Consider the following 57326-nt stretch of genomic DNA (forward strand, 5'->3'; position numbering starts at 1 on the left):
ACTATTGAGTTCTCACACATCATCCGCACACCACAAGAAAATTAACCAAACGTTAACCTCTCGCAAGCGGCCCGAACAACATTACCCAACAAGCCCAACCAAAGTCAAACCCACCGAACAAACATTGTTCAAACATCTACCACCAGTTAACCTCACGGCTACCTCGCGGCGACCCCGATAAATATACGCACACCCCAAACAAACAACAAATCCCCAGTACAACCGCAAGGTTGAACCGGGGGGGAGACGTCGCCAAGCATTGCTCCTTAGTAGAGCTCCTCCTCCTGCGTGCGCTCGATGGTGGCACCCAGAGCCTGAAGGTTCTCCACGAAGTTCGGGTAACCGCGATCAATGTGGAAGACGTCGTGAACCGTAGTTGTCTCATCCGCGCACAGTGCAGAGAGGACTAAACCTGCACCGGCGCGAATGTCAGAACTCCAGACATGGGTAGAGGACAGCTGTTCCTGACCACGGATAACAACGTGATGGCCGTCAACCTGCGCATCGGCACCAAGGCGCAGCATCTCATCGACAAAACGGAAACGAGACTCGAAGACATTCTCTGTGATGATGGAAGTTCCCTGCGCTACAGAAGAAAGCCCGATGGCAATCGGCTGCAGATCCGTGGGGAAGCCGGGATACGGCAAGGTCTGGTAGTCCACCGCAGTTGGGCGGCGGTCCATGCGCACGCGGAATCCGTTGACATAGGCTTCAATCTCGGCGCCGGCAGACTTGAGCTTCTCCAACGGAAGGTGCAGATGCTTTGGCGCAATGCCCCCAACTGTAATGTCACCCCGCGTCATCACAGCAGCATAAGCCCAGGTACCGGCAACGATGCGGTCACCAATAACCTCGTGCTCGGTCGGGTGCAGTTTCTCCACTCCCCTAATGGTGATGGTGGAGGTTCCTTCACCCTCGATATCAGCACCCATCTCCTTGAGCATGAGACACAGGTCAACGATCTCCGGCTCGCGGGCGGCATTGTGTAGCTGAGTTTCACCCTCCGCAAGAACAGCGGCAGTAAGAATGTTTTCGGTCGCACCCACAGAAGGAAAGTCGAGTTTGATGCTGGCACCGCGCAAATGCTCCGCTTCAGCCACGACAGCTCCATGCTCAATGCGGGTGCTTGCGCCGAGCTTCTCGAGACCAGATTGGTGCATATCGAGCGGGCGAGAACCGATAGCATCGCCGCCAGGGAGCGCCACCTTGGCGTGGCCACACCGCGAGGTAAGGGGGCCAAGCACGCACACCGACGCGCGGAACTGACGCACCGCGTCGAAGTCTGCGTTGGAATGAAGCTCGGCGGGCGTTGTAATACGCACCGTGTGGCCCTCAATCTCCACCGAGCAGCCAAGTCCTTCGAGGACCTTGCGCATCAGGGGGACATCGAGAATCTCAGGACAGTTGGTCAGCGTGGTGGTGCCCTCCGCCAACAAAGCCGCAGCCATAAGCTTCAGCACACTGTTTTTGGCACCGTCCACCTTTACGGTGCCCTGCAGGCGCGCCCCACCGGAGACAATAAATTGGTCTTTCACGCCCACCCAACTTACCTACAATCAGGGCAACGCGCCGATGCGACGTGCTGCATTCACCGCTTCATAACGGGTATGAGCACCGAGTTTACGCATTACAGAGCGCAAATAAGACTTCACGGTCTCGGCACCGATTCCCATTTCTTCGGCGGCTTCCACATTGGTATGGCCGAGCGCCACGCACGACAGAACATCGAGCTCGCGAGCAGACAGCTTGGTGGACTGCTTGACGCGTACCGGAGAGACCATTTGGTCACAGAGAGCCTCGAGTTCCTTACGCAGATCCTCATCTGAGACGCGGTTGGCCAACATACGCAGCTTGGAGTGAGTAGAACGCACCTGCTCCCACTCCGCACCATTCATCACGTGTCCACGGGCGGCACCGCCCTTGCCCCCATCAGCGCGACGAAGGGCTGAGTTCACCGCAAGGTCCTGCTCCAAGCAACGAGCGGTCATGGTGACTTCTTCAATCACCTTGTCACCCAAACGCACCGGCGAGTGAACACCGACATAGAGAACACCGCGAATCTCCCGCTGGACAGTGACCGGCACCGCAACAATGGAGTGAAGACCTTCGTCCTGGATATAACGGTCATTCTCATGACTAATCGTCGTGGCGCGAGTGTAGTCAGAAACACCGACGGCGCGGCGCGTGCTCACCACGCGTCCACCGACACCCACGTTGGCGTCAATCACGAGGTTTTGTAGCGCCGGAGTGCGCAGACCTACCCACTGGGTAATCTGCAGACGATTATCCGGCAGAAGGGTTCCGTACATAGTGACGGGAATACCCGTAGCAGTCTTCAACGACGACAGCGCTGCGCGTACGGCCTCGTCGTCATCCTTGAGTCGATGCGGCTCCATGAGACTCTCTCTTACTCGGGGGTAACCAGCAGGTGCACCCATATCCCCCGCTGCGAACGGGGGTAGGCGAACACTGTTTGTGAAGTATAACCGGCCGACGGGGGTAATTCTAAATCGCGCCACGCAGCTCACAGTCTGAGAATCCCACATCCTATGCCCGAATGATCTGTCCAGAATTTATATACCACTTTGTCTACTAGCGGAGTGTAAGGTGTCTGCTGTACGTCAGAACTTATTTCCAAAGGAGTCCACATCGTGGCTGTCTACAACAACATTCTGGAAACCATCGGCGGCACCCCGCTCGTCCGCCTCAACCGCCTTACCGAGGGCCTCGGCGCAGAGGTCCTGGTGAAGGTCGAGTCCTTTAACCCGGCCAACTCCGTGAAGGACCGCATCGCCAAGGCGATTGTCGACGCCGCCGTAGAATCCGGCCAGCTCAAGCCTGGCGGCACCATCGTTGAGGCCACCTCCGGCAACACCGGTATTGGCCTGGCACTCGTCGGTGCTGCACAGGGCTACAAGGTCATCCTGACCATGCCGGAGACTATGTCCAACGAGCGCAAGGTTCTGCTCCGCGCCTACGGTGCTGAAATCGTCCTCACCCCGGGTGCTGCTGGCATGAAGGGTGCAGTGGAAAAGGCTAACGAGATTATCGCCGAGACCCCGAACGCCATCCTGGCTTCCCAGTTCGCTAACGAGGCCAACCCGAAGATCCACGAGCAGACCACTGGTCCGGAGATTTGGAAGGACGCTGAGGGCAAGGTTGATGCCTTCGTTGCTGGCGTGGGCACTGGCGGCACCGTCACCGGTGTTGGCCGCTACCTGCGCTCCCAGAACTCCGACGCCTACCTCGTTGCCGTCGAGCCGTCCGACTCCCCGGTTCTCTCCGAGGGCAAGGCTGGCCCGCACAAGATTCAGGGCATTGGCGCCAACTTCGTGCCGGAGGTTCTGGACCGCGAAATCCTCAACGAGGTTCTCACCGCTACCACCGAGGAGTCCGTGTCTACTGCACGCAAGCTCGCTACCGAGGAAGGCCTGCTGGTCGGTATCTCGTCCGGTGCGAACGTCTCCGCTGCTCTGAAGCTGGCTGCTCGTGAGGAATTCAAGGGCAAGACCATCGTGGTGGTTGCTCCGGACTTCGGCGAGCGTTACGTCTCCACCATCCTCTTCGAGGACATCCGCGAGGCATAGCCGAACCCAGCGAATAAAAGCGCCCTATTTTCCTAGGGCGCTTTTTCTTTATAGATAGGATAGTTCGCATGCACATCTTAAAGATGATCCGCGAGGACCTTGACAATGCCCGCGATCACGACCCAGCTGCCCGCGGTGACGTGGAGAATGCCGTGGTCTACTCCGGTCTCCATGCCATATGGTCACACCGCCTTTCCCATCGCATGTGGAAGCGCGGCTGGCGCAGCCCAGCTCGCATCCTGGCACAGTTGAATCGCTTCTTTACCGGCGTGGAAATCCACCCCGGGGCCACCATTGGGCGCCGCTTCTTCATTGACCACGGCATGGGAATCGTCATCGGTGAGACCGCCGAAATCGGCGACGGCGTCATGCTCTATCACGGCGTTACCCTCGGCGGCCAGGTGCTCACACAAACCAAGCGCCACCCCACCATTGAGGACAACGTGACCATTGGCGCCGGCGCCAAGGTCTTGGGCCCCATCACCATCGGCGAAGGCTCCGCAGTGGGCGCTAACGCCGTGGTGACCAAAGATGTGCCCCCAAACCACATCGCAATCGGTATCCCCGCTAAGAACCGTCCCCGCAAGAAGGACGAGCGCATCAAGCTGGTGGACCCGGATTACTACATCTAGAGGTTGCCCTCACGCGTGGTAAGCGGCTGGTAGTCAGGGTTCTTCTCGATGAACCCTGCCACAGCACTGCAGGAAGGGATGACTTGACGGGCTGCCGTCGATTCATCATCCAGCGCTGCCTGGATGAGAGTCTTCGACAGACCTTGCCCCTGGAAGGCATCGTGGATGACGGTGTGGGTGAACTCGCGGGTGGTTGCGGTATCGGCGTACTCGGCGAAGCCCGCCTCTTTCCCATCAACAGTGATAACGAAACGGGATTGATCGGTTTGGTGCGCAACTGAAGTAGTCATAGCGCCCATTAAACCAAAAAGCGACCCACCACAGACAGAGACAAAAGAACCCCCTCCATAACTGGAGGGGGTTTGCTCTTGTGGCCAGAGCCAGGATCGAACTGGCGACCCCACACTTTTCAGGCGTGTGCTCTACCGACTGAGCTATCTGGCCAGAAGCCACAAGGGACTTCGGCGACCCTGACGGGACTTGAACCCGCGACCTCCGCCGTGACAGGGCGGCGCGCTAACCAACTGCGCCACAGGGCCATTTTCAATTATCTCTTGTGCGCTGGGCACGAATAAGTACTCTACACAACGCTTCAGAAAGTCACCAAATCACCATGTCAACTCCAGTTTTCAGGCAAGTTTGAACGCCCTCATCGCAGCCTCGTCATTCGCACTAGACCTATAAGTCTCTTCTCTCTCGGAACCGTGGTCCGGAAGGCCTAAACAACACATTGTGTCGTTTAGGGCTAAAGGTTAGAAACCGGAGAAGGTGCCATAACAACGACAAACGCCCCGAAGCTTGTTTCTTTAACAACGCTTCGGGGCGTAACAATGGCCTTTATAAAAATGGCGACCCTGACGGGACTTGAACCCGCGACCTCCGCCGTGACAGGGCGGCGCGCTAACCAACTGCGCCACAGGGCCATACGTATTCTTTTATGCACCAACACAGGGGTGTTGGTACCCCCAACGGGATTCGAACCCGTGCCGCCGCCGTGAAAGGGCGGTGTCCTAGGCCGCTAGACGATGGGGGCCCGTTGCCGTTCAGGCAACTTCGTAAAAATATACTGGAGATATCCTCCCTTAACCAAATCGCCCCGGCAGAAAGGCAGAAAATTATGGCTGACCAGCAGGATACCTGCTCCTGTCACGAACCCGGAGTGCACGGCTATAACTCCGATAGCGAACAGAAAGCGAAGTATCTAGCCCGCCTCAAGCGCATTGAGGGGCAAACCCGTGGCATTCACCGCATGATTGATGAGGACCAGTACTGCATTGACATCATCACCCAGATTTCGGCAGTGACCTCAGCACTCGAGAACGTCTCCCTAGCGCTCCTTGAGGACCACATTGAGCACTGTGTAGCCGGCGCTGCCGCCACAGACGAGCACGAGGCCACAGAGAAGCTTGAGGAGGCCATGAGGGCCATCAGGAAGCTCGTTAAGAGCTAACAGAGATTGAGGAATAGGCATCGGAGGGCATAGAGCAAAAAGAAAGGAGCCGCCCAAAGGCGGCTCCTACTGTGGGCCCTGCGGGGATCGAACCCGCGACCTGCGGATTAAAAGTCCGTAGCTCTACCAGCTGAGCTAAAGGCCCAACGTTCCTACATTGTAGTAGGTGGGCTTCTGGAAAAGAAAATAGCCCTCACCTAGTTCAGTTTGAAACGGTGAGGGCCGGTATCCGGCACTAAAGGCCGTGGGGTGGATGAGCGAACTAGCCGCGCATGTCACCCTTCTCCATGAAGTTCACCTGGAACTCGAAGGCGGTCTTCAGATCGTGCGGGGTGTGCTGGAACTTGTTGGCCTTGGCGCGCTCGAAGTACTCCTCCAGCAGCGGACGGTAGTCCGGGTGAGCCACGGCGATAACCTTCTCAACGCGCTCCTTCGGTGCCAAGCCACGGAGGTCAGCAACGCCGTATTCGGTGATGATAACCATGGTGTCGTGCTCAGTGTGGTCGGTGTGGGACACGAAGGGCACGATGGCGGAGATTGCGCCATCCTTGGCCACGGACGGGGACACGAAGGTGGAGATGTAGGCGTTACGGGTGAAGTCACCAGAGCCACCGGTACCGTTCATGATGCGGGAGCCGGAGACGTTGGTGGAGTTGATGTTGCCGTAGATATCGCCCTCAATCATGCCGTTGGAGGAAATCAGGCCCACGCGGCGGATAACCTCCGGGTGGTTGGATACCTGCTGCGGGCGCAGGATGATGTGCTTGGCGTAGCGCTCTGCCTCAGCGTTCATCTTGTCTGCGTACTCCGGGGACAGCGCGAAGGAGGTAGCAGAAGCGACGGTCATCTTGCCGGCATCAATCAGGTCGAGCATGCCGTCCTGGATCACCTCGGTATAAGCCTGGATGTTCTCAAACTTGGAATCCAGCAGGCCAGCCATCACGGCATTCGGGACGTTGCCCACGCCAGACTGCATGATGAACTTGTCATACTCGAGGCGGCCAGCAGCGACCTCGCCTTCAAGAAACTCGATGAAGTTCGCAGCAATCTTCTCAGAGACCTCATCCGGAGCCTTAAACGGCGCGTTGCGGTCCGGAGCGTTGGTCTTGACCACGGCCACGACCTTCTCTTCCGGAATCTCAATGAAGGTAGTACCAACGCGGTCAGCCGGCTTAGTGATCGGAATCGGCTGACGGTTGGGCAGCTTCTCAATCTTGTAGATATCGTGCATGCCCTCGAGGTTCTCGGACTGCCACTCGTTGATCTCAATAATGATCTTGTCAGCGGCCTCGATGTACTCGAGGTTGTTGCCCACCGCAGAAGACGGAACGATGTTGCCGTTCTCATCAATACGGACGGCCTCAATAATGGCTACCTGGAAGTCACCATAGAAGCCCTCTTCAACCTGCTGGCCAGAGTGGGAAAGGTGGATGTCCTGGTAGAGGGCGGAGCCGTCGTTAAAGCGGTTACGCAGCGCCGGATCCGAGTTGTACGGAGAGCGGAAGCGGATAGCGTTGGCTTCTGCCAGCACGCCGTCACAGTCCGGGGCAGTGGAGGCGCCGGAGAATACGTCGATCTTAAACTCCTCGCCCGCTTCGTGAGCGGTCTTGGCCTTCTCAGCGATGGCAGTGGGCAGGGCCTTCGGGTAGCCAGCGCCGGTAAAGCCGGAGATACCAACACGGTCACCGTGGTTGACAAACTTTGCAGCCTCGTCGGCGCTCATAACAAGCTTCTCAAACGGTGCGTACGCGATTCTCTCAGACATTAAATCCTCCTTTATTTACGAAAAAGGGCCTAGGTTACGGCCCCTTCCACTTAGTTACATACACCACATTAGCGAATGCGTGAAGAGTTTACCGCACTCTTTACAAAACTGTGCACCCCCTCTCTATCCCCGATCCCCACATACAGTCAGCGCTACTCGTGGCTGCATACGTTCAATTTGCTACCCCACCCCCTCACCGCGCACAATGAGCGACGTGACTCTTGCAATCGGAAAAATTCAGCTCAATTCCCCCGTTGTTCTCGCCCCCATGGCCGGCGTGACCAACGTGGCTTTTCGTGTGCTGTGCCGCGAGCAAGAAGTCGAAAAGACCGGCACGGTCTCCGGTCTCTACGTCTGTGAAATGGTGACGGCGCGTGCCCTCGTCGAGCGCAACCCTAAGACCATCCACATGACCACCTTTGATCCGCAGGAAAACCCACGCTCCCTGCAGTTGTACACGGTGGATCCGAAGTACACGTATAAGGCAGCGAAAATGATCGTGGATGAGAACCTGGCGGACCACATCGATATGAACTTTGGCTGCCCAGTGCCCAAGGTCACGCGCCGCGGTGGCGGTTCTGCCCTGCCGTATAAGCGCCGCCTCTTTGGCAATATCGTGGCGGCCGCAGTCAAAGCGACCGAAGGTACCGATATCCCGGTCACCGTCAAGATGCGCGTAGGCATCGATGACGAACACCACACGCACCTGGATGCCGGACGCATTGCGGTGGAGGAAGGTGCGTCGGCAGTCGCGCTCCACGGCCGCACCGCTGCGCAGCGTTATTCTGGCCATGCGGACTGGAATGAGATTGCACGGCTTAAGGAGCATCTTGCTGACACCGGTATCCCGGTGCTGGGCAACGGAGATATCTTCAAGGCCACCGATGCCCACGACATGATGGAGCAGACCGGCTGCGACGGCGTCGTCGTCGGGCGCGGCTGTTTGGGTCGCCCGTGGCTCTTCGCTGAGCTGTCCGCGCACCTGCGCGGCGAGCCTGTTCCTTCTGAGCCCACCCTCGGTGAGGTCACACGCATCATGACGCGCCATGCGGAGCTCTTGGCTCAGCATGAAGGTGAGCGCCAGGCCAGCCGCGATATCCGCAAGCATATCGGCTGGTACCTGCGTGGCTTCCCCGTCGGTGGTGAAGTTCGCGCGGGTCTCTCCCGCGTCAATTCTCTCGACGATCTGCGTGAATTGCTCGCGCCGTGGGCGGATTCGCCTGCGCTTGCCGACGACGCCGATGGCGCCCGTGGCCGCCAGGGTTCCCCCGCCAAGGTTGTCCTCCCTGAAGGCTGGTTGGATGATCCCGAAGATGCCACCGTGCCTGAAGGCGCGGAGCTGATGCACTCGGGCGGATAAGTGCTGTCGGATTTCCATTCCGTAAGATTTTTATCGTGCGACTGAATCCCAACGCGCGCTAGACCAAAAGATGAAGTAGTCTAGCAGACATGCGCGCAGCCTATCGTGAACAGCTGGATAATTTTGCCCATGATCTCATCATCATGAGCGATACCGTCCACAAGCTAATGACTCTCGCCTCCCAGGCGTTGCTGGAGGGTGCCCTCCAGCCGGCCGAGGAGGCCGTCTCATTGCGCGAAGAACTCGATGAGGTTCGTGAGCGCTGCGAGGACCGCGCTGTGTCTCTTCTGGCGCTTGAGAACCCCATGGCGAAGGATCTGCGCCAAGTGATCTCCTCCATCTATATCGTGGAGGACTACTACCGCATGGGCCGCTTAGCCCAGCACATTGCCACAAGTGCGCGGCGCCGCCACCCGGAGATCGTCGTTCCGGCGGATATCCTCGGCTTCTTCGAGGAGTACGCGCGGCTTGTTCTGGATATGTCCCTGGGATTGAAGGAGCTCCTCATTACGCGTGACCCGGACCTGGCCCTGCGCCTGACGGATGATGATGACGCGGTCGATGACATCAACCAGCATCTGTTGCGGATGCTTACTCAGCGCGAGTGGAAGGGCACTGTGCGCGAGGCAGTGGAAACCTCCCAGCTGTCCCGCTACTACGAGCGCTTCGCGGACCATTGTGCCTCCGCCGCTGGCCGCATCATTTACTTAGCCACCGGCTTGGACCCGGAGCGCTATATGCATAAGCGCGATCAGGAACAGCGCGAGGCCGAGCTGGAAGCCCGCATGGCTGAGCTCGAGCGCCAGTTCCACCGCTAAGGCGCGTCAGCCCCCCACCGCGCGCGCCGCCTGCACGCTGAGTTCGACTCTCCCTTTCACACAACGCTGCCCCCTTCCTAGACCTTTCGGTTCGGGAAGGGGGCAGTCTTGGTAGAACGAGTCTCTACTGTTTAGCCGAAGCGGCCGGAGATGTAGTCCTCGGTCTCCTTCTTGGAAGGATTCTCGAAGATCTTGGTGGTCTCGTCGAACTCCACGAGGTGGCCCGGCTTACCGGTGGCCTCGAGGGAGAAGAAGCCAGTCTTATCGGACACACGGGCTGCCTGCTGCATGTTGTGGGTCACGATAACGATGGTGAAGTTCTCCTTCAGCTCGTGGATGAGATCCTCCACAGCCAGGGTGGAAATCGGGTCGAGCGCGGAGCACGGCTCATCCATGAGGAGAACCTCCGGCTCCACGGCAATCGCACGAGCGATGCACAGGCGCTGCTGCTGACCACCGGAGAGGCCGCCGCCCGGCTTGTCCAGACGGTCCTTGACCTCGTCCCACAGGTTTGCGCCGCGCAGGGACTTTTCTGCAACTTCCTTGAGCTTCTTCTTGTTCTTTTCGCCAGACAGCTTCAGGCCAGCAACCACGTTGTCCTCGATGGACATGGTCGGGAACGGGTTTGCCTTCTGGAAAACCATGCCGATGGTGTTACGCACGGATACCGGGTCAACCTTGGAGTCATAGATGTTCTGACCATCCAGGAGGATTTCACCCTTGACGTAGGCACCGGGGATAACCTCATGCATACGGTTCAGGGTGCGCAGAACGGTGGACTTACCGCAGCCGGACGGGCCAATGAACGCGGTGACGGCCTTGGCAGGGATCTGCATGTTGACGTTCTGCACGGCGTGGAAGTCGCCGTAGTAGATGTTCACGTCATTGAGCGCGAGCTTAGACATTAGGGAGTTTCTCCTCTTAAGAATGTATGGCGGAATCGAGTGTTACGGCGATCTATTTCTTGACCGAGAACTTCGCGGAGATGATACGGGCCGCGATGTTGAGGATGGCAATGAGGATAACCAGCGTCAGCGCTGCACCCCAGAGCTTATCCAGGACAGCCGGTTGTGCGCCGGCCTTGTACATATCCAGCATCATCAGCGGCAGCGAAGACTGCGAGCCCTTGAACGCGTCCCAGTTGATGATGGAGGAGGAACCAACAAGGACCAGCACCGGAGAAGACTCACCCATCACACGCGCAATTGCGAGCATGATACCGGTAACGATGCCGGACAGGGCGGTCGGCAAGACGATGCGAACGATGGTCTTCCACTTCGGAACACCCAGCGCATAGGAGGCCTCACGCAGGTCCATGGGAACCACGCGGAGCATCTCCTCAGTGTTTCGCACGACGATAGGAATCATCAGCAGCACCAAGGAAAGCGCCACGGCGAAACCAGAGCGGCCAAAGCCGAAAAGCGTAATCCACATAGCGAAGATAAACAGCGCGGCAACGATGGACGGCACACCGGACAGGATGTCCACCATGAAGGTGGTGATACGGCCGAGCCAGCCGCCCTTGGAGTACTCCACCAAGTAGATAGCGGTAAAGATACCGATCGGGATGGAGATAATGGAGGCCAAGATGGTCTGGATGAAGGTACCAATGATGGCGTGAGCAGCACCGCCGCCCTCAGCGCTGTTCATGATGCCGCGCTGGGACGCGGTCCACCAATCGGCGCTGAAAATGATGCCGCTGCCGCGGGCGAAGAGCTCCCACAGAACCCAGACCAGAGGGACCATGGCGAGAATCATGGCCGCCCACACCACGACGGTGGCAATGGTGTTGGTGGCCTTTCGGGAAGCCGAAATATCAAGGAAGGTAGCGCCTGCGGAGGCAGGCTTGGCGTTAGCAGTAGTAGTCATTATGTCCTCCTCCCTACTTCTTCTTCACAATGGCGCGGGCAATGGCGTTGACCACGAAGGTCAGCAAGAACAGCATGAGGCCGGCGGCGATGTAGGCACCTGCGCGCATCTCATTACCGAACTCTGCGGATGCCAGGGCGATGGCCATGGCGAAGGTCGTACCGCCGTCGAAGAGCGAGAAGCGGAAGTCCACCAGCGGGGAGACAACCATGTACAGAGCCATGGTCTCACCCAGCGCACGACCGAGACCGAGCATCGAGCCGGCGATGTAGCCGGACATACCGAAGGGCAGCACCGTCATGCGGATAACTTCCCAGCGGGTTGCGCCCAGCGCTAGGGCAGACTCAACCTGGCCAGGAGGAGTTTGGACGAAGACCTCACGTGCCGTAGCGGCGATAATCGGAAGAATCATCACGGCCAGCACGATGCCACCGGTGAAGAGGTTACGGCCGGTAGCAAACGACGGCGAGTTATCGAAGACGGTGAAAAGGAAGAACCCGCCAGCCCAAGACTCCAGCCACGAGTAGAAACCGGAGAGCGCCGGGCCGAGGACCTGCCAGCCCCACAGACCATAAACAATGGACGGGACCGCAGCGAGCATGTCCACGAGGAAGCCCAGCGGCTTGACCATACGTGCGGGTGCGTAGTTAGACAGGAAGATGGCAATCGCCAGTGCGACCGGCATAGCCAGCAGCAGGGCGAAGACGGAGATAAGAACCGTGGTGCCGAACATGGTCGGGATACCGAACTTCATCGCGGAAGTATCGCCGGTCTCCCAGCGGCCACCGTAGGTGAAGAAGCCCATGATGCCACCGTCGTTGACGCCCAAGGCAGGCACAGCACGCCACAGCAGGAAGCCCGCAATGGCAGCAATCATGACGGTGATCAAAGTAGCCGAGGCAGAAGAAAGGAATTCGAAGACTCGGTCACCCGGCCGCTTAACTCCGCTACCGGAGTTAGCCGTGGTAAGTTCTTCGGATCCGCCGGAAGAAAGCCGCTCAGCAGCGGAGACGGAAAGTTCCGTCTGCTCTGGCGCCGTGGTGAGATTATTGTCTGCCATGAGACGTTCTAATCCTTTTCAGCGTTAAGAATGGAATTTGTCGTTACATACCTGCGCCCCCAAAGCGCGATTCGAGTGCGGCAGAGGGGGCGGGAAGATATTTAGCTTTTTAAGCTCTAGCGCTTACTGCAGAGCGTCAACAGCAGCCTTCAGCTTGTCCAGGTGTGCACCCTCAACCGGGATGAAGCCCTGGGAAGCGAGCTGGTCATCCTGGTGGTCCAGGACGGTGTTGAAGAAGGCCTTAACCAGAGCGGAGGTCTCCTCATCGTAACCAGCGGAGCAAACAATGTTGTAGGTGGTCAGGATGAGCGGGTATGCGCCCTCGTCGTCAGACGCGAACAGAGCGTCGGAGTCAACAACCATGTTGTGCTCGGACTCGGTCTCCTTGAACTCCAGGTTCTCCAGAGCAACGTTGACAGACTCGGTGTTCAGCTCAACCGGGCCGTGGCCGAAGTCGATCTTTGCCTTCTGAACGCCGTCTGATTCCTTCTGGTCAGCGAAGCCGGACTCAACGTAGGTGATAGCACCCTTGATGTTGGCAACCTGGTCAGCAACACCAGCGGAGCCGTTGGCACCCTCACCAACTGCATCCGGGAACTGCTTGCCCTCGGTGTCCCAGTCGCCGGTAGCGGCCTTCAGGAACTTCTGGAAGTTAGCGGAGGTACCGGACTCATCAGAGCGGAAGATGACGGTGATGTCCTCGTCCGGCAGGTCGGTGCCTTCGTTGTCAGCAGCGATTGCCTCATCGTTCCACTTGGTGATGTCACCCTTGAAGATCTTAGCCAGGGTCTCGGTGGAGAGGTTGATCTCGGTGCCCTCGAGGTTGTACGCGATAGCAACCGGGCCGATGGTGGTCGGCAGGTGCCATGCCTCGTTGCCGCCACAGCGCTCAGCAGCAGCCTCAACCTCACCCTCGTCTTCCTTCAGAGCGGAGTCGGAACCAGCGAAGTCAGCCTGGCCGTTGGTGAAAGCCTCAACGCCAGCGCCGGAGCCGGAAGCGTTGTAGGACAGGGAAGCGTTCGGGTGATCCTCAGAGAATGCAGTCTGGAAGTAGGACATTGCATTCTGCTGGGAGGAAGCGCCGTCACCAACGAGCTCGCCAGAAACTTCCGAGCTCTCGGAGCCGCCGTCAGCGGAGTCGGAACCAGAGTCGTTGGAGTCGTTGCAGGCTACGAGAGCGGTGGAGGAAGCGGCGACGATACCGAAGATAGCAGCGGTGCGCTTGAAGTTGCGAATCACGGGAAACCTTTCCGGTGCGGATACAAGAGAATGATTGTCCGAGGAAATCGCCCTCCGCCCCAAATTCAAGGCGAGCACGATTAACTCACGAAACGTAAAGTTATCTCGAGTGGGTTAACCACACAAGGATCTGGAGGTAAACAATCGGTTAACTTGTACCAAAAACCCGTGAGACTAGTCACTTTTAGCCCAGACGCAGTGCTCCTCCGCAATAGAAAAGCCTAGCCGTTCATAGGCCTTAACCGCTGGCTCATTGTCTGCCTCGACATAAAGAATTACCTTCTCGGCACCTTTGTCCACCATACGCTGCAGGCCAGCGCTCAGCAGTGGGCCACCCAGTCGGCGCCCACGGAAAGCTTCCGACAATCCCACCACGTAAACCTCACCGAAAGCGGGCTCCTCTTCGGTATGCCATTTAAGCCAGTGGAATCCCGCCATTGTCACTCCAGCGTGATCAGGTGCAGCACTCTCATCGCTGCCACCGATCCCGTCCCACAGGAAAAGCACATCAGTCGGGTCAAACCACTCGGCCTCCATTCCGCGCTGTAGGCGCTCGATGTCCCAGCCACCCTGCTCCGGGTGCCAGGAAAAAGCCTCATTGTTTACGCGTACCCACTCTTCCTCCGCATGCGCACGGTCGTAGCGCTCGACCGACTCGGCATAGGACAGGATGTCCAGCCCCTCGTCCAGCGAAGGCCGCCCAGCAGCGTCACGCAACGCCTTACCTTCAATCGCCATGACCAGCAGGCGCCTGACGACGTCCATCCCATTCTTCTTCGCCAGTGCTTGTGCGGCGGGGAGATTGCCATGGGCCCACAGGTGTGGGTGGGCCGGGAGGGCGTCGTAAAGCGCCTGCCCCACCCCTGCTCGCCGGTGATTGGGAGACACGACGAGCTCTACCTGGTCGCCATCACGTGCGGCCACGCCCACAATGTCCTCACCGATCCTAGCCAACAGGTGCTCATGGCCCAGGCGGGCATCGCGCAGCCCAAGGAGGAACTGCTCAGAAAGCGGGTCGATGCCATCGTGGGCAGCGGCGTTCTGCGCAAGCAGTGCTACCTGCTCCGCGAGGTCTAGATGCTGCGGCAAGGTACGGGTTTCAATATTCATGGTTCCCAGCCTACGTGCGGTAGAAATAGAGGGGTGACCGTCATCCATCTCAGCCGCACCGTCGTGCGCCTCGCCGCCGTGACAGGCGTCGTGTTGGCTACGTGGCTGGCGGATTCTGCAGTGGCCATGCATGCGGAACACACCGTGGCCCAGAAGGCGAAGGCCAGCTCGCAGCTGGACAATACCCCGGACGTCTTCATCGGTGGTGTGCCTTTTACCGCCGCGGCACTCACCAAAGAGATCCCCTACATCGAGGTCAACTCCTCCGACGTCGAGGTGCCCAAGCTCGGCATGGTCAATGCCTCGACCACTCTTCGTGATATCACCATTCGCCCCGAGCAGCTCTTTAACGGTGACCTTGAGGGCTCCCCGGTCTCGACGTACACACGAAGCATCAGTCTCGATGGCGTCGCGCTCGGCCGCTTGCTGGGAATTACGGACTTGTCCATTGCCAATCCGGATGACATGTCCCCTACCGGCGGCCTGTCTGCCGAGGCAGAGCTGACTGGCACGCTCCCGGGAGATACCACCAAATCCACCGCCACCGTCACGCTGCGGCTCGTGGGCCCAGAATTCCGCATGAGCGTCTATGGCACGGACGATGAACGTCTCCAGAAGGCCTTCAGCTTGGTGCTGGACACGCGCGAACTGCCGCTACCTTCGCAAGCCACCTCGGTGAAATTGCATGGCGGCTCGATTTCCTTCGAGGTACAGCGCCGCAACATCACGCTCAAGACCACGCAGCTCTCGCCGCTCGAAATCGACGGTTCAGAGGAGAAGGCCGTAGAAGACGCAGCACAAAAGGCCCAGGACACTGCCAACGAGGTGGGTAGTGCGCCGACGACGCCTCCCAGCTGGCGCCAGAACTAACTGACGGTCGCCCTACCCACTGGGCGCGGCCAGTCGTTTACTTGATGCGGATAAAGTCGCGCAGCACTTCCCGGATTGTGCGCTGGGACGCCGGGCGCGGATCAATCGGCGCGAAGACCTCGAGTGCATTCGGCACCGACTCGATATGGATCGTGGTGAAAGTACCTTCCGATTCGCCATCAGCCTGGAAGCGGTGCGGTTTGGGGCATTCCAAGTCCACTTCGGCGGCATCCTCAAAGTGCAATGTACGAGCATCCGTCACCTTGTTGAGCCAGTGACGGCGATCCACACCAAAGAGGTGAAGGACGCCCACCAAACCATCAATCCCGTGCAGGTCGGAAACACCAAACAATCCGAGACCCTGGTCAAAAGAGTTACGCGGATTCGTCACCACCGGAAGCGGGCCCAAGAAGGTCCAGGGATTGGTGTTGGAGGTGAACATGAGCGGCACATTATCCGCTTTGAAGGTGTCCCCGGAGCGCGAGACCGCACGTACATTGATGCGTGGCGGGCGGATACGGGCGCGCTGGTAGGCCTGAAACGACACCGCAAGGTAGCGCAGCGGGGTGGCGGAAAAGCCCTTCTCACGAGCTCGGTCCACACGTGCCAGAACGTCCGCATCCAGGCCGAATCCAGCGTTGACCGCGAACCAACGATCATTCCACGTGCCGAGGAACACTTCACGGCGGATATCACGGTCCAGCATGCGCGCCAGTACGTGTGCGGCTTCAATCGGGGTGTTGGGAAAGCCCAGAGCGCGGACAAAAACGTTAGCGGAACCAGTCGGAATAACTGCTAGCGCTGGAATATCCTGCGGGGACGGACGTGACTCGGCGTCGACCGGACCGAGGAGGCCATTGACAATCTCATTGACCGTGCCATCGCCCCCAAAGGCCAAGATGACGTCATAGTCCGCCCGCGTCATGCCGCGAACCATTTCTTCCGCGTGGCCTGGGTAGTGAGTAAATTGCGTCAGCAGACGCAGTCCCTCCACGCCACGGATGATGGGCAGCACCTCTCGGAAGAGAGCCGCATTCTGGCTGGTGGAATTCGGATTAGAAATGAGCAACACGCGCATGCCACACCAGGGTACTGGAGCCTAGTGGTTGCCGTACCCCCGGCACGACTACGCTGGGGCAGCATGAGCGAACAGAACAATGAACACAACGAGTCCCAGGACCGCCGGGACGCACACCCGGAAAACACCAAGATTGATGGCAACGAAGCCGTCAACCAGGCCGCCGAAGCCTGGAAGGATGCCGCCTCCCGCAATATCCCCACCGTGGACGTAGCTGAAAACCCGCTACCGGATGAAACGGCTAACCTTCGCCAGGGTCCGTCGCTGCACGATGGCCTGCTGGGCCTGCTTCCCCTTGTGGGCGTGTGGCAGGGCGAGGGCCAGGCTCACAGCACCGACGGCGAGCAGTACTCATTTGGCCAGCAGCTCATCATCGCGCACGACGGTGAGAACTACCTGACCTACACCTCCCGAACCTGGAAGATCGATACCGAGGGCAACCCCACCGGCCCTGACGTCCGTGAGTCGGGTTTCTGGCGTATCTCCCTCAAGGACGAGATCGAGATGACCTATACCTCTTCTAATGGCATCAACGAGATCTTCTATGGGTCGCTGTTCAACGAGCGCGCTTGGCAGCTCGAATCCGCCTCGACCATGGTGACTGAAACTGGACCGACCAACCTGGGCCCCGGCAAGCGCATGTACGGCCTCATGCCGAATAACAACCTGGGTTGGGTAGATGAGCGCCTCGTCGATGGTGAGATGCGCCCCTACATGTCCGCTGAGCTCACCCGTGTCGCGGGCTAATTACCCAACTACACGGCAAGGAACTCTGAGGGGGAAGTGATTAGCGGGCCAGTGAGGCGTCGATAAGCCCGCGGATCTCCTCCGCATTCCCCGGCGCCTTGAGTTTCACATCATCGAGGCGGGTAACGCGCACCGCCGTGCGCACGGAGGAGACCAACCAAACCGAATCCGCACCCTGCAGATCCTCTACGGTGAGTTCCTTAGCCTTGCACCGAAAACCCTGTTCGGTGGCGTGCTCAAACAGTGCTGCCTGCGTAGTACCAGGCAGGATTCCCTTGCCCGCCGGTGTGCGAATTTTCGAGCCTTTGACGGCGACGACTGTGGACGTCGCCCCTTCCAACACCAGTCCCGTCTCCGGGTCCGTAAAAATGACATCATCAAAGCCCCGTTCGCGCGCTAGGCGCAGCGTGGCCATAGTCGCTGCATAGTTCAGCGTTTTTGCCGGCAGCTCCTCCGCCACCTGCCACAGACGCGGCGTGCTCATCACCTTCACACCGTTCTCCCTCTGCTTGAGCACATCCTCCGGAATGGACTGAACGACGACCCATGCTGAGGGCACGCCCGTCGACGCCCTGCCGCGCGTATACGTCCACGTGCACTTGGCTTCCGGCAGAGCTTGTCCACTCGTTGCTGCCCCGTAGAAATCCGCAATAGCCAATTGCGTTGCCTCTTCCCACTTGTGCATGGGCGGTTCTGGCAGACCCAGCGCACGGGCAGACTGGGCGAAACGCTCAGCATGGCGGCGGAAATTCGCAGCCTTGCCGTCGCGCACGAGGAGGGACTCAAAAATGCCATCGCCGCGGGTAACCGCAGCATCATCCCAGTGCACCAAGGGCAGGCTTGGCATGTGCCGTCTAACGGACCCTCCAAAAGGTTCGACAACGTAGATGACCGGCTCTTTCCTGGGCTGAAGGCTCATAGACTCGATTATGCCCTACCATCGAAAGACGTGAGTTACTCTTCGCCGCTTCTTTCCCGGCCCGGAGCCGCTGAGCTTCAGGGCGCCACGCTTGTCGACGTCTCCGGGGTCCCCTGGCACTACGGAAACCCCCTGGTGGAGCAGCGCGCCGTGGAGACCGGCTCCGCGATTGTTGACCGCTCCCACCGCCGCGTCATCGCCGTCTCAGGTCCGGATGCCAAGGCTTTTCTCCACAATTTGCTGAGTCAAAAACTCGATGACGTGGAGGCAGGCTTTGCCGCCGGCGCCGCGGACCTCGATATACAGGGCCACGTGCTGCACCACATGGATCTGGTGTTCACGGGCGACACCTTCTTCCTCGACGTCCCTGCAGCGCAATTCGACTCGCTCAAGGATTTCCTCACGAAGATGATCTTTTGGTCCGAGGTCACCGTGGACGAGGCTGACCTCGCCGTCATCTCCGTCCTGGGTGCTCCCCTGCCGACGCCAACTGCCACCGTGGTTGACCGCTCCGTTTGCTGGCCCGGGTGCCCGCGCCAGGATATCCTCGTCCCGCGCGCTGACCTCGCCGCCGCCGTGTCTGAGCTGGAATCCCATGGCGGCAGCGTGGCAGGGCTTATGACCTTTACCGCTGAGCGAGTCAAAGCCCGCGAACCCGAACTCGCTGCTGACCTCGACGGCAAAACCATCCCACACGAGGTCCCCCACTGGATCCGCCGCAGCGATGACCGCCCCGCCTTCGTCCACTTGGAGAAGGGCTGCTACCGCGGCCAAGAGACGGTGGCCCGCGTGGAAAACCTCGGCCGTTCGCCACGCCTACTCGTCCTGCTCTACCTCGACGGCTCCGCGCCTGAGACCCCTGAACCAGGCGCCGACATCACGCTCGGTGGGCGCCGAGTAGGGCGCCTGGGCACCGTGGTGGACGATTGCGACTTTGGCCCTATTGGGCTGGGCTTGGTCAAGCGCAGTGCTCTAAACCAGGGTGACCTTTCTATTGGTCCAGTTGCCGCGTCCGTCGAACCAGATTCCATCCCCCAGGATGAAGGGCCGAAGGCAGGGCGCGCTGCCGTCGACCGACTGCGCGGCCGGTAGTGGTGCATCGCACATGCCCCCACCGCCACGGGGTATAACACTTTTTTGGCCCGCCGCTGGGGGTAGTTCGGAATTTTTTCGTCACACACGCTATGGTGTCTTACAGGAACATACACATATCTGACTAAGACGATGGGGCGGCCAAGAATCCCTGGTCCGCCCTACACACCTCAAGGGGGTCATGCACATGGGACGCGGACGCGCAAAGGCAAAGCAGACCAAAGTTGCACGCCAGCTGAAGTACAATTCGCCCGAAATGGATCTGGACTCTCTCCAGCGCGAGCTCGCTTCGCAGCATTCCCGCAACGACGAGGATGACCAGTACTCGGAGTACGCCGATTATGGCGAGGATGACTGGGACTCGGACGAGTGGGATGAGGACGATTCCGACGAGCGCTAAGCTCAACTCTCAGCACGTACGCGAAAGGCCGGCGGCCCCTAATCCCTCTCAGGGATGAGGCCACCGGCCTTGTCCGTTTCTACTCTCCCTGGCAGAGGGATGCAGCTTGGTGGGACCCACCTATGGTGGCCCCACTGCGGTTTGGGTTCTAGAAACCTGGGTGCTCGCCCGTCATCACCACGCGCGGCTCACCATCCTGTACGGCACGTACGGTGCCCAATTCCCAGGCCTCGACGTGGCGGGCGGTCATCATGGCCAGAGCGCGCTCGCGGTCTTCTGGGGCGACGACGGCAATCATGCCCACGCCCATGTTGAAGGTCTTCTCCATCTCCTCGAGGGCAACCTTGCCCACGGAGGAAATGGTCTTGAAGATCTGACCCGGAGTCCACGTCGAACGGCTTACCTCAGCGGTCAGGCCCTCCGGGATGACGCGCTCCAGATTTCCGGCAAGGCCACCTCCGGTGACATGGCAGAAGGTAGACACTGCGCACTCGGAGGTCAATGCTAGGCAATCCTTGGCGTAAATGCGGGTCGGCTCCAGCAGCTCCTCACCGAGGGTGCGGCCGAGGTCCTCCATGTAGCCGTCGAGCGGCAAGCCGGCCTGCTCCAGCAGGACGTAGCGCGCCAGCGAGTAGCCGTTGGAGTGAAGGCCTGAGGACTTCATGGCAATGAGCACGTCGCCATCGCTGACCTTGTCGGGCCCCAGCAGCTCATCGGCTTCCACCACGCCCACGGCGGTTGCGGAAACGTCGTACTCCTCCTTGCCCATAACACCTGGGTGCTCAGCGGTCTCGCCGCCGAGGAGTGCCGCGCCTGCCTGGACGCAGCCTTCGGCAATGCCCTTAACGATGTCCGCGACCTTCTCCGGCACAACTTCACCGACGGCGATGTAGTCCTGCAAGAAAAGCGGTTCGGCGCCGCACACCACAAGGTCGTCAACGCACATGGCAACCAAGTCGATACCGATGGTGTCATGCTTATCCATCGCTTGGGCCACGGCTAGCTTGGTGCCCACACCATCGGAGCCGGCAGCGAGGATCGGCTCTTTGTACTCCCCCAGCTTGAACAGCCCGGCAAAACCTCCGAGCCCACCCATGACCTCCGGGCGGGTGGCGCGTTGAGCGTGCGGGGTAATCAGTTTGACCGCGCGGTCACCTTCCTCAATGTTGACGCCGGCGGCTGCATACGTGTTGTCGCTCATGAGTGAACTAGTCCTTACTCGTTAGTCGTGGTCGAGCCCTGCAAGGTGCGCACGGCCTCAGCGTTGGGGTTACCGGCGGGAAGGCCGAGCGGGTACTTACCATCAAAGCAGGCACAGCACAGTTCATTGCGCGGCTGCTCAGTAGCGGCCACCATCTCATCGATGGAGACAAAGCCCAAGGAGTCTGCACCAATGGCGGTGCAAATGGTCTGGGCCACCTCCTCTGGGTCATCGGAGGGGTTAGCGTTGGCAATGAGCTCGCCGGGGGAGGCGAAGTCGATGCCGTAGAAACACGGCCATTTCACTGGCGGCGAGGCAATACGAACGTGTACCTCGGCCGCGCCGGCCTCACGCAGCATGCGAATAAGCGCGCGTTGAGTGTTGCCGCGCACGATGGAATCATCCACCACCACGATGGATTTGCCGTCAATCACTTCACGCAGCGGGTTGAGCTTGAGGCGAATGCCCATCTGGCGCTGGGACTGCGTGGGCTGAATGAAGGTGCGTCCAACATAGGAGTTCTTTACCAGGCCATGCGCGAAGGTCAGGCCGGATTCGCGGGCATATCCCACGGCGGCGGGGTTTCCGGATTCGGGCACGGGGATAACCATGTCCGCATCAGGTGCGGGGTACTGCCGCGCTAGACGACGCCCAATCTCCACCCTCGTTGCATTCACCGAACGGCCCTTGATATTCGTGTCTGGGCGCGCCAAGTACACGTACTCGAAGACGCAGCCATGACGCTTGGGTTCTGCGAAGCGCTCCGAGCGGATACCAGTCTCATCGATGGCGATGAGCTCGCCGGGTTCAATCTCACGAATGAACTGCGCGCCCACAATGTCGAGGGCACAGGTCTCACTGGCCACGACCCAGCCCGTGTTCAGTCGGCCCAGAGCGAGCGGGCGCACTCCATGCGGGTCACGCGCCGCATACAGGGTGTGGCCATCAGTGAAGGTGAGGCAGAAGGCACCTTTGACGTCGGGAAGCAGCTGCAAGGCCGAGTCAAAGACGGAGGTGTCATCCGCGACACCGTCGGCCAGCAGCATGGACAAGCACATGGAGTCCGAGACAGACTCTTCCTGCGGTTTGATGAGCCCACGTTCCACGGCTTCCGCACGCAACTGTAGATAGTTCACCAGGTTGCCATTGTGGCCCAAGGCGATATCGACGCCACTGGGCGAGGTCCCGAACATCGGCTGCACATTGGACCACTCCTTGCCGCCAGCGGTGGAATAACGCGTGTGACCGACCGCCACGTTGCCGTGCAGGGACGTCAGAATGGATTCATCGAAGACGTTGGACACGAGGCCCATGTCTTTGAAGACCACGATGCGGTCATCATCGCCCACCGCAATGCCCGCGGCTTCCTGGCCGCGATGCTGGAGGGCAAAGAGGCCGAAATACGTCAGCTTGGACACCTCTTCCCCCGGTGCCCAAACACCGAAAACGCCACATTCTTCACGGGGCTCTGGATCGTGGGCAGGATCCTCCGATAATGGCTTGATCTTGTTTTGGACGTGTTCAGCTACCACGGCGCCAATCCTAGTCGTTTCGCTCGGTGAAAACTAACGGAATGATGGGCAGCCACTCCGCGATCTCGTGTGCGCGGGACCCAGAGGCCTCTAAACGCGGGCTGGCGAGCGCCTGTTCCCAGGACAACAGGCCGGTGGCCAGCTGCAACCAGGTGAGAGGATCCGTCTCCACCACATTTGGAGGGGTACCACGGGTATGGCGCGGGCCCTCGATGCACTGAACTGCCACGAATGGGGGGACTCGCAGCTCAACCGAATGACCCGGCGCGTCCGCTTCGAGTGTGCGCGCAGTGGTGCGGGTGGCCTGCGCGAGTGCGGTGCGACCTGGTTTTTCTACCTCTTCAGGGTTGCGAATCCAGTCCGCGACGGCCTCCACGGCGGCGCGGGTGGTGGCGGCATCAACGGCCTTCTTCATCGGTGAAGCACTCTCCCTGCTACTTTCTTATCCATGTCACCAACTCTGTCGGAAGAAAAGAACCCGGTACAAACCGGGAAGTCCCCTGCCATCACGCTGCGTTTTATGGCCGCGCCCACCGATCTCACGATTGCTGGCGCCCAGGGCATTGGCGGTGGCCGCGTCCTGGAGTGGATCGATAAGGCAGCCTACGCCTGTGCAGTGCAGTGGTCGGGAACCTACTGTGTGACAGCCTACGTGGGCCACATCCATTTCACACGCCCCATCCCCTCGGGCCACCTCGTGGAGGTTCGCTCCCGCATCGCCATGACTGGCCGCTCCTCCATGCACATTGTCAACGAGGTGCTCTCTGCTGACCCCCGCGACGGCATTTTTACCCGCGCATGTGACTGCCTCGTCATTTTCGTGGCCAAGGATACGGAGACAGGAAAGTCTGTTCCGGTCCCGCCGCTGCAGCCGGAGTCCACGGAGCATCAGCGTGTGTGGGAAGCCGCTGAGTCACGTATTGAGCTGCGTCAGGCCATCGAGGAAGAGATGGAAAAGCAGACGTATGACGGTCCCTCGGACGCACCGCGCATGATCAACCGTTTCTTGGCCAAGCCTACCGACGTCAACTGGGGCGGAAACGTCCACGGTGGTACCGCGATGGAGTGGATCGATGAGGCCGGCTCTGCGTGCACGATGGAATGGTCGGGCGAGCACACCGTGGCGGTCTATGCCGGCGGTATTCGCTTCTATCGCCCGATTCACATTGGTGACCTTATTGAAGTCGATGCCCGCATGATGCGTACCGACGCCCGCTCCATGCAGATGTCGGTTCATGTGCGCTCCGGCAACCCCCGCGGCGGCCGCGAGCAGCTACAGACCGCCATCCACGCGACGGTGTCCTACATGGCTATGGATGCCGACTGGCAGCCGCTGGCGGCCCGCCAGTTCACTCCTCGCACCGAAGAGGATAAGCGCCTCTGGGAGCACGCCGGCATCCTGCGCGGGCTGCGCGGCAAGTACTCCCCGAAACCCTTGGTGGTGGCGCCGAAGCACCAGCACGTGGATTAAGAAAGGGGCTCCACGCGGGCTGCGACATGCAGCTTGCTGGGGTCCTTGGCTTTGCGCAGCGTGAGGTCGCGCGCGCCAATTCCGCTTGCATTGCCTGCACCAGCAGTCGCGACGTATACCCCGGTCGTCGCGGGAAGGATAACCGGCTTGTAGAAGTCAGCCGTGATGCGGGTACCACCAGTCAGCACACCTTCTAATACGGACAGCATCCGCGCGTGGGTGTACATGCCGTGCGCAATCGTGGCGGGGAAACCAAAGAGCTTCGCGCCAACCTTAGAGACGTGGATGGGGTTCTTGTCACCAGAGGCTTCAGCGTAGACGCGGGTGCTCTCGGGGCTAAAGCGCAGCGTCGCGGTGGAGGTGCCCACCTCATCACCGGGGAAATCAAGGAAGCGCTCCGCCTCCGGGCGGGCCGTGACCTCCTGCGGGGTATCCTTGGTGAACTTCGCGCCCTGGCCCAGGAAGGCGGAGGTCTGGCGCCAGATTTCTTCGCCAGCAACGCTGTAAGTAGTCACCATATCGATGACGAGGCCCTTGCGGTGCGGGCGAAGGTTCTCCGCATGGACTGTGATATCGAAAGCCTCATCCACGCGCAGTGGGCGCGTCTGCTCGATGCGGTTGGACAGGTGAACCACGCCCAGCGCTGGGAAGGGGAAGTCCTTGGCGGCCATGACCTTGATGGCCAGCGGGAAAGCCAGCGCATAGGGGTAGGTAGCGGGCACTTCGTTGCTCAGGCGCAGGCCGGTGGCCTGGCAGTAGCGCGCTAAGTGTTCCGTGTCCACGCGAACGCTGTCAACGCGGAAGGCCGTGCGGGGATCGGCGACCGTGCGCTTGCCTGCACCGATGCCGGGTACCGGCACTGCGCCGACCATGAGTGTGCGGTAGAGGGCGGACAGGTCAGGAATCTCAGTCAGGGTGGTGTAGTTCATTTAGGCTCCCATGAGGTTTTGGCCGCAGACACGGACGGTGTTGCCGGTCACTGCCGCCGACGCAGGGGCAGCAAAGAAGGCCACGGTTTCAGCGACGTCAATGGGCTGACCGCCCTGCTGCAAGGAATTGAGGCGGCGGCCAATCTCGCGCGGACCGGTCGGCATCGCTGCGGTCATGGCGGTCTCAATGAAGCCGGGCGCCACAGCGTTGATGGTGGAGCCGTTCTCCGCGAGGACGGGACGCAGGGCGTCGACCAGCCCGATGATTCCGGCCTTGGTGGTGGCGTAATTCGTCTGGCCGCGGTTACCGGAAATACCGGCCATGGAGGACACACCAACCACGGCCGCGCCCGGCGCGAGGGCACGAGACTCGAGGAGATTTTCAGTGATACGCACTGGGGCGAGAAGGTTAACAGCGAGAACAGCATCCCACTGGCCTTCGTTCATGTTCGCCATGAGTTTGTCGCGAGTAATACCAGCGTTGTGCACGATGACGTCGATGGCGCGGCCGTGACGCTCCTGGGCGTGCTGCGTAATCTTGTCGGCGGCCTGCGGGTCGGTGACGTCGAGCGGCAGTGCGGTGCCCTTGACCTGATTGGCGGTTTTGGCCAGGTGCTCGCTTGCCTGTGGGACATCGATGCAGATGACATCAGCGCCATCGCGGGCCAGTATCTCAGCAATGGTGGCGCCAATGCCGCGGGCGGCGCCGGTAACGACGGCGAGACGGCCATCGAGCGGCTTTACCCAGTTCTGTTCGCCTTGCAGCGTAGCGCCCTGCGCGCTCACGCGGACGACCTGACCATCGACGAATGCTGACTTGCCCGACAGGAAGAAGCGGAGGGTGGACTCCACCTCTGCGGTGGCTGCCGGGTCGGCCCACACCAGGTTCACGGTGCCGCCTTTGCGCATTTCCTTCGCAAGGGAGCGAGTAAATCCTTCGAGGGCGCGGGCGGCAATGCGAGCGTCGATAGTATCGGCTGCCTCGGGGGTGGTGCCGACCACGACGATGCGCGCGCACGGCAAGAGGTTGCGCATCTGCGGATTGAAGAAGTCAAAGAGTTCGCGGAGCTGCTCTGGGGTCTCAATACCCGTCGCATCGAAGACCAGCGCAGCGCGCTTGGCTTCCGCAGATGAGTCGATGACCTGGTAGTCCACGGCCAGCTGGGAGCGGAGGAACTCGGCAATACGGCCTTGCCCACCCAAGACGATCGGGCCTTCTAGGGCAGGTTCACCGACCTGGTGGCGGCGGAGGGGGTAGCCCTGCGGCACACCCGCTTTGGCGGCCAAGGGGGAGTTGATGAGCTTCTCAGCAATAGTGACGTGCGACATGTGGTGGCGCGATCCTTTCTTAAATCTTCACAACCTTGCGAGCTTTGTTGACTTGGTTGCAAGGTTAGTTAATTGAGTGATAGAACTAACACTATCACTTAAGTTGTGATGCGCACTTCCTTGAGGGGTCTCCACCCCTCTCACCGCGATGACTCGCACAAACCACCCCGCGAAGGAGCATTAGATGACCACCCCTCAGCACCGCGTCGCCATCCTGGGCGGCAACCGCATCCCATTTGCCCGCTCAAATAAGCAGTACGCCCACGCGTCCAACCAGGACATGCTCACCAGCGCCCTCGACGGCCTGGTGGCACGCTACGGGCTTCACGACGAACGCCTAGGCCTCGTCGCTGCCGGCGCCGTGCTCAAGCACTCCCGTGATTTCAACCTCACCCGCGAGGTTGTCCTCGGTTCCGCCCTGGATTCCACCACCCCGGCTATCGATGTCCAGCAGGCCTGCTGCACCTCCTTGGCTGCCGCCATCCATGTCGGTGATGCCATCGCCCAGGGTCGTATTTCCGCTGGTATCGCCGGCGGTACCGATACCACGTCGGATGCCCCGCTGGCAGTCAACGACAACCTGCGCCGCACCTTGCTCAACCTTACCCGCGCTAAGTCCGCCGCACAGCGCGCCCAGCTCATCGGCTCCATCCGCCCCTCCCAGCTCGCTCCGGAGCAGCCGCAGAACGGCGAACCACGCACCGGCCTGTCCATGGGTGACCACGCCGCCATCACCGCCCGTGAAATGCACGTGACCCGCGAGGCTCAAGACGAGCTCGCACTGGCCTCCCACCAGAACCTCCACAAGGCCTGGGAAGAAGGTTTCTTTACTGACCTGACCACCGGCTTCCTCGGCGTCAATCGCGATACCAACCTGCGTCCGGATTCTTCGCTGGAATCGCTGGCCAAGCTGAAGCCGGTCTTCGGCAAGCGCGACGCTGAGCAGCACGGCGCCCAGGCCACTATGACGGCTGGTAACTCCACGCCGCTGACCGACGGCGCCTCGGTCGCCCTTCTGGGCTCCGAAGAGTGGGCAGCCGCGCACAACATTGAACCGCGTGCCTTCCTCGTGGATTCCGAAACCGCTGCCGTCGACTTCGTCCACGGTCCGGATGGCCTGCTCATGGCCCCTACTTATGCCGTCCCGCGTCTGCTGGAGCGCAACAATCTCTCCCTGCAGGATTTCGACTTCTACGAAATCCACGAAGCCTTCGCCTCCCAGGTTCTGGCCACCCTGTCTGCATGGGAGGACGAGACCTACTGCCGCGAGCGCCTCGGCTTGCAGTCCGCGTTGGGCCGCATCGACCGCGCCAAGCTCAACGTCAAGGGCTCCTCACTCGCCGCCGGCCACCCGTTCGCCGCGACCGGAACCCGCATTCTTGCAACGACTGCAAAGATTCTCGAAGAGAACGGCGGCGGCCGCGCCCTCATCTCCATTTGCGCCGCCGGCGGCCAAGGCGTCGCAGCCATCGTCGAGCGCTAAAGAATTTATTCAGAAAGGAAATCCCATCATGCCTTTGACCAAGTCCTCCGATAAGAAGTCCACCGTCGACCTCAACAAGAACGCCTCGAACGACGCCCCCAAGGCCGAGGCCCGCAGCCCCCACCGCCTGCCCACCACGCCAAAACCATCCGTAGCTACGGAGCTGGGCGCGCTTCTCGACGGCCCCCACGCCGCCTTCCGCGACGAGCTGCGCACCTTCCTCAATGACCCGGAGCTCTTCCCGAAGTCCCATCTGCCCATGGCAGAGCAGCGCGAGCACACCTTTAACAACCTGGCCAAGGTGCGCGACTTCGGCGGCTTCACTCATGGCCTGCGCCGCGCCAACGGTGGTGCTGGCAAACCGAACCTCTCTACCTTTACCCTCGAGGGCCTAGCCTGGGTAGATGGCTCCCTGGCCATTAAGTCCGGAGTGCAGTGGGGTCTGTGGGGCGGCGCCCTCGACCAACTGGGCACCGAGCGTCACATCGAGTGGGTCAAGAAAGCCGCCAGTCTCGAGCTGCCAGGCTGTTTCGCCATGACCGAGCGTGGCCACGGCTCCGACGTCCAGTCTTTGGAGACTACCGCCACCTACGATCCGGAGACCCAAGAATTCGTGGTGAACACCCCATCCGATACCGCGGTGAAGAACTACATCGGTAATGCCGCCAAGGATGGCCGCGCCGCCGTCGTCTTCACTCAGCTCATTACGCCAGAAAGCGATGGTCGTTCCCACGGCGTTCACGCCATCATCGTCCCCATCCGCGACGAAGAGGGCAACGAGCTGCCGGGCGTGACCCTGGGCGATCATGGACACAAGGGTGGCCTGGTGGGCGTCGATAATGGCACCCTGCGCTTCGACAACGTCCGCGTGCCGCGCGAGAACCTGCTCAACCGCTTCGCTGACGTCGATGAGAACGGCAAGTACTCCTCCCCCATCGAGTCGAAGAACTCCCGCTTCTTCACCATGTTGGGCACCCTCATCCGCGGCCGCATTGGCGTATCCGGCGCTGCGGGTGCCGCTACCGAGGCCTCCCTCGACATCGCGATTCGCTACGCCAACCGCCGCCGCCAGTTCGAGGGCGCAACCGGCGCCGAGAAGCGCCTTATCGAGCACCGCCAGCACCGTCGCCGCCTGCTCATCCCGCTGGCCCGCACCTACGCACTGCACCTGCTCTACAACCAGATTCTGGAGCGTTACCAGGAGCAGAACGACCAGCACGAGGCCGGCACGTGGTCCGTCACGGAGCCGACGGAGGAGCAGAAGTTCGCCTCCCGTGAAATGGAGTCCCTAGCTGCAGCTATTAAGGCTGCTCAAACCCAGCACGCTACCCGCACCATTCAAGAGTGCCGTGAGGCCTGCGGTGGTGCCGGCTACATGTCGGAGAACCGCCTGACCACGTACCGAGCGGATTCGGATGTCTTCTCCACCTTTGAAGGCGACAACACTGTGCTCATCCAGATGGTGGGCAAGAACCTGCTGACCGCCTACGGCCGTGAGATGAATGACATGAGCCCGTGGGACACCGTGAAGTACGCCGCCACCACCGCTACTGACGTGGTCAAGCGCCGTTACGGTTTCACTACCCGCCTGCAGGGCCTGGTGGACCGCGTGAACCCGTCCGAAGCTTCGCTGTTCGACGCCACCTACCAGGCCAAGCTAATCGACGACCGCGCCCAGTCCGTCCTCTTCTCCCTCGTGCGCCGCATCCAGCCGGCACGTAAGGCAGACAAGGTTCAGGCTGCGGCCATCGTAGACCAGTGCCAGGACCACCTCATCGCCGCCGGCTGGGCTCGCGTGGACACCTTGCTCGTACAAGCCATGATTGAGGCAGAAGAGCGCCTTGAGGAAGGCTCGCTGGCGCGCCAGGTCTTCGAGCAGCTGCGCCACCTCTTCGTCTTCGACACCTTGGTGCAGCACGCGGGCTGGTACCAGGAGCACAACCTCATCCCAGCTGGCCGCATCAAGGCTGCCCGCGCGGCCATCAACGACCTCGTTGATTCGCTTGCTCCGTGGTCCGTCGTACTCGTGGATGCCTTCGGCGTTCCGGCCGAGGCTCACAACATCCCGATGCTTAACGAGGCCGGTGTGGATCCGCTCCACAAGTAAGCCACTACCGCATTTCTCGGAAGACACCCCGCCCGCGGGGTGTCTTCCCTGTTTTCAGGCAGTGCCGATTAGAACTGTTTACTCTCTGAGCTATGACCACACAGCATCCAATGTTCTCCAGTTCGTTTCCGCCCTCCGATGATCTCCTTGAGCCAAGCCCGCTTCGCAACGACATCGCTCTGAGGCTCTGCCACGGCGAGTCCCGCCAAGACATCCACAATGACTTCTTCGAGGCCCTCGATGACCCTACCGAGTGGGAGGCCAGCCAAACGGAACCCTATCCAGAAGATTTCGACGCCATCATCGACGAAGTCGCCGCAGAATACGGCCGGCTGGTCACGGAAAAGTCGGAGGATGTTAAGCGCCTCGATGCCCTCCGCGAGGAGCTAGCTCAGCGCGATATCTCCTTCACATTCAACGAGGCCTGGGATCTATCAGACGGTGTCTGGGTAGGCTCCGAGCTCGCTGAGGAGGAAGGCCACAGCGGTTATGTCTATTGCCACCGCCAGGACATCAGCCGGGTTATCTACAACGGCGAGCTGTACTTCGGTTTCTCCGCCATGGAGAAAAGCGAGGAGGCAACCATCAAGGTCGGCGAACAGCTCGTCGAGGCTCTGCGCGCCGTGGGCTTTGACCCCGAGTGGAACGGCTCGACGACAGGTCGCGTTCTGTGCCACGACGTCGCCCTCGAGTACCCCCTCGCCGACGACCTCACCGACTAGGTCCCTCCACATGGTCTGCCCTGCAAGAGGCTAGCCCGCCACCACCATCCAGATGGCTACCATGTGCACCACCGCCGCGGCAATCGTCGCGGTGTGGAAATGCTCGTGGTAGCCATACCACCGCGCATTGCGCCCCGGCCACTTGAAGCCGTATATCAATGCGCCCAGCGAATAGACCACTCCACCTGCAAACAACAGCCACACCACGGCTGGGCCCGCAGACTGCCACAGGTTCGGCAGCAGCGGCAAAATAAGCCAGCCCAGCACGAGATACACCACCACATCCAGCCAGCGTGGGTGGTTAATCCACACCAGATTCAGGACAACCCCCATGATGGCTCCCACCCACGCCGCACTCAGCATCCACAGCGCCTGCGTGGGGTCCAGAACAATGGCACACAAAGGCGTGTAAGTCGCCGCGATGAACACCGAAATCGTCGCGTGATCTGCCCGCCGCCACCATTGCACCGCGCGCATGGATACCCACGGCCAGCGGTGATACAGCGCCGAAACGGTAAAGAGACCAACCACGCCCACGCCGTACACCGTTACCGCGAGCCCCTGCCACCACGGCAGCGTCATCCACGCAAATGTGATGAGAACCGTGGAGGCGATGACCGATAGAATCGCCGCACAGAAATGCCCCCAGCCACGCGTGAGTGGCCGCGGCCCACGGTCTGCCATCCAGTAGGTGCGTTGGATGCGGGCCTCTTGGTCATTCGGAACTGTGGTTGGTGGAGTCATGGCTACGTTCCCCTCAGGTGTCCTAACCTACGTGACCGTAAATATACACATTGTGACACCTCTGCACACTGCTTCTGCTCAACCGACGCTTCCCCTCAACTCTCTTCAGATGTTCGTCGACCTTCTCTGAGCTTGCCAAACGTTCAAGATGAAGAAGAATAAAAAGCCGGGCAGGGTCTCACCGTAGAGAGAGCCCTGCCCGGTCGCATTGCGGTGCGTGTGCTTTACTCCACGACGGAGTTGGCACCCACCGCATGGCCGAAGAGGTCCGGCAGGGTGGCTGCCCAGGCTTCACGCAGCTCAGAAACAGCGATGGACTCGCCGCCGAGCTCCAACTCACCGTTGTCGGTGGTCTGACCCACGACGACGGCCGGCACGCCGCACTCCTCAGCGCGGTGCAGCAGGGTGTCAACACGGTCAGCGGTCGTCGCCACGAGCACGCGGGAGGCGGACTCGGAGAAGGCCGCCACAAAGGAATCCTCATGCACCTTCGACAGGTCCAGGCTCAGCCCCACACCACTGCGCTTCGCCATCTCGAATGCGGTGACGGCGAGGCCACCCTCGGAGATGTCGTGAGCGGCGGTCAGGCCTTCGTTGCCCACGAAGAAGTCTGCGAGGCGCTTCTCATTAGCCAGGTCCACCTGCGGCGGCAGGCCATTGAGTCCCTTCTCTGACTCGTGACCTTGTTCACGAGCGCTTACCTGCTGCCAGATGGAACCGCCGAACTCGTCCTTGGTCTCACCCAGCAGAACAAGGACCTCCGGCTCCTCCACGAGGCCGAGCTCATTGCCGATGGACGTGTGGACGTCGTCGATGACACCCAGGACGCCCACGACGGGCGTCGGCAAGATCGGCTCCTCGCCGGTCTGGTTGTAGAAGGAAACGTTACCGCCGGAAACGGGGATGCCGAGTTCCACGGCGCCGTCGGCAAGCCCATGCACGGACTCGCGGAACTGCCACATCACGTCCGGGTTCTCCGGGGAACCGTAGTTCAGGCAGTTGGTGATGGCGACCGGGCGGGCACCGGTGACGGCCACGTTGCGGTAGGCCTCCGCCAACGCCAGGCGGGTGCCCATGTTCGGGTCCAGCTTGGTGTAGCGCCCAGAGGCATCGGCCGATACCGCGATACCGCGGCCGGTCTCCTCGTCGATGCGCAGCACACCAGCGTTCGCGTGGTGGGACTGCACGGTGTTGCCGCGCACGTAGCGGTCATACTGCTCGGTGATGAAATCACGCGAGCACAGGGCCGGCGAGGCCACGAGCTTCTTCAGCGCCACGGTGAGGTCCTGCTTCTCGACGCCCTTGAACTCCTGCAGCGCATCCTGCCACTCCGGGCGGACATAGGGGCGATCGTAGACCGGGGCCTCGTCCGCGATGGTGCCGGCCGGGGCGTCCACGACGACCTCGCCTTGGTGGCGAATGATGAGGTGCTTGCCGGTGGTAACCTCACCGATCTCGGCGCAGGTGACATCCCAATGCGCGCAGATCTCCTTGAACTTCTCCACGTTCTCCGGGGTCACCACAGCGCACATGCGCTCCTGGGACTCGGAGGCGAGGATCTCTGCGGCGGTCATATCCTTGGCGCGCAGCGGGACGTTGTCCAGGTTGATCTCCATGCCGCCATCACCGGCGGCGGCCAGCTCGGAGGTGGCGCAGGCCAGGCCCGCGCCGCCCAGGTCCTGGATGCCCACAACGATGCCGGACTTGTACAGGTCCAGGCAGCATTCGATGAGGACCTTCTCTGCAAACGGGTCGCCCACCTGAACCGCCGGCAGCTTGCGCTCCGCGCCGTCCTCGAAGGTGTCAGAAGCCAACACGGACACGCCACCGATGCCATCGAGACCGGTGCGCGAGCCAAAGAGCATGACCTTGTTGCCAGTACCGGAGGCAAAGGCCAGCTTGAGGTCTTCGACCTTCAGCGTGCCCACGCACAGGGCGTTAACCAGCGGGTTTCCGGAATAGGACTCATCAAAGACGGTTTCTCCACCAATATTGGGCAGGCCCAAGCAGTTGCCGTAGTGCGAAATGCCATCGACTACACCCGGCAGGACGCGCTTGGTATCCGCGGCATCGGCGGGACCAAAGCGCAGCTGATCCATCACAGCAATCGGGCGCGCGCCCATGGCCATGATGTCGCGGACAATACCGCCCACGCCCGTCGCGGCGCCCTGGTGCGGCTCCACATACGACGGGTGATTGTGGCTCTCCACACGGAAGGTCACCGCATTGCCGTCCCCGATGTCCACCACGCCGGCGTTCTCACCAATACCAGCGAGAATCTTCGAGCCCATCTCCTCGGTCATGGTCTCGCCGAAGTAGCGCAGGTGCACCTTGGAAGATTTGTAGGAGCAGTGCTCCGACCACATCACGGAATACATGGTCAGCTCGGCGTCGGTAGGGCGACGGCCCAGGATCTCGCGAATCCGGGCGTACTCATCATCCTTAAGACCAAGTTCGCGGTAAGGCTGCTCCAGGTCCGACTGCTGCGTGGCCTGCTCGACGGTGTCGTTGTGTACGGTCATTGTTTCTCCTTATAACCGTCGGCGCGTGCTAAGCGACGACCTTGAGGGCGGACACAAACAAACCCAGACCGTCGGTGGACGGGCCGGTGAGAAGATCGATGGCATGCTCCGGGTGCGGCATGAGGCCCACCACGTTGCCGGCCTCATTGGTGATACCAGCAATGTCATTGATGGAGCCGTTAAAGTTATCGGTATAGCGGAAGACCACGCGGCCCTCGCCCTCCAAGCGCTCCACGGTTTCCGCATCCGCCTGGAAGCGGCCCTCGCCGTGCTTGGCAGGAACGAGGATGCGCTGGCCCTGCTCAAACTCGCGGGTCCACGCCGTCTCTGCGTTGGCGACCTCAAGGTAGGTATCCACGCAGTGGAAGTGCAGGCCCTGGTTGCGAGTTAGCGCACCGGGCAACAGGCCAGCCTCGGTCAGAATCTGGAAACCATTGCAAATACCGAGCACCGGCATGCCTTTGTTCGCAGCCTCGACGACCGCGCGCATCACCGGGGCCAGCGCTGAAATAGCGCCGGAGCGCAGGTAGTCGCCGTAGGAAAAGCCGCCGGGAACCACGACAGCATCGGCGCCGCGCAAGTCCTCGTCCGCATGCCACAAGGGCACGACTTCGGCGCCGGCGGTGCGGGCGGCGCGGGCCGCGTCGACGTCGTCAAGCGTGCCCGGGAAGGTAATAACGCCGATCTTCATTACTGAATGACCTCGTAGTCCTCGATGACGGTGTTCGCCAGCAGCGTGGAGGCAACCTTCTCCAGTTCCTCGGCGCTCACAGAATCATCGACCTCGATTTCGAAACGCTTGCCCTGGCGCACGTCGCTGACACCAGCAACCCCCAGGCGCCCCAGCGCGCGAACGACGGCCTGACCCTGTGGGTCCAAAATCTCGGCCTTGGGCATGACATTGACAACTACACGAGCCATGAAAATTTTGCCTTACTGTGCGTGAGTATGGGTGCCCCGTCAGTCTATCGCGCAACCGGGGAGGTTTGGCGAATCCTCAGGGGGTGAACAACCCCTAAACGAGTGAAGAATTCTTGGACAACCTCTCTTTAACCCCCACCTCTCCGGTATCGCACTACGCCACCAGCGAGTAGAACAAGATTCACTGTCACTCATCTCCCCGATTCAAGGACTCTTCTCATGCATCTCAAGCGTATTGGCTCGCTCGCCATCGCCGCGCTGGTTTCCACCTGCGTGGTTGTTCCTCAGGCCACTGCTGCGGTGGACGGTTCCACCGCCGTCATCTCTGAGGTGTATGGCGGCGGCGGAAACAAGAACGCCCCCTTCACCAACGACTTCATCGAGCTCTACAACCCAACGGATTCCGCCATTGACGTCTCCGGATGGTCCGTGGAGTATTTCTCGTCCAAGGGCAACTCCGGCGGAAAGACCACGCTTAACGGTTCCATCCCGGCCGGCGGCTACTACCTCATCCAGGAAGGTGGCGGCGGCACCGGTGAGCCGCTGCCCACCCCGGATGCCGAGGGCGGTCTCAGCATGTCCGGCTCCAAGGGCTCGGTGAAGCTTTACGACGCCTCCGGGGCCGAGGTTGACGTGGTGGGGTACGGGGAGGCGTCGATAAGCGAGGGCTCCCCCACACCTGCCTTGAGCAACACTACCTCCGCGCAGCGCAACGAGGCCGGCACCGACACCGACGACAACGCTGCCGACTTCAGCACCGCCGCCCCAACACCAAAATCCGGCGGCGGCGCAACCGCGCCGGAGGACCCGCAACCGGAGGACCCACAGCCAGCCGAGCCAGGCTCCACCGTCACCATCCCTGACATCCAGGGCACCGGTGCAGAGTCCCCGCTCAAGGGCCAGACCGTCACCACCCAGGGCGTTGTCACCGCCGTGTGGAAGGGCGAGAAATCCCTCAACGGCTTCACCATCCAGACCCCGGGCACGGGTGCCACCGCACCGACCGAGGCCTCTGAGGCAGTCTTCGTCTACACCGGCGGCACCGGCTTCTACCCGTCCATCGGCGAGTCCGTCGAGGTCACCGGTTCCGTCGACGAGTACTACGGCCAGACCCAAATCGCCCTGACCCAGGGCTCTGTACTTACCGACGCCCTCCCCGCCGTCACCCCACTGTCCCTCGATGCGCTGCCGGAGGGTGACGAGGCTCGTGAAAAGCTCGAATCCATGCTGCTCAAGCCGGGCGTGCACACGGTGACTGACAACTACGGCCTCAACCGCTACGGCGAGCTGGGTCTAGCCCCGGGCACGGAGGCGCTGCGCCAGCCGACGGACAAGTTCGCCCCGGGCAGCGCAGAAATGCATGCTCTGGAAGAGTCCAACGCGGCGAAGTACGTCATCCTCGATGACGGCTCTACCCGTGACTTCACCCGCGATGGTGCCTCGACGAAGCTGCCGTACATCATGCAGAACGGCTCGGAGGTCAAGACCATCCGCACCACCAACCAGGTGGAGTTTGCGGACTCCGGCGTAATCCTGGGTTACGGCCACGAGCAGTGGCGCTTCCAGCCCACCACGATGATTACCGGTGACTCTGCCACCGCAGACCTGCCGATTACGTGGGACCCGGCCCGTCCGGAGGCCCCGCAGGTGGAAGGCGACTACACCGTGGCGGCGTTCAACGTGCTGAACTTCTTCATCAACTTGGGTGAGGACAACGGCGCGAAGGCGTACAAGGACCGTTTCGGTAACGGTGTGGGTTCTGATAGCGGCACCTTCCGCGGCGCATGGTCGAAGTCTGCGTTCAACGACCAGAAGGGCAAGATCCTCACCGCGCTGGAGGGCCTCGATGCCGACGTCATTGGCTTGTCTGAGATTGAGAACGCCGCGAACACCGTGGGTGGCTCCTACGACGATGCCGTGAAGTACCTCGTGGGTGAGCTCAATACCCGCGCGGGTTCTGAGAAGTGGGATTACGTTAAGGCCCCGGCAAACGCCGCGGCAGATACGGACGTCATCCGCACCGCGATCATCTACAAGAAGGACCGCGTCGAGCCGGTTGGTGAGGCCACCTTGCTTGAGGACGAGCGTTTCAAAGGCACCGCCCGCACCCCGCTCGCTGCGGAGTTCAAGCCGGTTGCTGACAAGTGCGCTCCTAAGGGCCCCGATTCCTTCGTGGCGGTAACCAACCATTTCAAGTCCAAGGGCTCCGTGGCAAACGGTGACAAGGACACCGGCGATGGTCAGGGCAACAACCCGAACGTGCGCAATGCCCACGCCCAGGCAGTCCTGGATGGCTTGTCCAAGCAGCCGAAGTGGCAGAAGAAGGCCACCTTCGTCATGGGTGACTTGAACGCTTACTCCAAGGAAGACGCCATCTCCATCTTCCGCAACGCTGGCTACACAATTCCGGTTGAGGAACTCAACCCTGAGTCTGAGTGGCAGGCAGTGGCCTCTTACCAGTTCTCCGGCCGCATTGGCTCCCTGGACCACATCCTGGCCAACGAGCACGTCGACGCCAAGGCGGCACAGACCTGGAACATCAACTCCGATGAGCCGATTGCCATGGAGTACTCTCGCCGCAACTACACCGGCGGCGACGTCTTTGAGGCTGACAACCCCTACCGCTCCTCCGACCACGACCCGGTCAAGGTGGGCTTCAACCTTGCACAGGTTTCCCGTTCCGAAGACGAGCTCAAGGACTGCGACCCGTCCGAGGATCCAACGCCGTCTGACGACGCCCGCAGCATCAAGTCCGTCACCATTAACGACGAGGGCCACCTCATCATCACCTACACCGACGGCACCACCGAGGACGCCGGCAAGGTCGTCGGCGCCGATGGCAAGGACGGTAAAGACGGCGACAAGGGCGACGCCGGCCAGGACGGTAAGGACGGTAAGGACGGTACCGATGGCAAGGACGGCCGCGGAATTAAGTCTGTAGCCACCAACGACAAGGGCGAGCTCATCATCACCTACACCGACGGCACCACCGAGAACGCCGGCAAGGTCATCGGTGCCGACGGCAAGGACGGCGACAAGGGCGACGCCGGCCAAGACGGTAAGGACGGTACCGATGGCAAGGACGGCGCCGACGGTAAGGACGGCCGCGGCATTAAGTCCGTGACTACCAACGACGAGGGTGACCTCATCATCACCTACACCGACGGCACCACCGAGAACGCCGGCAAGGTTTCTGGCCCGAAGGGCGACAAGGGTGAGCCGGGCAAGGACGGCCGCGGCATCGAGTCTGTTCGCATCAACGACAAGGGTGAACTCATTGTGACGTTCACTGATGGCGAAGAGCAGAATGTAGGCAAGGTCGTTGGCTCCGATGGCAAGGACGGCCAAGACGGTGCCGACGGTAACGCTGGCGACAAGGGCGACGCCGGCCAGGACGGTAAGGACGGTGCCGACGGTAAAGACGGCCGTGGCATCAAGTCCGTGACGACCAACGACAAGGGCGAGGTGGTCGTCACCTACACCGACGGCACCTCTGAGATTCTCGGTACCCTCGCCGGCGCGAAGGGCGATCAGGGCGCTCCGGGCCGAGATGGCTTCGATGGCGCACCAGGCCGCGACGGCACCGACGGCCGCGATGGCGCAAACGGTAAAGACGGCAAGGACGGCAAAGACGGCCGCGGAATTAAGTCCGTGACCACGGATGCCGACGGTAACCTCGTCATCACCTACACCGACGGCACCTCAGAAACCGTCAAGTCCGGCGACAAGCCAGCCGCCCCAGCAGGTGGTTCCTCTGTCAGTGAGCGCTGCTTGCCGACGGTCCTCGGCCTCACCATCCCAGCAGCACTCGCCATTCCGCTGGCCTTCCTCGGCAGCTTCGGTGCAAAGCTCAACATCCCGGGCCTTGAGCCAGTGAAGAAGCAAATTGAGTCGATTACTCGCAATTTCCCGCGTGAGGCTCAATACGCCGCTGGTGGCATTGGTCTGCTGGCTGCGCTTGGCATCATCGCCGCAGCCTGCGCACCGACCGAGTCTGAATAGAGCGCCCGTCCCAGCCTTTTCTTACGCCTAAGCTGGGGTTCCATTCGCTGTCGATGTGGGCGTCGTATGTGGCTGGTCGCCCGTCTGGGTGGCCGCCCACTACTTTCCGGGCCCACCATCAGCAAGCGTTACACCACACTAAGGGACGCAACCGATCATGACTGGGGAGTTGTAAAGTTCGCAAAGCCGATTTCTTCCAGCTGGTTTGGAATTAAACCGAGCGATACTTCTTCCGCTTTCTCCGGGCAAAAAGCAACTGTCACCGGATTTCCAGGAGAGAAAGGTACGAGCCTGATTCGCGACTACGGACAACTGTGGACAATGAGCGGAATCCTTCAGCCAAGAACCCAAACTCGACTCTGCTATAACTTAGACACCACGGGCGGACAAAGCGGTTCTCCCGTCGACACCACAAAAATACTGCTATCGGCATTCACACGCACGGCATCAGTCAGCTTGGCTGTCCTGAAAACAGTGCCCTACGTATCAGCCCAAACATGCTAAATACCTTCAATGACATTAAGGAGATCCGAAACAATGCGACCACAGATCCCGGTTCCAGCTCAGGTTCAAGCTCTCATTAATAACCCCAGTAATCTTCTGGGACTCATTGGTACCGTTCTGGGCATTATTTCCCTAGTTGTTGCAATCAGTGACAACCAAGGCCTTCCTAATGATGGGCAGACCGAGCCCAATGCAGGAGAATCAACGATTCAAGTTGTAACCTCCAGTGGTAACCCGGCAGGCGAATGTAAACTTATTGGTCTTTCGCAGGAAAAGGTACACACGACTAATGCCAATGGCGTGTACTTCTACGCGTTGGAACCTGGTTCGCATACCATCAACGCATCTTGTTCGGGGCTTTCCAGCCTTTCCTCCGCGCGAGCGCTCGAGGGTAGCCAGGAAGTAACTGTCAATGACGAGCCGGTAATGGTAAAGATTGTTGTGAAGTAGATTGGCCCTAACTTCCTTGGTTCTAAAGAGCTAAGAGAAACACGCGTGTGCCCCCAGGGAAAACTCCTCGGGGCACACGCTTTTCAATGAACCACGCCTAGTTAGAGAGGGAACCATACCTTCGTACACGCCCGTATGAGAAGCTGGCGCATTTAATGACCTCAGCAAAACAGCATTTTCAAGCAAATGAACGCTTTTAAACCTCTGTCCCAAGAGCACCAAACGCTTATCTGCATGTGTTTGCGCGGGCAGTTGGCTGTAAACGCGTAAAGACCCCATCACCTTCAATGCACATCGCGATGATCTGTTTGAAGCTAGCCACAAGAACTGGCTTTTCCAAGTAAAAGTTGGCGCAACACCACCGAGTCGTGGCGTCTCCAACACCCCCATGTAGTACCGAGTACGCGCTAGAAAAGAAAAGAGGTTGGTGGGCTATTCGGCGTGCATAAAGACGGAATAGTCGGCGGGGCGGGCACCCGCAGCGACGGCACGCTCGGCGGCCTTGAGGAAATCGGAGACAACCTTGCGGTCATCAAGGTTGCGGCCAGAAATAGACAAGCGCACGGTATTTCCGCGCTCAGCGGAGCGCTCTGCAGCGCGAATGATGTTGCGGCGCCACCACTTCGCCGAACCAAAGCCCTCACCAAAAGACAGGTTACGGGCTTGGTGGAGCTCGCCAGAGCGGAGGTCATGGATACCTCGGGTGGAGGCGGCGAAGTCGAAGTTAAACTCGGGAAGGACGGTGAGCGTGCCTTCCGACATGCGCCAGCGCGGCGGCGCAAAGATAGTGGGCTCAAAGCCGATCTTTGCCATCTGCCGGGTCGCGCCCTTCAGGCGCAGGCGCGCCTCATGCGCATCCAGGTTGGCAAACTCCGCGCGACGCCCTTGGACCGCCTGGTCAAAGCCATTGAGAATCAGCACGCGGCCCGATTCAGCTTGCTCCCGCAGCCAAGACTGTGTCACCGCATCCTTAGCGAGGTGCCAGTTGCCGTCAATGTGCGGCGCCACCAGCAACGAAACAGGAATATCGGCTTTATCGAGCTGCGTGAGCAGACTGGAGGCCTGGCTTCGGGTGTCATCAAAAATACTGGAAATCGAAACCAAAAGGTGGCCATGCATAAGGAAAATTATCGCACAGCCACCGCGCCGCCGCGCGCCGAGCGGGGGTGAAGCTTAAGCCTCCGCCCCCGTAGCTTGGTTAATCAGCCACGCATACTCAAACGCGCTCTGCTTCCACTTGGCATAGCGGCCCGACACACCACCGTGGCCGGCGGCCATCTCGGTCTTGAGGAGGAACTCGCCGCCGGTGGCGACGTCGCGCAGCTTGGCGACCCACTTCGCCGGCTCCACGTAGAGCACGCGGGTGTCATTAAGCGAGGTCAGCGCGAGAATGTTTGGGTAGTCCTGCGCCTGAATGTTCTCGTACGGCGAGTAGGACGCCATGTAGTCGTAGACCTCAGGGTCGTGGAAGGGGTCACCCCATTCTTCCCACTCCACCACCGTAAGCGGCAGCTCCGGCATGAGAATGGAGGTCAGCGGATCCACGAAGGGCACGTTGGCCTCGATGGCCTTAAACCGATCTGGTGCCATGTTCGCCACCGCGCCCATGAGCAGGCCACCGGCGGAGCCGCCCTCAGCCACCAAGGTGTCCGGCGTGGTCACGCGGCGCGCGATGAGGTCATCGGCCACCGCGATGAAGTCAGTAAACGTGTTTTTCTTGGCCAGCATCTTGCCGTCGTCGTACCAGTTACGGCCCATCTCGCCGCCACCGCGAACGTGCGCCATGGCAAAAATCATGCCGCGGTCCATGAGAGACAAACGGAAGACCGAGAAATACGGGTCCATGTTCGCCTCATAGGAGCCGTAGCCGTAGAGCAGCGTCGGGTTCGGCTGCGTGCGGTCGAGGTCCGCGCGGTGCACGATGGACACCGGCACCTTCGTCCCGTCAGGCGCTTCAGACCAGACACGATAGGCCACGTACTCATCTTTGTCATAGCCGCCAGGGACTTCCTGTTCCTTCAGCAGCGTGTACTCCCCGGTGGCCACGCGGTAATCAAAGAGCTGGGCTGGCTGGATGAAGGAGGTGTAGCTCACGCGCAGCACCGGTGCATCCCACTCTGGGTTGCCAGCCACACCGACGGTGTAGAGCTCCTCGTTGAAGTGAAGCTCGCTTAAGGGCGTCCACCCCTCCCGCACGTCCATCACCGCCGCACGGCCAATACCGCCGCGGCGATAGCCCACGACGATCTGGTCGCGGTAGCAATCCACGCCCTCGATGCGCACGGAGTCATCGTGCGGCATGAGGACAGTGAGGTCGCGCAAGGCTGGAAGCTCATCAGCAACCGCGCAATACCCCAAGGCAAAGTTGGGACCCGTGGCGTTGTGCGTGACAACCCAGTAGTCAGTGCCGTCCACAATCGCGTGGTCAACGTCGTAGTCCACGCCGGTCTCGCGCTCCCACAGACAACGGAAATCACCCTCCGGGGTAGATTGCTCAAGTACCCACGCCTCATTCGTCGTCTTTGAGCCGGAGACAATCACGATGTACTTCTCGCTGCGGGTCGTACCTACTCCGATGCCGAAGCGCGAGTCCTCCTCGCGCATTACCACGACATCCTCCGACTGCGGGGTGCCCACGCGGTGGCGCCACACAGTATCCGGGCGCCAGGCGTCATCCACGGTGGTGTAGAAGATGAACTCCTCCCCTACCCACATCGCGCCGTAGAAGATGCCTTCCAGACGATCCTCCAACAGCTCACCGGTACGCAGATCCTTGATGAAGAGCTCAAAGCGCTCATCACCGGCCACGTCCACGGAATAGGCCAGCAAGTCTCCGGAATCGCTCACCGTGGACGCGCCCAAGGCGAAGAAGTCGTGGCCTTCGGCGAGCGCGTTGACGTCGAGAAGCACCTGCTCCCCTTCCGGCGCCCCTGTCTCCGGGATGGTCGGCGGGGTCCACGGATCGGAGCCTTCCGAGACCGGGATGCGGCAGCTGTAGCCGTACTCCTGCCCCTCCTCGGTACGGCCGTAGTACCAGTACTTGCCGCGGCGCTGGGGCACGGACATGTCCGTCTGCTTAATGCGGGACTTGACCTCGGTGAAGATGTTCTCCGTCAGGGTCTCCAGGTGCGCGGTGCGCTCCTTGGTGTAGGCGTTTTCGGCCTCAAGGTACTCGCGGGTTTCCGGGGCGTCTTTCGCGCGCAGCCACTCGTAGTTATCAACAAAGCTGCGGCCGTGGAACTCTCGCGTGATGGGGCGCTTAGCAGCAATCGGTGCGTTCATTCAGCCTCCTTAAAAGGTGGTTCCGGACAGGCGCTCAAAGGCCTCAACGTAGCGCGCGCGGGTGGCCTGGACAACGTCGTCTGGCAAGCGCGGCGGCGTGGACTCCTTGTCCCAGCCGGAGTTGGTCAGCCAATCGCGCACGTACTGCTTGTCAAAGGAGGGCTGGGCTTTGCCTTCCTCATAGGTATCGGCCGGCCAGTAGCGCGAGGAGTCCGGGGTGAGGACCTCATCGGCCAAGACCAAGGTGCCGTGCTTATCGACGCCAAACTCGAACTTCGTATCCGCCAAAATAATGCTCTTCTCCTCCGCCAACGCGGCTGCTGTGGCATAGATGCGCAGGGTCGCCTCGCGCAGCTCTTCGGCGCGTTCGCGGCCGAGCTTGTCCACGACTACGTCGAAGGACACGTTCTCATCGTGGTCGCCCTGCTCCGCCTTGGTGGCCGGGGTGAAGATGGGCTCGGGCAGGCGGGAAGCCTCGGTGAGCCCCTCGGGCAGCTCGACGCCGCATACGCTGCCGGATGCCTGGTATTCCTTGAGTCCGGAGCCGGTGAGGTAGCCGCGGGCGACGCACTCGAAGGGCAACATGTCGAGCTTCTGCACCACCATGGCGCGGCCGAGGACTTCTTCGGGGATGCGCTCATCATCGAGTGGGCCGGCGAGGTGGTTGGGGAAATCGATGGCGTCGAAGAAAAACATCGAGGTCGCCGTAAGCACGCGCCCCTTGTCCGGAATGGCCGGTTCCAGCGCATGGTCATAGGCGGAGATGCGGTCGGAGGCCACCATGAGCAGGGTGTTGTCGTCGATATCGTAAATATCGCGCACCTTGCCGGAGGCAATGTGGGTGTAGGAAGAAAGTTCTGGACGCATGACAACCATCCTAGCCCCGTCTACACTGCATCAAGATACGTCCCTATCCCGAGGAGTTAGACCATCATGCGCACTCGCGTGACCTCTCTTGTGACCTCTGCTGCGCTGGTGTGCGGCGCCCTGTCTGTGCCCGCTGCGCACGCAGCCGACGTCTCCGTGCGCGAGTCCGCGCACGGCCAGTGGCTGTGCTCAATGTCGGCGTCGGCGTCGGATCGCGAGCTGGCTCGCGACGTCCGCGAAGGCTACATCAACACCATCCGTGCGACCTCAGAGCAGGTTCAGGCACAGTTCCCGAAGCTGGACTTCTCGGCGTACACCTCGCGGGACGTGCGCAAAGCGCCGGGTTATACAGCGACGGTGGCGGCGCTGGGCAGGGCCGGCTACACCGGCGCAGACATGCTCATCATCTTGGTTGGTGCTTCTGCCCCAGAGGCGCTGGTCGCAGACGAGTCGGTGTTGCTGCCTGAGGACGCCGAGTATTCCATCAACGCAGCAGCCGCCCGCGCTGAGAAGGGCCCGGCGCCCCTACTGTCAACGGGTAGCGATTTCAGCCCTAAGCTTCGCACCGCCCTGGCGGAAAACCAGGCACAGGAGAAAGAAGCCGTCGACGCCTTCAACGCGGCCCAGTCACAGGCCTTCGAAGAGTGCGTTTCTGAGCTACGCGAACGCGGCGCGGAAGAGGGCATTCAGGAAGTTCCGGAGCTGACAATTCCGGGCGAGACCACGCAGGAGAAGAGCTCGTCTACGGGCGCTGCGGTCATTGGCGTGATGGTGGCGCTCACCGCGATTATGGTTGGCGGCTACCTGGCCTCCAACGGTAAGTCGATCGGTGCCTTCGGCGGCTTTGAGCTGCCGGTGCTGCGCGTCCCGGGGCTTGGCTAATGGCAGAGGCAGAGGAGCCACGTTCTGACGAGCTGGCAGTCGTCCTAAGCGACGACGGTGCCCTCGTCCTCGGCCCCGCAGCTGAACTCGAGCGCTTTTCTGATAGCACTGACTCCTCTCCCATCACTCCCCAGCTCCTCCAGCGCGCCGGCCAGGTACTCACTGGTATCGAGGACTATCAGAAAGAATCGGGACGGTGGCTCAAGCTCGACGCCGAATCGGCTGCGTATCTCAAGCGCATGGGAATGAAGCCGGGCGATATTCGGGCTGGTGTCATCCGCGTGAAAGACACCCCACGCGGGGCGAAATCTGCCAACGGCGGCGCGCTTCTTAAGCACGTGAAGTTTGACAAAGCCGGGTTGCTCACGCCCGCAGCACCGATGGTGTTGGCGTCGATGATGCAGCAGATGGCCGTCGAGAAGCAGATGGCGCAGATGCAGACTTACTTAGAGCGCATCGATGCGAAGCTCGATGCGGTGCTGCGCTTCCAGCAGGACACGCTGGCGGGAGAACTTGACGGGGTTGCGGAAACGCTGGCTGAGGCCGCTCTCGTCCTCGAGGGCACTGAAAAGGTTACCGATACGCAGTGGGCCACCGTCCAGCACCTCAACGCCGACCTGGCCAAACTGCAAGGCCGAGTTTTGCGGCACCTCACCGCAGTGGCCGAGCGGATGGCGCAATCCAAAACCTCGCCCGGTAAGGTCAAGGAGACCTTTCAAAAGACCAACGCTGAGGCTCGCTTCTGGCTTTACGAACTAGCCCGCACCGTGCAGCTGCAGAACCAGCTGTACATACTGCAACTCAACCGCGTCACTGCCGTGGAGGGCGACGTGTCTGCGGACTACGTCGCGGCTGTAGGCAGGGCACGTGAGAAGCGCGCGGCGCGGTTGTTGGAAAACCTGTCGGGGATTGCCCGCATGGCGCATGAGCTGGGCAGCTTCTCGACGTTCCGCAAGGCCATCGATTGGAACTCTCCCCGCGCCGTGCAGGAGGTCAACCGCTTCTTTGCCCAGCTGCGTGACTTCGCCGATGCAGCTAACCTGGCCGTCGAAGGAACGGAGAACTTAGAGCCCGTCCGCCACATCGATGCCTTCCGCGAGCTGACTGCCTCCAGCACCAACATGGCCCGCGAGGCCGCTGGTGTTGCGCAGCAGCGCACCTTAGAAGCCCGCGAAACCGTAGCCAACCGCGCCCGGCAAGCCTGGGGCACAACCCGCAGCGCCCTCGAGGCCGCGACGAAGGGCGCAGACAACGCGCCGGATAAAGCAGAAAGTGACTAGATGGTCGTTTCGATCAAATAAGGGCCAGAAAATTCGATCTGGGCAACCTTATTTGATCGAAACGTACATGGACCGGGCCAGCGCGGTACGTTTTCGTAAATAGCGCCCTGAAAACCCACGTTTGAGAGGGCTTGTCTGCGAAAACGTACCGCCAAGGGTGGGAAGCTAGAGGATGTCGCCCGGGGTGTAGGACGCAGCATGCGGGTGCTGGTCCGCGAGGGCCTTGATACGTCCAAGCACCTGGGCCACTTGGGACTCGGCGGCGCCGATGAAGGCGTGCTTGTCGGAGAGGGCGTCGGCAAGCGCGGCGGCGTCGAGCGGGAGGCGCTCATCCGCAGCGAGGCGCTCCACTAGGTCCTGCTCACCGCCGTTCTCGCGCATGTTAAGCGCGACAGCGACGGCGTTTTCCTTAATAACCTCGTGCGCGGTTTCGCGGCCCACGCCCGCGCGCACGGCCGCCATAAGGATGCGGGTCGTGGCGAGGAAGGGCAGGTAGCGCTCCAGCTCGCGGTCAATCATGGCCGGGAAGGCGCCAAACTCAGCCAACACAGTGAGGAAGGTTTCAAACATGCCGTCGAGGGCGAAGAAGGCATCGGGAAGCGCAACACGGCGCACCACGGAGCAGAAGACGTCACCTTCGTTCCACTGCTGGCCGGACAAGTCCGCCACCATGGTGAGGTAGCCGCGCAGAATGACCTGGAAGCCACCGACGCGCTCGCAGGAACGAGCATTCATCTTGTGCGGCATGGCGGAGGAGCCCACTTGCCCCTCCTTGAAGCCCTCCGTCACCGTCTCGTTGCCGGCCATGAGGCGAATCGTCGTGGCCAAGGAGGACGGTGCAGCGCCCAGCTCCACCAATGCGGAGACAGCGTCAAAGTCGAGCGAGCGCGGGTAGACCTGGCCCACCGAGTTAAAGACACGGGAGAAACCAAGGTGGTCCGCAATACGCGTCTCCAGTGCAGCAAGCTTGTCCTCGGAGCCGCCCATAAGATCCAGCATGTCCTGGGAGGTGCCCATCGGTCCCTTGATGCCGCGCAGTGGGTAACGGCTGAGCAAAGACTCGACGCGCTCGATGCCGAGCAGCATCTCATCAGCGGCAGAAGCGAAGCGCTTGCCCAAGGTCGTGGCCTGCGCTGCCACGTTGTGCGAGCGGCCAGCCATCACCAGCGTCTGGTATTGCGCGGCGCGCTCACCGATGCGCGAGACCACCGCAATAGCCTTATCACGCACTAGCTCCAGGGAGCGCAGAATCTGCAGCTGCTCGACGTTTTCGGTGAGGTCACGCGAGGTCATTCCCTTATGGATGTGCTCAAAGCCGGCCAGGGCATTGAACTCCTCGATGCGTGCCTTAACGTCGTGGCGCGTAATGCGCTCGCGCTCCGCGATGGACGCGAGGTTGACGTTATCGACCTGCGTCTCGTAGGCGGCGATGGCCTCGGCGGGCACGTCGACGCCGAGGTCCTTTTGCGCCTTCATCACCGCAATCCAGAGCTGGCGCTCCAGGATGATCTTGTTCTCCGGAGACCAGATTTCAGCCATCTCGGGGGAGGCGTATCGAGCGGACAGGACGTTGGAAATGTTCTTCTTTTCAGCCACGTCGCTCATTATTCCACGCCGCGGGGCACTAGATACTAATTTCACCCTTCGCCGCGCGGGCAGCGATGTCGGTGCGGAAGAAGCTACCGTCCAACTCAATGCGGCGGATGACGTCGTAAGCGTAAGCGCGAGCCTCCTCCAGCGTGGCGCCCTTGCCCAGGACGTTGAGGACACGTCCACCGTTAGAGACCACGCCGCTTTCCGACGTCGCCGTGCCCGCATGCAAGATCTTCGTGGGGTCTTCAAGGTCCGGGGAGGTAATGACATCGCCCTTGCGCGGGGACGCCGGGTAGCCCTCAGCTGCGAGCACCACGGTCACGGCGTAGCCATCCTCCCACTCCAGAGGGGCAAGGTCCGCCAACTGACCGGTGGCGGTGGCGTTCAAGACCTCTCCGAGTGGAGACTTCAGCAGGGACAGGACCGCTTGAGTTTCCGGGTCACCGAAACGAGCGTTGAACTCGACAACGGCCGGGCCTTCCATTCCCCATGCCAAGCCGGCGTAAAGCAGACCCGAATATGGGGTGCCGCGGCGAACCATCTCGCGGGCGACGGGGACACAGACCTCGTCGACGATGCGCTGCACGCTATCCTCCGGCAGCCACGGCAGTGGGGTGTAGGCGCCCATACCGCCGGTATTGGGGCCCTCGTCGTTGTCGTAGGCGCGCTTGTGGTCCTGGGCCGGCAGCAGCGGAACGACGGTTTCGCCATCGACGAGGCAGAAGAGGGAGACCTCCGGGCCATCCAGGAAAGACTCCAGCAGCACCGGGTTGCTGGCCGCATGGACGGCGTCGACGTGTGCGCGGGCCTCCTCGCGGGATTCGGTCACCACCACTCCCTTGCCGCCGGCGAGGCCATCATCCTTGACCACAAAGTGCGGGCCAAAACGGTCGAGGGCCGCTTCAATGTCGGCCTCCGCGACGCCCGGCGCGAGTTGTTCCGCACGAGCAGTGCGCACACCGGCTGCCGCCATGACGTCTTTGGCGAAGGCCTTGGATCCCTCAATCTGAGCCGCGCTTGCCGACGGCCCAAACACCGCCACCCCACGTTCCCGCAAGGCATCAGCCACACCGTTGACCAGCGGGACCTCCGGTCCAATGACGACAAGGTCCGCAGCGATATCAAGTGCGAGCTCCACCATGCGGGCAGGGTCATCCACCTGGGAGTACTCCGGGTGGACCGTGGCCTGCTGCGCATGCGCCGGGGAGCCCGGAGCGATGTGCAGATCGGTCACAAAAGGATCAGCCTTGAGGCCGGTGAGCAGGGCGTGTTCGCGGCCGCCCGAGCCAATTACGAGTATGCGCATGCCGTCCATCTTAACTGGCGGTAGCCTAGGGGCCATGTCTTCTGTATTTACTAAGATCATCAACGGTGAGCTGCCCGCTCGCTTTGTGTACCGCGACGAGAAGTGCGTCGCCTTTTTGTCCATCGAACCGCTGCGCTACGGCCATACCCTCGTGGTTCCGGTGCAGGAGGTTGACAAGTGGACTGATCTGGATCCTGAGACCTGGGCACACCTCAACGCCATCGCACAGGAAATCGGCGGCGCTATCAGCACCGCCTTCGACACCCCACGCGCTGGCTACATCATTGCAGGCTTCGACGTTCCGCATACCCACATCCATCTCTTCCCTGCGGAGAAGATGGAGGACTACGACTTCACCAAGGCCTTCGCCGCTGACGCCACCGACCCCGCCGCTATGGACGAGGCCGCCGCGCGTATCCGCCAGCACCTCGGCACCGACGAGGAAGGCAAGCGCAGCTAGTCTGCCTGCTCGGCCTTCGGCAGGCACACAGTAAAGACGGAGCCGCGGCCCAGCTCAGATTCCACAGAGATCGAGCCGCCGTGCTGCTCCACCAATGACTTCACGATCGCCAGGCCCAAGCCCGAGCCACCAGTATCTCGAGTACGCGAGGTATCCGCGCGGTAGAAGCGCTCGAAAATGTGGGAGGCATCCTCGGGAGAGATGCCTTTGCCGTCATCGGAGACGTCGATAAGCACGTGCTCCTCATCGTCCCGGAGAGTGAGCGTGACGGACGCATCCTCGCCGCCGTGGCGAATACCGTTGGACACGAGGTTGAGCAGCACCTGGTGGAGGCGGTCCGGATCGCCGTCCACAATGGGGATATCAGTGGCCTCATTGTTGACGTTGATGGTGCGGCCGGCAAATGCCGCGCGCGCCGAAGAGCCTACCGAAAGCACCAGCTCCAGCATGTCCACCTGGCGCATATCTAGGCGGTTGCCCTCCGCACGGGTCAGGGACAGTAGGTCTTCCACCAGCAGAGACATGCGCTTCGACTCAGCGTCAATCTTGCTGAACACAAACTCCGCATCCTGCGTCGCACCCGAGCGATACAGCTCGGTATAACCGCGCAAACTGGTCAACGGAGTGCGCAGCTCGTGGGACGCATCGCCAACGAAGCGGCGCATCTGCTGCTCCTTCTCCTGCGCGTCGACCACGGAATTCTGCAGCCGGCCCAGCATGACGTTGAGCGCTGCGGCAAGCTGCCCCACCTCGGTATGCAGCGGCCATTCCGGCACGCGTTTGTCTAAGTTTCCGGCCGCGATTTGCGACGCCGTCTTCTCCACCACCCGCAACGGCCGCAAGGCCCTATGGATGAACCACATGCCCACGATGGCGATGATGAGCATGACCACCGCGGCGATAATGACCTGCACGATGGCCAGGCCTTTGAGAATAGAGTTCTCTGTGGTCATGTCCTTGGCCACGACCACCACGGAACCATCGGGTTTTACTGCGGCCACCGCGCGCCACTCGGTGTCGCCCTCCGTCGAGGCAACGCTCATCGGTTCGCCGCCGACGTAGACATCCCGGACATCGGGGATGGCGGCCATAGGGCCTGTGGAGACCACGGATCCGTTGGGGTAATAGGCAATCGCCACGTAATCCGTCGGTGGACGGCGGCTGCGGTCCTGGGTGTAGAAGGTTTCGTCGAGGTTGCTGGCCCAGGAATGGAGGGCGTCGTTCAGCTCTGTGTCCACGCGGGTATAGAGCACGTTGCGCATAATCGACGAGACCGCCAGCGAGGACATCGCCAAACCGATGCCCGAGACGAGCACCATGAGCACGAGCAGCCACGTGCGTAGCGGCAAGGCTTTGGGGCGCTGGATGCGGCGGCGCTGGGTCTTCTCGCTCACACGAGTGACCCCGGAATCCGAGGCCTGATTGTTGGTGGTATCGCTCATGCTCTCTTCAGCCTACGAGCGGGGCATGCGCAGAACGTAACCCACGCCGCGCACGGTGTGGATCAGCGGGGTATCGCCGGTGTCGATCTTGCGACGCAGGTAGGAGATGTAGGACTCCACGACGTTGCCGTCGCCGCCGAAGTCGTAGTGCCACACGTTGTCCAGAATTTTCGACTTGGACAGCACCACCTCGCGGTTCTGCATGAGGTAGCGCAGGAGATTGAATTCGGTGGGCGAAAGCTCAACGATCTCGCCGCCCTTGGTGACCTCATGGGTGTCATCGTTGAGAGTGAGGTCAGCATAGGACATGGTGGCGCCGCCATCCTGGTCTTCCGTGGCGTTGCCACGGCGCAGGATGACGCGCAGACGGGTAATGACCTCTTCCAAGCTGAAGGGCTTGGTCACGTAGTCATCGGCACCAATGGTAAGGCCGTGGATGCGCTGGTCGACGGAGTCCTTGGCAGTCAGGTACAGCACGGGTCCGTCGAGGCCTTCGCTGCGCAGCTTGCCCAGCAGTTCGAAGCCGTCCATGCCGGGCATCATGACGTCCATGATGTAGGCATCCGGGTTAATCTCGCGAGCAATACGCAGGGCCTCGTTGCCGGAGTTAGCGCTGTGAACGTCAAAGCCCTGGAATTTCAGGGAAACGGTGAGCAGCTCAACGATATTCGGCTCGTCATCGACGACGAGTACCTTGATGTCCTTGGAATCATCCATGGTCCCGCTTAATCCTTTCTCCGCTGAGCTCGATGCCACGACGGGGCACTTGGGGCGCAGCCTTTGTTCAGGTATCTCATTCAAAGAAATGAGTATGGCATTGCGCCTTCCCAGGGTACTGAGCGGAGTCTGTGCGTGCGCTGTGAACCGAAAGACGGCTGGATGTTTGCCTAAAATAACGAACCATGACACACGTTTCCCAACGCACCGACCGCCTCACCGTGGCTGCCTGGGCCCTGTGGGATTGGGGTTCCGCCGCCTTCAACGCGGTGCTGGTGACGTTCATTTTCTCGGTCTATCTCACCGATTCGGTGGGCCAGCAGATCGACTCCCAGTTCACCCCGGCGCAGTGGTTGTCCTGGTCCATGGCTGTCGCGGGCCTTGTCATCTTCGCCGTGACCCCGATTATGGGCCAGCGCTCGGACCGATTGGGCACGCGGCGCCGGGCCTTAGGTTTCTGGTCGCTGCTGACGTTTCTCGTCATGGCCAGCTTGTTCTTCATCCGCAACGATGCACCACTGTACTTCTGGCTCGGCCTTGCCGGCTTGGCGGTCGGCAGCGTGACTATCCAGTTCGCGGAGGTCAATTACTTCGCCCAGCTCAACCAGGTGGCCACGGAGGACAAGGTGGGGCGTGTGTCCGGCTTGGGCTGGTCCGCGGGTTATTTCGGTGGCATTGTGCTGCTGCTCATCTGTTACTTCGGTTTTGTGGCGGGCGAGGGCGGCGCGCTGGGACTGAGTACCGAGGGCGGCTGGAATATCCGGCTGGTTGCGCTGTTGGCGGCGCTGTGGTTTGGCTTAAGCGCCATTCCGGTGTTGCTCCGGGTGCCTGAGATTGCCCCGTCGGGTGACACCACCGGTGGCGTGGCGGCGTCCTACCGCGAGCTCTGGCGGACGTTGCGCTCGCTGTGGTCGGAGGATCGCAACGCCTTTGCCTTCCTTTTTGCCTCCGCCATCTTTCGCGATGGTTTGTCGGCGGTGTTTAGTTTCGGTGCGGTGCTGGGAGTCTCGGTCTATGGGCTTTCGCCTGGCGACGTCCTCATGTTCGGCGTCGCCGCCAACGTTGCGGCCGCACTAGGCGCGGTGGCGGGCGGGCTTATCGACGACCACGTCGGCCCCAAAGCCATTATCCTCACCTGCCTGGCGATTCTCACCGCCATGGCCGGCGTGATGTACGTCGCGCAAGGACCGACGGCCTTCTGGATCTGCGGGCTGATCCTCTGCCTCTGCGTGGGGCCAGCCCAGGCCTCCGCGCGCGGCTTCTTGGCGCGCGTTGCCCCGCCGGGCCGCGAGGGTGAAATGTTCGGGCTCTACGCCACGACGGGACGCGCAGTCTCGTGGCTAACGCCTTTCCTGTTCGGTGTCTTTGTCTCCCTCATGGGGCAAGGTGACCGCGGTGGCGTGCTCGCCATCGGCCTGGTCCTTCTTCTAGGAGCGCTCGTCCTTATCCCCGTCAAGGACCCCGCCAAGGCTTAACGCTCTCACACGCTAGAAGTCCTGTGGACGCGGGATGTTGCGCAGGTTGGACTTCGCCATGCTGAGCATCTGGCCCACACCGCCGTCGAAGACGGTGCGGGTAGCCGCCTTGGAGAAGCCCATGAGCTGCTCGAAGGTGAGCGTCGGTGGGAGGGAGAGGGCGTTGGGGTCGGTGACGACGTCGATAAGCGCTGGCCCCTCGTAGGCCAACGCCTCCTTGATGAGGCGCGGCGCGTCCTTCGGATCCTCGATGCGGAAGTGCTTGATGCCCGCAGCTTCGGCGATCTGGGCGAAGTTGACGTGCTCGTGGTCGGTTTCGTGCTCTGGGAGGCCCTGAACGAGCATCTCCAGCTTGACCATGCCGAGGGAGGAGTTGTTAAAGACGACGGTCTTGAGCGGCAGGTTGTGCAGCTTCACGGTGAGCAGCTCACCCATGAGCATGGAGAGGCCACCGTCACCGGAGAAGCTGATGACCTGGCGGCCCGGGTTCGCGGCCTGGGCGCCGATAGCCATCGGCAAGGCGTTTGCCATGGTGCCGTGGCGGAAGGACCCAATCTGCTCACGCTTACCGTTCGGGGTGATGTAGCGCGCGCCCCACACGTTGCACATGCCGGTATCAACGGTGAAGATCGCATCCTCGTCGGCTTCCTTGTCGATGAGGTCCGCGATGTACTCCGGGTGAATCGGGGTGTGCTTCTCCACACCGGAGGTGTAGGCCTCCACCACGTGCTCCAGCTTGTCGTAGTGCTTCTTGAGCATCGTGTCGAGGAAGGAGCGGTCCTTCTTTTCATCGACGTGCGGCAGGATGTTCTCAATGGTGGCGGCAACGTCACCGGTCACCGGGTACTTGATGCGGGTGCGGCGGCCGATGTGGGGGCCGTCGATGTCGACCTGCGCCACGTTGGCATCTGGCAGGAAATCGTTGTACGGGAAGTCCGTGCCCAAGAGGATGAGCAGGTCGGCCTCGTGGGTAGCCTCGTGGGCCGCACCGTAGCCGAGGAGGCCGGACATGCCGACGTCGAAGGGGTTGTCGTACTGGATGTACATCTTGCCGCCGAGGGCGTGACCAATGGGTGCCTTGATCTTTTCCGCGAGAGCCAGAACTTGCTCGCGGGCGTTCTTCACACCGGCACCGACGAAGAGGGCGACGGTTTTGGCCTCATTAATAGCCTGGGTCAAGGCAGCGGCCTCGGCCGGGTCCGGGTAGACAATGGGACGTCCTGCGGAGATAGCCGAGGACGTAAAGGTGTCATCCTCTGCCTCCTGCATGGAGACATCACCGGGGATAACGAGGACGGAGACGCCGTTGCCCGCCATGGTGGACTGGATGGCGTGGTGCAAGACAACGCCTCCCTGCTCAGCAGAGTTCACCATTTCGCAGTAGCCGGAGCATTCCTGGAAGATGGCCTCCGGGTGGGTTTCCTGGAAGAACTTCGAGCCGATCTGGCGCGATGGGATGTGGCTAGCAATGGCGAGGACCTTGGCGCCGTTGCGGTGGGCGTCGTAAAGCCCCTGGATAAGGTGCGTATTACCCGGGCCGCAGGAGGCAGCGCACACGGCCAGCTTGCCGGTGGTGAGAGAATCCGCCTCCGCGGCGAAGGCAGCGGCCTCCTCATTGCGGACGTGGACCCACTCGATGGAGGAGCGGCGCACCGCATCCACGATGGGGTTAAGGGAGTCACCCACAAGGCCGTAAATACGCTCGACGCCTTGGGCCTCGAGCATCTCGACGAGTTGTGCAGCATATGTGCGTGCCATGAAGTCTTCCTCTCTAACGTTTATTGTGAACAGGACCCCAGTGTTGCTCTAACAGGGCCGGTTTCGCCACAGTAAAGCTGGATTCTCACGTAAGAATTCCTTTGTGACCTCAACAACAAAACCCTTTATTCAAGATTGAAACTGTAACGACCGTTCGCTAGAGTTTCGCAGCATGACAAACGCACAGACCACCGCGCCTACCGACGCCCTCCGCACCTCCGCGACGCGCCGCTGGACCTTCTTTGCCGTCGTCTCCTTAGGCCTGCTCATGATCGGTCTGGATAACTCGATTCTCTACACCGCGCTACCGGAGCTTTCCGAGCAACTCCACGCCACCTCACTGCAGCAGCTGTGGATCATCAACGCCTATGCCCTGATGCTCGCCGGTCTCCTACTGGGCACCGGCACGTTGGGCGACAAAATTGGGCATCGCCGAATGTTTGTCATTGGCCTGTGGATTTTCGGTGCGGCGTCGTTGACAGCAGCACTCGCGCCCGGCGCGTGGGAGCTCGTCGCTGCCCGCGCCTTTCTGGGGCTCGGCGCCTCCGTCATGATGCCCGCCACGCTGGCCCTTATCCGCTTGACCTTTGAGGATGAGATTGAGCGCAACACGGCGATTGGTATTTGGGGCTCGATTGCCGTCGTCGGTGCCGCGGCGGGCCCTACCGTGGGTGGTTTCCTGCTGGAGCACTTCTGGTGGGGCTCGGTCTTCTTGGTCAACGTGCCGATTGTCATCATCGCGCTCGTGCTCACTGTGTTTCTCGCCCCGCCGAACGTGGCGAATCCAGCCAAGCACTGGGATGCCCTGTCCTCACTGTATGCGCTGGTGACGCTGGCATCCCTCGTGCTCGTCATCAAATCTGTGGCCAGCTCCCACCTCAACGCCATGCTCATCGGCGGCGCACTCGCTGCCTGCCTTGTCGGCGCCGTTTTGTTTACGCGCCGCCAAGACACACTGGAGGATCCCCTCCTCACCTTCGACATCTTCCGCTCCCCTATCTTCACGGGAGGCGTACTGGCAGCGGCAGGCGCCATGTTTGGCATGGCGGGCTTGGAGATGACCACAACCCAAAAACTTCAGCTCGTAGACCTGTACTCACCGTTGCATGCCGGGCTCATCATCTCCATCATCGCGCTGGCAGCACTGCCCATGTCTGCCCTGGGTGGTGCAAACCTGCACCGTTGGGGTTTCCTGCCGATTATTGCCGGCGGCTTCCTCTTCATGGCCGGGGGCATCGGCTGCACCGTCTGGGGTGGGCACCGCGAACTCTTCCCGGCCTATATGGCGGGACTCTTCCTCACCGGTGTGGGCGCGGGTCTTGTCATGTCGGTGTCCTCCACCGCCATCATCGGCGCGGCACCAGCATCGCGCTCCGGCATGGCCGCAGGCGTGGAAGAGGTCTCCTATGAATTCGGCACGCTGCTCTCCATCGCGGTGACGGGCTCGCTCGTGCCGTTGCTGTTCACGCGCGGCCTGCCTGAAGACATCCAGGAGCTAGGCATGGAGGCGCTATACACACCGGAGCTGGTCGAGGTATCCTCCGGCGCTTATACCCACGCCTACCTCAGCACCGCCGCCGGGCTCGCCATGGTGATGCTCCTCTTCGCCGCGGTGACCGGCTGGTGTTTCCGCAACAATCCAAAGTCTGGAGGTGCCGATGCCACGCATCAGTAAAAAGATCGAAGCGCTCGAAATAGCGCTCATCATCATCGCGAAGGACGGCATGCATGCGCTGACCTACGATTCCCTCGCCACAGCTACTGGTATCAGCAAGTCCGGACTCATCTACCACTTCCCTACCCGGCACCAGCTGCTCATTGACTGCCATACGCTGTGCGCGGAACGCTGGGAAGAGGAACTTATCCACCTCTCCGGCGGCAAGACCGCAGATCAACTCACGGAACGTCAGCGCTACCGCGCAGCCATCGAATCGATGGGCAAGAATGACCCGCTCATTGAGCTGCTCATGTCCATCCACGCGCAGTCGCATCCGGACTTTCAGGAGGTATGGAGGGACGTCGATAAGCGCTGGCTCCCTGACCCCGCCACGGCGGACGAGTCCGTGCTGCTGGCGTCGGTCATTGCACACGGTCTGTGGGTACACGACCACCTCACCGAGCGCCCCCTGCCGCCACGCCGGCGCCGTGCGCTTATCGACGTCGCCCTCAGCCACCTCTCCAAATACTGTAAGGCTGAGTAGTTTGAGCTGGAGACGAGACTTGAACTCGCAACCTACGCATTACAAGTGCGTTGCGCTACCAATTGCGCCACTCCAGCACCGCGGATGATCCGCTAGGGGAATCGTACCCGAGTCCACCCCAAGGAAGGAAAGCCGGGGTCTGTGTGCTGC

Annotated in this window: 49 protein-coding genes and 6 tRNA genes; 21 read left to right on the forward strand and 34 right to left on the reverse strand. The window is 61.1% G+C overall.

Translation table 11 applies throughout. The annotated features are described in order from the left end of the window. Nucleotides 1–266 precede the first annotated feature (266 nt). Nucleotides 267–1535, reverse strand: a complete 1269-nt coding sequence (gene murA / locus NX84_RS10790; protein WP_039676656.1) for a UDP-N-acetylglucosamine 1-carboxyvinyltransferase — start codon at nt 1533–1535, stop codon at nt 267–269. A 21-nt stretch (nt 1536–1556) separates the two neighbouring features. Continuing rightward, nucleotides 1557–2396 (reverse strand): acetate metabolism transcriptional regulator RamA, encoded by an 840-nt coding sequence (gene ramA / locus NX84_RS10795; RefSeq protein ID WP_039676486.1) that lies wholly within the window; start codon nt 2394–2396, stop codon nt 1557–1559. Nucleotides 2397–2648: 252 nt separating this feature from the next. On the opposite strand from ramA, the gene cysK reads away from it, so the two are divergent. Together cysK and epsC are read left to right on the forward strand one after the other, a co-directional pair. Then, complete coding sequence (gene cysK, locus NX84_RS10800) at nt 2649–3587, forward strand: cysteine synthase A (protein WP_174519885.1); 939 nt, start codon at nt 2649–2651, stop codon at nt 3585–3587. A gap of 68 nt (nt 3588–3655) precedes the next feature. After that, on the forward strand, nt 3656–4219 hold the full coding sequence (gene epsC / locus NX84_RS10805) for a serine O-acetyltransferase EpsC (protein ID WP_039676489.1): 564 nt from the start codon (nt 3656–3658) through the stop codon (nt 4217–4219). Here epsC and NX84_RS10810 read toward each other — a convergent pair. From NX84_RS10810 to NX84_RS10830, 5 genes are all read right to left on the reverse strand, one after another. Further along, nucleotides 4216–4518, reverse strand: a complete 303-nt coding sequence (locus NX84_RS10810; RefSeq protein ID WP_039676490.1) for a GNAT family N-acetyltransferase — start codon at nt 4516–4518, stop codon at nt 4216–4218. The two genes, epsC and NX84_RS10810, sit on opposite strands and share 4 nt — an antisense overlap. A gap of 72 nt (nt 4519–4590) precedes the next feature. Further along, nucleotides 4591–4663 (reverse strand) — tRNA-Phe (locus NX84_RS10815). Nucleotides 4664–4684: 21 nt separating this feature from the next. Further along, nucleotides 4685–4758 (reverse strand) — tRNA-Asp (locus NX84_RS10820). A 307-nt stretch (nt 4759–5065) separates the two neighbouring features. Further along, nucleotides 5066–5142 (reverse strand) — tRNA-Asp (locus NX84_RS10825). A 34-nt stretch (nt 5143–5176) separates the two neighbouring features. Then, a tRNA-Glu gene (locus NX84_RS10830) sits at nt 5177–5252 on the reverse strand. Nucleotides 5253–5336: 84 nt separating this feature from the next. Between NX84_RS10830 and NX84_RS10835 the strand changes: the two genes are divergently transcribed. Beyond that, a complete protein-coding gene (locus tag NX84_RS10835; RefSeq protein WP_039676492.1) occupies nt 5337–5669 on the forward strand; it encodes a metal-sensitive transcriptional regulator in 333 nt (110 codons plus the stop codon). A 72-nt stretch (nt 5670–5741) separates the two neighbouring features. Here the strand turns inward: NX84_RS10835 and NX84_RS10840 are convergent. Next, a tRNA-Lys gene (locus tag NX84_RS10840) sits at nt 5742–5814 on the reverse strand. Nucleotides 5815–5931: 117 nt separating this feature from the next. After that, complete coding sequence (gene scpC / locus NX84_RS10845) at nt 5932–7434, reverse strand: succinyl-CoA:acetate CoA-transferase ScpC (RefSeq protein WP_039676494.1); 1503 nt, start codon at nt 7432–7434, stop codon at nt 5932–5934. A 214-nt stretch (nt 7435–7648) separates the two neighbouring features. On the opposite strand from scpC, the gene dusB reads away from it, so the two are divergent. Together dusB and phoU are read left to right on the forward strand one after the other, a co-directional pair. Further along, entirely contained in the window at nt 7649–8794 is a 1146-nt protein-coding gene (gene dusB / locus NX84_RS10850; RefSeq protein WP_039676496.1) for a tRNA dihydrouridine synthase DusB, read from the forward strand. Nucleotides 8795–8883: 89 nt separating this feature from the next. Continuing rightward, complete coding sequence (gene phoU, locus NX84_RS10855) at nt 8884–9612, forward strand: phosphate signaling complex protein PhoU (protein ID WP_039676497.1); 729 nt, start codon at nt 8884–8886, stop codon at nt 9610–9612. A 131-nt stretch (nt 9613–9743) separates the two neighbouring features. Here the strand turns inward: phoU and pstB are convergent, their stop codons facing one another. From pstB to mshD, 5 genes are all read right to left on the reverse strand, one after another. Then, nucleotides 9744–10517 (reverse strand): phosphate ABC transporter ATP-binding protein PstB, encoded by a 774-nt coding sequence (gene pstB, locus NX84_RS10860; protein ID WP_039676499.1) that lies wholly within the window; start codon nt 10515–10517, stop codon nt 9744–9746. Between the two features lie 52 nt (nt 10518–10569). Next, a complete protein-coding gene (gene pstA, locus NX84_RS10865; protein WP_039676500.1) occupies nt 10570–11481 on the reverse strand; it encodes a phosphate ABC transporter permease PstA in 912 nt (303 codons plus the stop codon). A 13-nt stretch (nt 11482–11494) separates the two neighbouring features. Further along, the gene (pstC, locus tag NX84_RS10870; RefSeq protein WP_039676502.1) at nt 11495–12541 is read right to left on the reverse strand and encodes a phosphate ABC transporter permease subunit PstC; all 1047 of its coding nucleotides are present in this window, start codon (nt 12539–12541) and stop codon (nt 11495–11497) included. Between the two features lie 123 nt (nt 12542–12664). Then, entirely contained in the window at nt 12665–13780 is a 1116-nt protein-coding gene (gene pstS, locus NX84_RS10875; protein WP_039676504.1) for a phosphate ABC transporter substrate-binding protein PstS, read from the reverse strand. A gap of 174 nt (nt 13781–13954) precedes the next feature. Then, complete coding sequence (gene mshD / locus NX84_RS10880) at nt 13955–14890, reverse strand: mycothiol synthase (RefSeq protein WP_039676658.1); 936 nt, start codon at nt 14888–14890, stop codon at nt 13955–13957. Between the two features lie 33 nt (nt 14891–14923). On the opposite strand from mshD, the gene NX84_RS10885 reads away from it, so the two are divergent. Next, the gene (locus tag NX84_RS10885; RefSeq protein ID WP_039676505.1) at nt 14924–15760 is read left to right on the forward strand and encodes an LmeA family phospholipid-binding protein; all 837 of its coding nucleotides are present in this window, start codon (nt 14924–14926) and stop codon (nt 15758–15760) included. Nucleotides 15761–15797: 37 nt separating this feature from the next. Here NX84_RS10885 and NX84_RS10890 read toward each other — a convergent pair whose 3' ends face one another. After that, nucleotides 15798–16838 (reverse strand): diacylglycerol/lipid kinase family protein, encoded by a 1041-nt coding sequence (locus NX84_RS10890; RefSeq protein WP_039676507.1) that lies wholly within the window; start codon nt 16836–16838, stop codon nt 15798–15800. A 63-nt stretch (nt 16839–16901) separates the two neighbouring features. Here NX84_RS10890 and NX84_RS10895 point away from each other — a divergent pair, with 63 nt between their 5' ends. Further along, complete coding sequence (locus tag NX84_RS10895; protein ID WP_039676509.1) at nt 16902–17585, forward strand: heme-binding beta-barrel domain-containing protein; 684 nt, start codon at nt 16902–16904, stop codon at nt 17583–17585. Between the two features lie 40 nt (nt 17586–17625). On the opposite strand, the gene NX84_RS10900 is transcribed toward NX84_RS10895, so the two are convergent. Beyond that, nucleotides 17626–18504: an aminodeoxychorismate lyase gene (locus NX84_RS10900; protein WP_039676510.1), complete on the reverse strand. Its 879-nt coding sequence runs from the start codon at nt 18502–18504 to the stop codon at nt 17626–17628. A 30-nt stretch (nt 18505–18534) separates the two neighbouring features. Between NX84_RS10900 and ygfZ the strand changes: the two genes are divergently transcribed. Further along, complete coding sequence (ygfZ, locus tag NX84_RS10905; RefSeq protein WP_039676511.1) at nt 18535–19596, forward strand: CAF17-like 4Fe-4S cluster assembly/insertion protein YgfZ; 1062 nt, start codon at nt 18535–18537, stop codon at nt 19594–19596. 187 nt (nt 19597–19783) lie between these two features. Then, nucleotides 19784–19996, forward strand: coding sequence for a DUF3073 domain-containing protein (locus tag NX84_RS10910; protein ID WP_039676660.1), 213 nt, complete (start codon nt 19784–19786; stop codon nt 19994–19996). Between the two features lie 148 nt (nt 19997–20144). Here NX84_RS10910 and purM read toward each other — a convergent pair whose 3' ends face one another. From purM to NX84_RS10925, 3 genes are read right to left on the reverse strand one after another with little or no spacing between them, the layout of a single operon-like run. Continuing rightward, nucleotides 20145–21197 (reverse strand): phosphoribosylformylglycinamidine cyclo-ligase, encoded by a 1053-nt coding sequence (purM, locus tag NX84_RS10915; RefSeq protein WP_039676512.1) that lies wholly within the window; start codon nt 21195–21197, stop codon nt 20145–20147. A 14-nt stretch (nt 21198–21211) separates the two neighbouring features. Then, nucleotides 21212–22729, reverse strand: a complete 1518-nt coding sequence (gene purF, locus NX84_RS10920; protein ID WP_039676513.1) for an amidophosphoribosyltransferase — start codon at nt 22727–22729, stop codon at nt 21212–21214. Between the two features lie 10 nt (nt 22730–22739). Then, the gene (locus NX84_RS10925) at nt 22740–23144 is read right to left on the reverse strand and encodes a sterol carrier family protein (protein ID WP_039676515.1); all 405 of its coding nucleotides are present in this window, start codon (nt 23142–23144) and stop codon (nt 22740–22742) included. Between the two features lie 33 nt (nt 23145–23177). Between NX84_RS10925 and NX84_RS10930 the strand changes: the two genes are divergently transcribed. Beyond that, on the forward strand, nt 23178–24200 hold the full coding sequence (locus NX84_RS10930; protein WP_039676516.1) for an acyl-CoA thioesterase: 1023 nt from the start codon (nt 23178–23180) through the stop codon (nt 24198–24200). Here the strand turns inward: NX84_RS10930 and NX84_RS10935 are convergent. Together NX84_RS10935 and NX84_RS10940 are read right to left on the reverse strand one after the other, a co-directional pair. After that, on the reverse strand, nt 24197–25129 hold the full coding sequence (locus NX84_RS10935) for a MaoC/PaaZ C-terminal domain-containing protein (RefSeq protein WP_039676517.1): 933 nt from the start codon (nt 25127–25129) through the stop codon (nt 24197–24199). The two genes, NX84_RS10930 and NX84_RS10935, sit on opposite strands and share 4 nt — an antisense overlap. Next, nucleotides 25130–26458, reverse strand: coding sequence for a 3-oxoacyl-ACP reductase (locus tag NX84_RS10940; RefSeq protein ID WP_039676519.1), 1329 nt, complete (start codon nt 26456–26458; stop codon nt 25130–25132). It abuts the gene before it with no gap. Between the two features lie 184 nt (nt 26459–26642). Here NX84_RS10940 and NX84_RS10945 point away from each other — a divergent pair, with 184 nt between their 5' ends. The 3 genes from NX84_RS10945 (at nt 26643) to NX84_RS10955 (ending at nt 30770) form a co-directional block, all read left to right on the forward strand. Further along, nucleotides 26643–27941: an acetyl-CoA C-acetyltransferase gene (locus NX84_RS10945; RefSeq protein ID WP_039676520.1), complete on the forward strand. Its 1299-nt coding sequence runs from the start codon at nt 26643–26645 to the stop codon at nt 27939–27941. A 28-nt stretch (nt 27942–27969) separates the two neighbouring features. After that, on the forward strand, nt 27970–30048 hold the full coding sequence (locus tag NX84_RS10950) for an acyl-CoA dehydrogenase family protein (protein WP_039676522.1): 2079 nt from the start codon (nt 27970–27972) through the stop codon (nt 30046–30048). 92 nt (nt 30049–30140) lie between these two features. Continuing rightward, nucleotides 30141–30770, forward strand: coding sequence for a DUF6891 domain-containing protein (locus NX84_RS10955; protein WP_039676524.1), 630 nt, complete (start codon nt 30141–30143; stop codon nt 30768–30770). A gap of 30 nt (nt 30771–30800) precedes the next feature. On the opposite strand, the gene trhA is transcribed toward NX84_RS10955, so the two are convergent. The 4 genes from trhA to purS form a co-directional block, all read right to left on the reverse strand. Next, the gene (gene trhA / locus NX84_RS10960; RefSeq protein WP_039676526.1) at nt 30801–31514 is read right to left on the reverse strand and encodes a PAQR family membrane homeostasis protein TrhA; all 714 of its coding nucleotides are present in this window, start codon (nt 31512–31514) and stop codon (nt 30801–30803) included. Between the two features lie 224 nt (nt 31515–31738). Next, nucleotides 31739–34036: a phosphoribosylformylglycinamidine synthase subunit PurL gene (purL, locus tag NX84_RS10965; RefSeq protein WP_039676528.1), complete on the reverse strand. Its 2298-nt coding sequence runs from the start codon at nt 34034–34036 to the stop codon at nt 31739–31741. Between the two features lie 28 nt (nt 34037–34064). Beyond that, nucleotides 34065–34727, reverse strand: coding sequence for a phosphoribosylformylglycinamidine synthase subunit PurQ (purQ, locus tag NX84_RS10970; protein WP_039676530.1), 663 nt, complete (start codon nt 34725–34727; stop codon nt 34065–34067). Beyond that, nucleotides 34727–34957: a phosphoribosylformylglycinamidine synthase subunit PurS gene (purS, locus tag NX84_RS10975; protein ID WP_039676532.1), complete on the reverse strand. Its 231-nt coding sequence runs from the start codon at nt 34955–34957 to the stop codon at nt 34727–34729. Before purS ends, purQ begins: the two co-directional genes overlap by 1 nt. Before the next feature lie 219 nt (nt 34958–35176). Between purS and NX84_RS10980 the strand changes: the two genes are divergently transcribed. Together NX84_RS10980 and NX84_RS10985 are read left to right on the forward strand one after the other, a co-directional pair. Beyond that, nucleotides 35177–38959 carry an ExeM/NucH family extracellular endonuclease gene (locus NX84_RS10980; RefSeq protein WP_231913744.1) on the forward strand — a complete coding sequence of 1261 codons (3783 nt, stop codon included), beginning with the start codon at nt 35177–35179 and terminating at the stop codon, nt 38957–38959. A gap of 537 nt (nt 38960–39496) precedes the next feature. Beyond that, nucleotides 39497–39913, forward strand: a complete 417-nt coding sequence (locus NX84_RS10985; RefSeq protein ID WP_039676534.1) for a hypothetical protein — start codon at nt 39497–39499, stop codon at nt 39911–39913. A gap of 432 nt (nt 39914–40345) precedes the next feature. Here NX84_RS10985 and NX84_RS10990 read toward each other — a convergent pair whose 3' ends face one another. Genes NX84_RS10990 through NX84_RS11000 form a run of 3 tightly spaced genes read right to left on the reverse strand, consistent with a single transcriptional unit; the run spans nt 40346 to nt 44062 of the window. Beyond that, nucleotides 40346–41032, reverse strand: a complete 687-nt coding sequence (locus NX84_RS10990; protein ID WP_039676535.1) for a DUF2334 domain-containing protein — start codon at nt 41030–41032, stop codon at nt 40346–40348. 54 nt (nt 41033–41086) lie between these two features. Next, nucleotides 41087–43195 (reverse strand): S9 family peptidase, encoded by a 2109-nt coding sequence (locus NX84_RS10995; protein ID WP_039676536.1) that lies wholly within the window; start codon nt 43193–43195, stop codon nt 41087–41089. A 9-nt stretch (nt 43196–43204) separates the two neighbouring features. Further along, complete coding sequence (locus NX84_RS11000; RefSeq protein WP_039676538.1) at nt 43205–44062, reverse strand: phosphoribosylaminoimidazolesuccinocarboxamide synthase; 858 nt, start codon at nt 44060–44062, stop codon at nt 43205–43207. A gap of 66 nt (nt 44063–44128) precedes the next feature. Between NX84_RS11000 and NX84_RS11005 the strand changes: the two genes are divergently transcribed. Then, nucleotides 44129–44944 carry a hypothetical protein gene (locus tag NX84_RS11005; RefSeq protein ID WP_039676540.1) on the forward strand — a complete coding sequence of 272 codons (816 nt, stop codon included), beginning with the start codon at nt 44129–44131 and terminating at the stop codon, nt 44942–44944. Further along, on the forward strand, nt 44944–46224 hold the full coding sequence (locus NX84_RS11010) for a S1 domain-containing protein (RefSeq protein WP_039676542.1): 1281 nt from the start codon (nt 44944–44946) through the stop codon (nt 46222–46224). The genes NX84_RS11005 and NX84_RS11010 overlap by 1 nt, the downstream gene beginning before the upstream one ends. 165 nt (nt 46225–46389) lie before the next feature. Here the strand turns inward: NX84_RS11010 and purB are convergent, their stop codons facing one another. Both purB and purD read right to left on the reverse strand, forming a co-directional pair. Then, entirely contained in the window at nt 46390–47829 is a 1440-nt protein-coding gene (gene purB, locus NX84_RS11015) for an adenylosuccinate lyase (RefSeq protein WP_039676544.1), read from the reverse strand. 19 nt (nt 47830–47848) lie between these two features. Next, nucleotides 47849–49123: a phosphoribosylamine--glycine ligase gene (gene purD / locus NX84_RS11020; protein ID WP_039676664.1), complete on the reverse strand. Its 1275-nt coding sequence runs from the start codon at nt 49121–49123 to the stop codon at nt 47849–47851. Nucleotides 49124–49157: 34 nt separating this feature from the next. Between purD and NX84_RS11025 the strand changes: the two genes are divergently transcribed. After that, nucleotides 49158–49583 (forward strand): HIT family protein, encoded by a 426-nt coding sequence (locus NX84_RS11025; RefSeq protein WP_039676546.1) that lies wholly within the window; start codon nt 49158–49160, stop codon nt 49581–49583. Here NX84_RS11025 and NX84_RS11030 read toward each other — a convergent pair. Together NX84_RS11030 and NX84_RS11035 are read right to left on the reverse strand one after the other, a co-directional pair. Continuing rightward, complete coding sequence (locus tag NX84_RS11030; protein WP_039676548.1) at nt 49580–51025, reverse strand: sensor histidine kinase; 1446 nt, start codon at nt 51023–51025, stop codon at nt 49580–49582. The two genes, NX84_RS11025 and NX84_RS11030, sit on opposite strands and share 4 nt — an antisense overlap. A 12-nt stretch (nt 51026–51037) precedes the next feature. Beyond that, complete coding sequence (locus NX84_RS11035) at nt 51038–51742, reverse strand: response regulator transcription factor (protein ID WP_039676550.1); 705 nt, start codon at nt 51740–51742, stop codon at nt 51038–51040. A 185-nt stretch (nt 51743–51927) separates the two neighbouring features. On the opposite strand from NX84_RS11035, the gene NX84_RS11040 reads away from it, so the two are divergent. Next, nucleotides 51928–53217 (forward strand): MFS transporter, encoded by a 1290-nt coding sequence (locus NX84_RS11040; RefSeq protein ID WP_039676551.1) that lies wholly within the window; start codon nt 51928–51930, stop codon nt 53215–53217. Between the two features lie 12 nt (nt 53218–53229). On the opposite strand, the gene NX84_RS11045 is transcribed toward NX84_RS11040, so the two are convergent. Next, the gene (locus NX84_RS11045) at nt 53230–54975 is read right to left on the reverse strand and encodes a pyruvate dehydrogenase (RefSeq protein ID WP_039676553.1); all 1746 of its coding nucleotides are present in this window, start codon (nt 54973–54975) and stop codon (nt 53230–53232) included. 172 nt (nt 54976–55147) lie between these two features. On the opposite strand from NX84_RS11045, the gene NX84_RS11050 reads away from it, so the two are divergent. Together NX84_RS11050 and NX84_RS11055 are read left to right on the forward strand one after the other, a co-directional pair. Then, nucleotides 55148–56650, forward strand: a complete 1503-nt coding sequence (locus NX84_RS11050; protein WP_039676555.1) for an MFS transporter — start codon at nt 55148–55150, stop codon at nt 56648–56650. Then, nucleotides 56634–57176: a TetR/AcrR family transcriptional regulator gene (locus NX84_RS11055; protein ID WP_039676557.1), complete on the forward strand. Its 543-nt coding sequence runs from the start codon at nt 56634–56636 to the stop codon at nt 57174–57176. The genes NX84_RS11050 and NX84_RS11055 overlap by 17 nt, the downstream gene beginning before the upstream one ends. A 4-nt stretch (nt 57177–57180) precedes the next feature. Here NX84_RS11055 and NX84_RS11060 read toward each other — a convergent pair. Further along, nucleotides 57181–57253 (reverse strand) — tRNA-Thr (locus NX84_RS11060). Nucleotides 57254–57326: the final 73 nt, after the last annotated feature.

It is taken from the genome of Corynebacterium minutissimum (genome assembly GCF_000805675.1).
Taxonomy (GTDB): Bacteria; Actinomycetota; Actinomycetes; order Mycobacteriales; family Mycobacteriaceae; genus Corynebacterium; species Corynebacterium minutissimum.

Excerpts from the sequence above, each read along its gene's own strand:
- ramA (WP_039676486.1), bottom strand. The coding sequence starts at position 2,396 with ATGGAGCCGCATCGACTCAAGGATGACGACGAGGCCGTACGCGCAGCG.
- epsC (WP_039676489.1), top strand. The coding sequence starts at position 3,656 with ATGCACATCTTAAAGATGATCCGCGAGGACCTTGACAATGCCCGCGAT.
- NX84_RS10810 (WP_039676490.1), bottom strand. The coding sequence starts at position 4,518 with ATGGGCGCTATGACTACTTCAGTTGCGCACCAAACCGATCAATCCCGT.
- NX84_RS10835 (WP_039676492.1), top strand. The coding sequence starts at position 5,337 with ATGGCTGACCAGCAGGATACCTGCTCCTGTCACGAACCCGGAGTGCAC.
- scpC (WP_039676494.1), bottom strand. The coding sequence starts at position 7,434 with ATGTCTGAGAGAATCGCGTACGCACCGTTTGAGAAGCTTGTTATGAGC.
- phoU (WP_039676497.1), top strand. The coding sequence starts at position 8,884 with ATGCGCGCAGCCTATCGTGAACAGCTGGATAATTTTGCCCATGATCTC.
- pstB (WP_039676499.1), bottom strand. The coding sequence starts at position 10,517 with ATGTCTAAGCTCGCGCTCAATGACGTGAACATCTACTACGGCGACTTC.
- pstA (WP_039676500.1), bottom strand. The coding sequence starts at position 11,481 with ATGACTACTACTGCTAACGCCAAGCCTGCCTCCGCAGGCGCTACCTTC.
- pstC (WP_039676502.1), bottom strand. The coding sequence starts at position 12,541 with ATGGCAGACAATAATCTCACCACGGCGCCAGAGCAGACGGAACTTTCC.
- mshD (WP_039676658.1), bottom strand. The coding sequence starts at position 14,890 with ATGAATATTGAAACCCGTACCTTGCCGCAGCATCTAGACCTCGCGGAG.
- NX84_RS10890 (WP_039676507.1), bottom strand. The coding sequence starts at position 16,838 with ATGCGCGTGTTGCTCATTTCTAATCCGAATTCCACCAGCCAGAATGCG.
- NX84_RS10895 (WP_039676509.1), top strand. The coding sequence starts at position 16,902 with ATGAGCGAACAGAACAATGAACACAACGAGTCCCAGGACCGCCGGGAC.
- NX84_RS10900 (WP_039676510.1), bottom strand. The coding sequence starts at position 18,504 with ATGAGCCTTCAGCCCAGGAAAGAGCCGGTCATCTACGTTGTCGAACCT.
- NX84_RS10910 (WP_039676660.1), top strand. The coding sequence starts at position 19,784 with ATGGGACGCGGACGCGCAAAGGCAAAGCAGACCAAAGTTGCACGCCAG.
- purM (WP_039676512.1), bottom strand. The coding sequence starts at position 21,197 with ATGAGCGACAACACGTATGCAGCCGCCGGCGTCAACATTGAGGAAGGT.
- NX84_RS10925 (WP_039676515.1), bottom strand. The coding sequence starts at position 23,144 with ATGAAGAAGGCCGTTGATGCCGCCACCACCCGCGCCGCCGTGGAGGCC.
- NX84_RS10930 (WP_039676516.1), top strand. The coding sequence starts at position 23,178 with ATGTCACCAACTCTGTCGGAAGAAAAGAACCCGGTACAAACCGGGAAG.
- NX84_RS10935 (WP_039676517.1), bottom strand. The coding sequence starts at position 25,129 with ATGAACTACACCACCCTGACTGAGATTCCTGACCTGTCCGCCCTCTAC.
- NX84_RS10940 (WP_039676519.1), bottom strand. The coding sequence starts at position 26,458 with ATGTCGCACGTCACTATTGCTGAGAAGCTCATCAACTCCCCCTTGGCC.
- NX84_RS10945 (WP_039676520.1), top strand. The coding sequence starts at position 26,643 with ATGACCACCCCTCAGCACCGCGTCGCCATCCTGGGCGGCAACCGCATC.
- NX84_RS10950 (WP_039676522.1), top strand. The coding sequence starts at position 27,970 with ATGCCTTTGACCAAGTCCTCCGATAAGAAGTCCACCGTCGACCTCAAC.
- NX84_RS10955 (WP_039676524.1), top strand. The coding sequence starts at position 30,141 with ATGACCACACAGCATCCAATGTTCTCCAGTTCGTTTCCGCCCTCCGAT.
- trhA (WP_039676526.1), bottom strand. The coding sequence starts at position 31,514 with ATGACTCCACCAACCACAGTTCCGAATGACCAAGAGGCCCGCATCCAA.
- purL (WP_039676528.1), bottom strand. The coding sequence starts at position 34,036 with ATGACCGTACACAACGACACCGTCGAGCAGGCCACGCAGCAGTCGGAC.
- purQ (WP_039676530.1), bottom strand. The coding sequence starts at position 34,727 with ATGAAGATCGGCGTTATTACCTTCCCGGGCACGCTTGACGACGTCGAC.
- purS (WP_039676532.1), bottom strand. The coding sequence starts at position 34,957 with ATGGCTCGTGTAGTTGTCAATGTCATGCCCAAGGCCGAGATTTTGGAC.
- NX84_RS10980 (WP_231913744.1), top strand. The coding sequence starts at position 35,177 with ATGCATCTCAAGCGTATTGGCTCGCTCGCCATCGCCGCGCTGGTTTCC.
- NX84_RS10985 (WP_039676534.1), top strand. The coding sequence starts at position 39,497 with ATGCGACCACAGATCCCGGTTCCAGCTCAGGTTCAAGCTCTCATTAAT.
- NX84_RS10990 (WP_039676535.1), bottom strand. The coding sequence starts at position 41,032 with ATGCATGGCCACCTTTTGGTTTCGATTTCCAGTATTTTTGATGACACC.
- NX84_RS10995 (WP_039676536.1), bottom strand. The coding sequence starts at position 43,195 with ATGAACGCACCGATTGCTGCTAAGCGCCCCATCACGCGAGAGTTCCAC.
- NX84_RS11000 (WP_039676538.1), bottom strand. The coding sequence starts at position 44,062 with ATGCGTCCAGAACTTTCTTCCTACACCCACATTGCCTCCGGCAAGGTG.
- NX84_RS11005 (WP_039676540.1), top strand. The coding sequence starts at position 44,129 with ATGCGCACTCGCGTGACCTCTCTTGTGACCTCTGCTGCGCTGGTGTGC.
- NX84_RS11010 (WP_039676542.1), top strand. The coding sequence starts at position 44,944 with ATGGCAGAGGCAGAGGAGCCACGTTCTGACGAGCTGGCAGTCGTCCTA.
- purB (WP_039676544.1), bottom strand. The coding sequence starts at position 47,829 with ATGAGCGACGTGGCTGAAAAGAAGAACATTTCCAACGTCCTGTCCGCT.
- purD (WP_039676664.1), bottom strand. The coding sequence starts at position 49,123 with ATGCGCATACTCGTAATTGGCTCGGGCGGCCGCGAACACGCCCTGCTC.
- NX84_RS11025 (WP_039676546.1), top strand. The coding sequence starts at position 49,158 with ATGTCTTCTGTATTTACTAAGATCATCAACGGTGAGCTGCCCGCTCGC.
- NX84_RS11030 (WP_039676548.1), bottom strand. The coding sequence starts at position 51,025 with ATGAGCGATACCACCAACAATCAGGCCTCGGATTCCGGGGTCACTCGT.
- NX84_RS11035 (WP_039676550.1), bottom strand. The coding sequence starts at position 51,742 with ATGGATGATTCCAAGGACATCAAGGTACTCGTCGTCGATGACGAGCCG.
- NX84_RS11040 (WP_039676551.1), top strand. The coding sequence starts at position 51,928 with ATGACACACGTTTCCCAACGCACCGACCGCCTCACCGTGGCTGCCTGG.
- NX84_RS11045 (WP_039676553.1), bottom strand. The coding sequence starts at position 54,975 with ATGGCACGCACATATGCTGCACAACTCGTCGAGATGCTCGAGGCCCAA.
- NX84_RS11050 (WP_039676555.1), top strand. The coding sequence starts at position 55,148 with ATGACAAACGCACAGACCACCGCGCCTACCGACGCCCTCCGCACCTCC.
- NX84_RS11055 (WP_039676557.1), top strand. The coding sequence starts at position 56,634 with ATGCCACGCATCAGTAAAAAGATCGAAGCGCTCGAAATAGCGCTCATC.